60 protein-coding genes, 2 tRNA genes and 2 pseudogenes are annotated in these 57,028 nt (G+C 42.9%); 6 read left to right on the top strand and 58 right to left on the bottom strand.

Annotated features, from left to right (window positions below; all coding sequences use genetic code 11):
• Nucleotides 1–218 precede the first annotated feature (218 nt).
• The 18 genes from AC4HAF_RS01125 to rsgA all read right to left on the bottom strand — a co-directional run bounded on the left by AC4HAF_RS01125 (nt 219) and on the right by rsgA (nt 18,617).
• Entirely contained in the window at nt 219–875 is a 657-nt protein-coding gene (locus AC4HAF_RS01125; protein WP_491096327.1) for a COG3942 and LysM peptidoglycan-binding domain-containing protein, read from the bottom strand.
• 165 nt (nt 876–1,040) lie between these two features.
• A complete protein-coding gene (gene glnA / locus AC4HAF_RS01120) occupies nt 1,041–2,384 on the bottom strand; it encodes a type I glutamate--ammonia ligase (RefSeq protein ID WP_491091767.1) in 1,344 nt (447 codons plus the stop codon).
• Nucleotides 2,385–2,431: 47 nt separating this feature from the next.
• The gene (locus AC4HAF_RS01115) at nt 2,432–2,803 is read right to left on the bottom strand and encodes a MerR family transcriptional regulator (RefSeq protein ID WP_491091766.1); all 372 of its coding nucleotides are present in this window, start codon (nt 2,801–2,803) and stop codon (nt 2,432–2,434) included.
• A gap of 87 nt (nt 2,804–2,890) precedes the next feature.
• Entirely contained in the window at nt 2,891–3,430 is a 540-nt protein-coding gene (locus AC4HAF_RS01110; RefSeq protein WP_491096326.1) for an FUSC family protein, read from the bottom strand.
• Nucleotides 3,431–4,042: 612 nt separating this feature from the next.
• Entirely contained in the window at nt 4,043–5,239 is a 1,197-nt protein-coding gene (locus AC4HAF_RS01105) for a phosphoglycerate kinase (RefSeq protein ID WP_491096325.1), read from the bottom strand.
• A gap of 218 nt (nt 5,240–5,457) precedes the next feature.
• Complete coding sequence (locus AC4HAF_RS01100; protein ID WP_491096324.1) at nt 5,458–6,300, bottom strand: aldo/keto reductase; 843 nt, start codon at nt 6,298–6,300, stop codon at nt 5,458–5,460.
• Between the two features lie 14 nt (nt 6,301–6,314).
• Nucleotides 6,315–7,511, bottom strand: coding sequence for an iron-containing alcohol dehydrogenase (locus tag AC4HAF_RS01095; protein WP_491096323.1), 1,197 nt, complete (start codon nt 7,509–7,511; stop codon nt 6,315–6,317).
• 13 nt (nt 7,512–7,524) lie between these two features.
• Nucleotides 7,525–8,184, bottom strand: coding sequence for a GntR family transcriptional regulator (locus AC4HAF_RS01090; RefSeq protein ID WP_491091815.1), 660 nt, complete (start codon nt 8,182–8,184; stop codon nt 7,525–7,527).
• 207 nt (nt 8,185–8,391) lie between these two features.
• The gene (gene gap, locus AC4HAF_RS01085; RefSeq protein ID WP_491091762.1) at nt 8,392–9,405 is read right to left on the bottom strand and encodes a type I glyceraldehyde-3-phosphate dehydrogenase; all 1,014 of its coding nucleotides are present in this window, start codon (nt 9,403–9,405) and stop codon (nt 8,392–8,394) included.
• Nucleotides 9,406–9,646: 241 nt separating this feature from the next.
• Complete coding sequence (gene fusA / locus AC4HAF_RS01080; protein WP_491096322.1) at nt 9,647–11,728, bottom strand: elongation factor G; 2,082 nt, start codon at nt 11,726–11,728, stop codon at nt 9,647–9,649.
• 311 nt (nt 11,729–12,039) lie between these two features.
• Nucleotides 12,040–12,510 (bottom strand): 30S ribosomal protein S7, encoded by a 471-nt coding sequence (gene rpsG, locus AC4HAF_RS01075; protein ID WP_491096321.1) that lies wholly within the window; start codon nt 12,508–12,510, stop codon nt 12,040–12,042.
• Between the two features lie 17 nt (nt 12,511–12,527).
• A complete protein-coding gene (rpsL, locus tag AC4HAF_RS01070) occupies nt 12,528–12,941 on the bottom strand; it encodes a 30S ribosomal protein S12 (RefSeq protein WP_057489967.1) in 414 nt (137 codons plus the stop codon).
• 387 nt (nt 12,942–13,328) lie between these two features.
• Nucleotides 13,329–14,144, bottom strand: a complete 816-nt coding sequence (purR, locus tag AC4HAF_RS01065; protein ID WP_491091760.1) for a pur operon repressor — start codon at nt 14,142–14,144, stop codon at nt 13,329–13,331.
• Nucleotides 14,145–14,236: 92 nt separating this feature from the next.
• Nucleotides 14,237–15,181: a 3'-5' exoribonuclease YhaM family protein gene (locus AC4HAF_RS01060; protein WP_491096320.1), complete on the bottom strand. Its 945-nt coding sequence runs from the start codon at nt 15,179–15,181 to the stop codon at nt 14,237–14,239.
• A complete protein-coding gene (locus tag AC4HAF_RS01055) occupies nt 15,171–16,445 on the bottom strand; it encodes a DNA recombination protein RmuC (RefSeq protein ID WP_491096319.1) in 1,275 nt (424 codons plus the stop codon). Before AC4HAF_RS01055 ends, AC4HAF_RS01060 begins: the two co-directional genes overlap by 11 nt.
• Before the next feature lie 6 nt (nt 16,446–16,451).
• On the bottom strand, nt 16,452–17,084 hold the full coding sequence (locus tag AC4HAF_RS01050) for a thiamine diphosphokinase (protein WP_491096318.1): 633 nt from the start codon (nt 17,082–17,084) through the stop codon (nt 16,452–16,454).
• Nucleotides 17,077–17,736 (bottom strand): ribulose-phosphate 3-epimerase, encoded by a 660-nt coding sequence (gene rpe / locus AC4HAF_RS01045; protein ID WP_491096317.1) that lies wholly within the window; start codon nt 17,734–17,736, stop codon nt 17,077–17,079. The genes AC4HAF_RS01050 and rpe overlap by 8 nt, the downstream gene beginning before the upstream one ends.
• Before the next feature lie 8 nt (nt 17,737–17,744).
• A complete protein-coding gene (gene rsgA / locus AC4HAF_RS01040; RefSeq protein WP_491096316.1) occupies nt 17,745–18,617 on the bottom strand; it encodes a ribosome small subunit-dependent GTPase A in 873 nt (290 codons plus the stop codon).
• 117 nt (nt 18,618–18,734) lie between these two features.
• Between rsgA and AC4HAF_RS01035 the strand changes: the two genes are divergently transcribed.
• Both AC4HAF_RS01035 and AC4HAF_RS01030 read left to right on the top strand, forming a co-directional pair.
• Nucleotides 18,735–18,818 (top strand) — tRNA-Leu (locus tag AC4HAF_RS01035).
• A 91-nt stretch (nt 18,819–18,909) separates the two neighbouring features.
• Nucleotides 18,910–18,998: transfer RNA gene (locus AC4HAF_RS01030), tRNA-Ser, on the top strand.
• Between the two features lie 517 nt (nt 18,999–19,515).
• Here AC4HAF_RS01030 and AC4HAF_RS01025 read toward each other — a convergent pair.
• Together AC4HAF_RS01025 and AC4HAF_RS01020 are read right to left on the bottom strand one after the other, a co-directional pair.
• Nucleotides 19,516–19,803 carry a hypothetical protein gene (locus tag AC4HAF_RS01025; RefSeq protein WP_491096315.1) on the bottom strand — a complete coding sequence of 96 codons (288 nt, stop codon included), beginning with the start codon at nt 19,801–19,803 and terminating at the stop codon, nt 19,516–19,518.
• A 38-nt stretch (nt 19,804–19,841) separates the two neighbouring features.
• Nucleotides 19,842–20,024, bottom strand: a complete 183-nt coding sequence (locus AC4HAF_RS01020) for a ComC/BlpC family peptide pheromone/bacteriocin (RefSeq protein WP_491091753.1) — start codon at nt 20,022–20,024, stop codon at nt 19,842–19,844.
• Nucleotides 20,025–20,288: 264 nt separating this feature from the next.
• Here AC4HAF_RS01020 and AC4HAF_RS01015 point away from each other — a divergent pair, with 264 nt between their 5' ends.
• Nucleotides 20,289–20,483, top strand: a complete 195-nt coding sequence (locus tag AC4HAF_RS01015) for a hypothetical protein (protein ID WP_491091752.1) — start codon at nt 20,289–20,291, stop codon at nt 20,481–20,483.
• A gap of 56 nt (nt 20,484–20,539) precedes the next feature.
• Here the strand turns inward: AC4HAF_RS01015 and rsmA are convergent, their stop codons facing one another.
• The 33 genes and pseudogenes from rsmA to AC4HAF_RS00850 form a co-directional block, all read right to left on the bottom strand.
• The gene (gene rsmA / locus AC4HAF_RS01010; protein ID WP_491096314.1) at nt 20,540–21,412 is read right to left on the bottom strand and encodes a 16S rRNA (adenine(1518)-N(6)/adenine(1519)-N(6))-dimethyltransferase RsmA; all 873 of its coding nucleotides are present in this window, start codon (nt 21,410–21,412) and stop codon (nt 20,540–20,542) included.
• Nucleotides 21,413–21,652: 240 nt separating this feature from the next.
• Nucleotides 21,653–21,853 carry a CsbD family protein gene (locus AC4HAF_RS01005; RefSeq protein ID WP_491096313.1) on the bottom strand — a complete coding sequence of 67 codons (201 nt, stop codon included), beginning with the start codon at nt 21,851–21,853 and terminating at the stop codon, nt 21,653–21,655.
• A gap of 76 nt (nt 21,854–21,929) precedes the next feature.
• Nucleotides 21,930–22,169, bottom strand: coding sequence for a GlsB/YeaQ/YmgE family stress response membrane protein (locus tag AC4HAF_RS01000; RefSeq protein ID WP_491091749.1), 240 nt, complete (start codon nt 22,167–22,169; stop codon nt 21,930–21,932).
• Nucleotides 22,170–22,411: 242 nt separating this feature from the next.
• Nucleotides 22,412–22,928: pseudogene (locus AC4HAF_RS00995) on the bottom strand (DUF1697 domain-containing protein).
• Nucleotides 22,929–23,202: 274 nt separating this feature from the next.
• Nucleotides 23,203–23,577, bottom strand: coding sequence for a hypothetical protein (locus AC4HAF_RS00990; RefSeq protein ID WP_491096312.1), 375 nt, complete (start codon nt 23,575–23,577; stop codon nt 23,203–23,205).
• An 11-nt stretch (nt 23,578–23,588) separates the two neighbouring features.
• Complete coding sequence (locus AC4HAF_RS00985; protein WP_491096401.1) at nt 23,589–23,936, bottom strand: hypothetical protein; 348 nt, start codon at nt 23,934–23,936, stop codon at nt 23,589–23,591.
• Nucleotides 23,937–23,952: 16 nt separating this feature from the next.
• A complete protein-coding gene (rnmV, locus tag AC4HAF_RS00980; RefSeq protein ID WP_491096311.1) occupies nt 23,953–24,525 on the bottom strand; it encodes a ribonuclease M5 in 573 nt (190 codons plus the stop codon).
• 187 nt (nt 24,526–24,712) lie between these two features.
• Nucleotides 24,713–25,486, bottom strand: a complete 774-nt coding sequence (locus AC4HAF_RS00975; RefSeq protein WP_491091745.1) for a TatD family hydrolase — start codon at nt 25,484–25,486, stop codon at nt 24,713–24,715.
• Nucleotides 25,487–25,606: 120 nt separating this feature from the next.
• Nucleotides 25,607–27,001, bottom strand: coding sequence for an alpha/beta hydrolase-fold protein (locus tag AC4HAF_RS00970; RefSeq protein ID WP_491096310.1), 1,395 nt, complete (start codon nt 26,999–27,001; stop codon nt 25,607–25,609).
• 296 nt (nt 27,002–27,297) lie between these two features.
• Nucleotides 27,298–27,927 carry a V-type ATP synthase subunit D gene (locus AC4HAF_RS00965; protein WP_491091814.1) on the bottom strand — a complete coding sequence of 210 codons (630 nt, stop codon included), beginning with the start codon at nt 27,925–27,927 and terminating at the stop codon, nt 27,298–27,300.
• A gap of 46 nt (nt 27,928–27,973) precedes the next feature.
• Nucleotides 27,974–29,371 (bottom strand): V-type ATP synthase subunit B, encoded by a 1,398-nt coding sequence (locus tag AC4HAF_RS00960; protein WP_491096309.1) that lies wholly within the window; start codon nt 29,369–29,371, stop codon nt 27,974–27,976.
• Nucleotide 29,372: 1 nt separating this feature from the next.
• Nucleotides 29,373–31,148, bottom strand: coding sequence for a V-type ATP synthase subunit A (locus tag AC4HAF_RS00955; RefSeq protein ID WP_491096308.1), 1,776 nt, complete (start codon nt 31,146–31,148; stop codon nt 29,373–29,375).
• 163 nt (nt 31,149–31,311) lie between these two features.
• Nucleotides 31,312–31,632, bottom strand: coding sequence for a V-type ATP synthase subunit F (locus AC4HAF_RS00950; protein WP_491096307.1), 321 nt, complete (start codon nt 31,630–31,632; stop codon nt 31,312–31,314).
• A complete protein-coding gene (locus tag AC4HAF_RS00945; RefSeq protein WP_491096306.1) occupies nt 31,622–32,638 on the bottom strand; it encodes a V-type ATPase subunit in 1,017 nt (338 codons plus the stop codon). Before AC4HAF_RS00945 ends, AC4HAF_RS00950 begins: the two co-directional genes overlap by 11 nt.
• Nucleotides 32,639–32,649: 11 nt before the next feature.
• Nucleotides 32,650–33,234: a hypothetical protein gene (locus AC4HAF_RS00940; RefSeq protein ID WP_491091739.1), complete on the bottom strand. Its 585-nt coding sequence runs from the start codon at nt 33,232–33,234 to the stop codon at nt 32,650–32,652.
• A gap of 45 nt (nt 33,235–33,279) precedes the next feature.
• Nucleotides 33,280–33,756 (bottom strand): V-type ATP synthase subunit K, encoded by a 477-nt coding sequence (locus AC4HAF_RS00935; protein ID WP_491091738.1) that lies wholly within the window; start codon nt 33,754–33,756, stop codon nt 33,280–33,282.
• 1 nt (nt 33,757) lies between these two features.
• A complete protein-coding gene (locus AC4HAF_RS00930) occupies nt 33,758–35,755 on the bottom strand; it encodes a V-type ATP synthase subunit I (RefSeq protein ID WP_491096305.1) in 1,998 nt (665 codons plus the stop codon).
• Nucleotides 35,745–36,068, bottom strand: a complete 324-nt coding sequence (locus AC4HAF_RS00925; RefSeq protein WP_491091736.1) for an ATP synthase subunit B family protein — start codon at nt 36,066–36,068, stop codon at nt 35,745–35,747. The genes AC4HAF_RS00930 and AC4HAF_RS00925 overlap by 11 nt, the downstream gene beginning before the upstream one ends.
• A 73-nt stretch (nt 36,069–36,141) precedes the next feature.
• Complete coding sequence (locus AC4HAF_RS00920; protein ID WP_491096304.1) at nt 36,142–36,300, bottom strand: hypothetical protein; 159 nt, start codon at nt 36,298–36,300, stop codon at nt 36,142–36,144.
• 79 nt (nt 36,301–36,379) lie between these two features.
• Nucleotides 36,380–36,514, bottom strand: coding sequence for a 50S ribosomal protein L34 (gene rpmH / locus AC4HAF_RS00915; protein ID WP_002262507.1), 135 nt, complete (start codon nt 36,512–36,514; stop codon nt 36,380–36,382).
• Nucleotides 36,515–36,890: 376 nt separating this feature from the next.
• Nucleotides 36,891–37,886 carry an RNA-binding cell elongation regulator Jag/EloR gene (jag, locus tag AC4HAF_RS00910; protein WP_491096303.1) on the bottom strand — a complete coding sequence of 332 codons (996 nt, stop codon included), beginning with the start codon at nt 37,884–37,886 and terminating at the stop codon, nt 36,891–36,893.
• A gap of 12 nt (nt 37,887–37,898) precedes the next feature.
• Entirely contained in the window at nt 37,899–38,714 is an 816-nt protein-coding gene (locus AC4HAF_RS00905; protein ID WP_491096302.1) for a YidC/Oxa1 family membrane protein insertase, read from the bottom strand.
• Nucleotides 38,698–39,057 (bottom strand): ribonuclease P protein component, encoded by a 360-nt coding sequence (gene rnpA / locus AC4HAF_RS00900; protein ID WP_491096301.1) that lies wholly within the window; start codon nt 39,055–39,057, stop codon nt 38,698–38,700. Before rnpA ends, AC4HAF_RS00905 begins: the two co-directional genes overlap by 17 nt.
• Before the next feature lie 94 nt (nt 39,058–39,151).
• A complete protein-coding gene (argH, locus tag AC4HAF_RS00895; RefSeq protein ID WP_491096300.1) occupies nt 39,152–40,528 on the bottom strand; it encodes an argininosuccinate lyase in 1,377 nt (458 codons plus the stop codon).
• A 241-nt stretch (nt 40,529–40,769) separates the two neighbouring features.
• The gene (locus tag AC4HAF_RS00890; RefSeq protein ID WP_491096299.1) at nt 40,770–41,969 is read right to left on the bottom strand and encodes an argininosuccinate synthase; all 1,200 of its coding nucleotides are present in this window, start codon (nt 41,967–41,969) and stop codon (nt 40,770–40,772) included.
• 247 nt (nt 41,970–42,216) lie between these two features.
• Nucleotides 42,217–43,482, bottom strand: coding sequence for an MFS transporter (locus AC4HAF_RS00885; protein WP_491096298.1), 1,266 nt, complete (start codon nt 43,480–43,482; stop codon nt 42,217–42,219).
• A gap of 138 nt (nt 43,483–43,620) precedes the next feature.
• Complete coding sequence (locus AC4HAF_RS00880; RefSeq protein ID WP_491096297.1) at nt 43,621–44,163, bottom strand: hypothetical protein; 543 nt, start codon at nt 44,161–44,163, stop codon at nt 43,621–43,623.
• A gap of 68 nt (nt 44,164–44,231) precedes the next feature.
• Complete coding sequence (locus AC4HAF_RS00875; protein WP_491091726.1) at nt 44,232–44,756, bottom strand: transcription repressor NadR; 525 nt, start codon at nt 44,754–44,756, stop codon at nt 44,232–44,234.
• 234 nt (nt 44,757–44,990) lie between these two features.
• Nucleotides 44,991–46,448, bottom strand: coding sequence for a glutamate--tRNA ligase (gene gltX, locus AC4HAF_RS00870; RefSeq protein WP_491096296.1), 1,458 nt, complete (start codon nt 46,446–46,448; stop codon nt 44,991–44,993).
• A 281-nt stretch (nt 46,449–46,729) separates the two neighbouring features.
• The gene (locus AC4HAF_RS00865; RefSeq protein ID WP_491096295.1) at nt 46,730–47,224 is read right to left on the bottom strand and encodes a beta-class carbonic anhydrase; all 495 of its coding nucleotides are present in this window, start codon (nt 47,222–47,224) and stop codon (nt 46,730–46,732) included.
• 94 nt (nt 47,225–47,318) lie between these two features.
• Nucleotides 47,319–48,680: a DNA repair protein RadA gene (radA, locus tag AC4HAF_RS00860; protein WP_491096398.1), complete on the bottom strand. Its 1,362-nt coding sequence runs from the start codon at nt 48,678–48,680 to the stop codon at nt 47,319–47,321.
• On the bottom strand, nt 48,677–49,147 hold the full coding sequence (locus AC4HAF_RS00855) for a cysteine hydrolase family protein (protein ID WP_491096294.1): 471 nt from the start codon (nt 49,145–49,147) through the stop codon (nt 48,677–48,679). Before AC4HAF_RS00855 ends, radA begins: the two co-directional genes overlap by 4 nt.
• A 3-nt stretch (nt 49,148–49,150) precedes the next feature.
• Entirely contained in the window at nt 49,151–49,594 is a 444-nt protein-coding gene (locus AC4HAF_RS00850; RefSeq protein ID WP_491096293.1) for a dUTP diphosphatase, read from the bottom strand.
• Between the two features lie 254 nt (nt 49,595–49,848).
• Here AC4HAF_RS00850 and AC4HAF_RS00845 point away from each other — a divergent pair, with 254 nt between their 5' ends.
• Both AC4HAF_RS00845 and galU read left to right on the top strand, forming a co-directional pair.
• Nucleotides 49,849–50,865, top strand: coding sequence for an NAD(P)H-dependent glycerol-3-phosphate dehydrogenase (locus tag AC4HAF_RS00845; RefSeq protein ID WP_491096292.1), 1,017 nt, complete (start codon nt 49,849–49,851; stop codon nt 50,863–50,865).
• A 4-nt stretch (nt 50,866–50,869) separates the two neighbouring features.
• Nucleotides 50,870–51,781, top strand: coding sequence for a UTP--glucose-1-phosphate uridylyltransferase GalU (gene galU / locus AC4HAF_RS00840; protein WP_491096291.1), 912 nt, complete (start codon nt 50,870–50,872; stop codon nt 51,779–51,781).
• 544 nt (nt 51,782–52,325) lie between these two features.
• On the opposite strand, the gene AC4HAF_RS00835 is transcribed toward galU, so the two are convergent.
• The 3 genes from AC4HAF_RS00835 to AC4HAF_RS00825 form a co-directional block, all read right to left on the bottom strand.
• Nucleotides 52,326–53,399: a DUF6568 family protein gene (locus AC4HAF_RS00835; RefSeq protein ID WP_491096290.1), complete on the bottom strand. Its 1,074-nt coding sequence runs from the start codon at nt 53,397–53,399 to the stop codon at nt 52,326–52,328.
• 586 nt (nt 53,400–53,985) lie between these two features.
• A complete protein-coding gene (locus AC4HAF_RS00830; protein WP_491096289.1) occupies nt 53,986–54,204 on the bottom strand; it encodes a bacteriocin class II with double-glycine leader peptide in 219 nt (72 codons plus the stop codon).
• Nucleotides 54,205–54,234: 30 nt separating this feature from the next.
• The gene (locus AC4HAF_RS00825) at nt 54,235–54,447 is read right to left on the bottom strand and encodes a Blp family class II bacteriocin (protein WP_491096288.1); all 213 of its coding nucleotides are present in this window, start codon (nt 54,445–54,447) and stop codon (nt 54,235–54,237) included.
• Between the two features lie 417 nt (nt 54,448–54,864).
• Here AC4HAF_RS00825 and AC4HAF_RS00820 point away from each other — a divergent pair.
• Nucleotides 54,865–55,095 (top strand): annotated as a pseudogene (locus tag AC4HAF_RS00820) (ISL3 family transposase); the annotation flags it as partial.
• A 475-nt stretch (nt 55,096–55,570) separates the two neighbouring features.
• Here the strand turns inward: AC4HAF_RS00820 and AC4HAF_RS00815 are convergent.
• The gene (locus AC4HAF_RS00815; protein WP_491096287.1) at nt 55,571–56,242 is read right to left on the bottom strand and encodes a rhomboid family intramembrane serine protease; all 672 of its coding nucleotides are present in this window, start codon (nt 56,240–56,242) and stop codon (nt 55,571–55,573) included.
• Complete coding sequence (locus AC4HAF_RS00810; protein ID WP_491096286.1) at nt 56,229–56,765, bottom strand: 5-formyltetrahydrofolate cyclo-ligase; 537 nt, start codon at nt 56,763–56,765, stop codon at nt 56,229–56,231. The genes AC4HAF_RS00815 and AC4HAF_RS00810 overlap by 14 nt, the downstream gene beginning before the upstream one ends.
• Nucleotides 56,766–57,028 lie beyond the last annotated feature (263 nt).

The raw sequence follows: 57,028 nt of genomic DNA, 5'->3' as shown, positions 1-57,028 counted from the left end.
TTTTTTTGATAGTATTTGCAAAAAGAAAAGAGAGGTGGGACAAGGACTTCCAATTAGCAGTAGTTCATTGGTGCTAAAGCACCTAATGAACTGTGCAGGGGTAAGATTAAGTCGGCTAAGCTAACAAGCCTTACTCCCAACCACTGCGTTAAATATGTGATGCTTCATAAATTGAAAGAGTTTGAGACTTTTGTCCCAAACTCTTGAATGTTTGATTTTTAATTGGCATAAATATAGCTGACAGTTCCCGGTGTACCGCTGTTATTAGGGTCAAACCAGCCGCGGTAGTTATCAAGCCATTGTTGATCTTTATAATTGGATTCCAGAACTTGAATTTTGCCATCTTGACCAACAGCTGTTACATAGGCAACATGGCCATAACCGCCATCTGTCCAGCACATGATAGAACCTACTGCAGGAGTGCTGCCGACGCTGTAACCCTGTGCTGCTGCACTGGCAGCCCAGTCGCCGCCATTGCCCCACCAGTCACCGGCCCAAGTTGCTACTTCCTTAACTCCCCAAGTGCATTGACCAACAGGATAAGTATTGCCATCAGCTGCCGCTGCTGCTTCTGCAGGAGCTGCAGCCGGTGCTTGTGCCTGACTATTGTCTGCAGGCGTTGGAGCTGCAGGAGCGTTAACGGTTAAGGTTTGCCCTGGTAAAATGAGACTGGTAATGTCTTTCCCGTTAAGTGCCGCTAATTCATAGGCATCCATGTTATACTTTTGGGCGACACTAAAAAAGGAATCTCCTTCTTGAAGAACATACTCATCAGCTTTAGTTACTTGATCTCCTAAAAAGCCTACCGCTGCTGTCACAGCTACTGCCAAGGCAGCCTTTCCTAAAAATTTAGCTGTTGTACTCTCTTTTATCATGACAATATATAACCTCCGAAAAGTGATATAATCATGATAACCTACAAATATTTCAGCTGTTTTAAGCCTAAGTTAAGAAAACAACAATTCTTATCGTCGAAAAATGACATTTCCCGCAAAAAAAGCCAGAAATACTCATTCTGGCTTTTAATATATGGTTTTTTCTTAATAAAGATCAAGGTAATTATCTACTTCCCACTGTGAAACAAAGGCCGCATAGCTTGACCATTCAATACGTTTTGCTTCTAAGAAGTTGACATAAATGTGCTCACCGAGAGCTGCTTTCACGACTTCATCTTCCTGCAGAGCCTTGAGGGCGTTGTGAAGAGTTGACGGAAGATCGAGTATCCCTGCTTCTTTACGCTCCTCAGCCGTCATGATATAAATATTAGATTCAACAGGTGCCGGTGCTTCAATTTTATTTTCAATACCATCAAGACCTGATTCCAAAAGCACAGCAAGCGCTAAGTATGGGTTGGCTGTCGGATCAACTGAACGCAGTTCCAAACGTGTGCTGACTCCGCGCGATGCGGGAACACGAATCAAAGGCGAGCGGTTGCGTCCGGCCCAAGCGATATAAACCGGTGCTTCATAACCGGGAACCAAACGCTTGTAGGAATTAACCGTCGGATTCATGATAGCCGTGTAGCTGTAAGCATGCCTCATCAAACCGCCCAAGAAATAATAAGCATCCTGTGACAGCTGCATGCCGCGCGGATCATTCGGATCAAAGAAAGCATTGCCGTCTTTACCAAACAAAGACATATTGCAATGCATACCGGATCCTGCGATACCGTATTTTGGCTTAGCCATAAAGGTAGCATAGAGTCCGTGTTTACGAGCAATCGTTTTAACAACTAATTTAAAGAGCTGAATTTTATCACAAGCAGTTAAGACATCGGCATACTTAAAGTCAATTTCATGCTGTCCGACAGCCACTTCGTGATGGCTGGCTTCGACTTCAAAGCCCATCTTGGTCAGAACATTTACAATTTCACGGCGTGTATTATCGGCAAGATCGGTCGGCGCCAAATCAAAATAGCCGCCCTTGTCATTGACCTCAGTTGTTGGATTGCCGAGATTGTCCATTTTGAAGAGGAAAAATTCCGGTTCCGGTCCCAGGTTAAATGATTTATAACCAATTTCTTCCATGTGGTGCAGCGCTTTTTTAAGATTGCCGCGCGGATCACCCGGGAAAGGTTCACCTTCTGATGTGTAAATATCACAAATAAGACCAGCAACAGCACCATTTTCATCTCCCCAAGGAAAGACGGTCCATGTATTCAGATCCGGATAAAGATACATATCAGATTCATTGATACGGACAAATCCCTCAATTGAAGAGCCATCAAACATTGCCTTATTTGAAAGTATTTTTTCTAGTTGTTCGTCAGTAGCTGGAATCTCCACATTCTTCATAGTTCCCAAAATGTCGGTAAACATTAAGCGAAGGAAGGTAACATTTTTCTCTTTAACTTCACGACGAATGTCAGCTGCTGTGATTGCCATAAAGGCCTCCTTTTAAATATGAAATAAAAATTATGCTACGCATGCCACTACATACGTAAACCGCCAAGGGGTTGCGTCGGGTTGGAAAAGCGACCCTGATTTCGGAGTTCATCATGCAAGATACGGCGAACGTCCGCATCCGTAAGAGTCTTCTTTTTCTTCAAAGCCCTGTCTTTACGATCAGCATATTCTTTCTTAATAGCTGCAATATTTAAGCCTTCATCTAAGAAATCCTTAATTTCAAGCAAAGTATCCATATCATTTAAAGAATAAAGCCGACGATTGCCCGAACTACGATCTGGTGTCAGCAGCCCTTGATCTTCATAATATCGAATTTGACGAGCCGTCAAATCTGTTAATTTCATAACGGTACCAATAGGAAACACTGCCATTGACCGTCTCAGTTCTTTTTCTTTCACGATTTCCCTCCTTTCATTGTCTATTATATTCTGAAAATAAAAGAGTGTCAACCCTTATGTCATATTTTCTGACACAAAAAACTGAAATTAGCTTTTCTCTTTGAAAAATATCTCCCGCAGCTTGTCAATATCTGTGTTTACCGCGGTAGCAATGAAAACCCCGACGAAAGTTTCAAATATTCTGGCACAAACATACAAAATCGTTTCATCTTTGGGAATAGAAAGGGTAATGATAAGCAAGGCTGCAACACCGCCGATAATCCCTGTTTTATTATTCATGGCAACATTGGTCATAATTGTTAACATGGTAAAAATCGGAACAAAAACAAGTGTCACCCAAAACTGATAATGCAGCATACCGTTCAGCAAGAAAAAAATCATTGAATAAAAACCGCCGATACTGTTCCCTACAATTCTGGATGTTCCAAAGTGGACACTTTTATCAAAATCCTCACGCAGGCTGAAAACAGCCGTTAAAGTCCCGATTTGGAGTCCTTCCCAGCCAAAAAAATGAAATAAAAGAAGAACTAAAAAGACTGCAGCTCCAGTCTTTATAGTGCGCATGCCCAGTTTAAAGTTATTCGTTTCAAATTTATAAGACCTCAAAAGGTGCTTAAGCTTATTCATAGGTCCATTCACCATCATTTTATGATTTGAAAGATTAACGGGAGTTTACCAGTCAGCTTGCATGAGATGCAAATAGCTTCCCAGAGCTTTCTCCAGATTAATTTTCTCTTTCATTTTACCATATTATAAGGTCTTCAGCCATCTGCTTCCGATTTGATTTCAATACGGCAGAAAAATGCCTAACTCCACCTGAAACAAGCTTAAAATCACAAGCGGCTGTTAGAGGTCAGACTGAGTCAGCTTATCTGTCAGTGCTGCCAAGCCTAATAGTACTTTATACTTTGCTATCGTTTTTAGTTTGCTCCATTTCACAGAAACTCTGGCAATGCATAGAAAAAGCACCTTTCAGTGCTTTTTCGAGTTCTCAAATTTCGCAGTAGCTGAATGGCAGTTCACCTCATTACATCTGTGACCAGCCTATTCAGCCTTGCGGGGGTGCGTCTACGAAATCAAAGATTTCTGACTTACCGCCTATTTTTCAGTAAGTGCTGCTAAACCTGGCAACACTTTACCTTTACCTCCGCTGATTTTCTATGCTCACTTTGTTTCGCGGAAAATCTAGCGTATGTACTAGAAAAGAGTTGTATTCACAACTCTTTTCGTCGCAAGATTTTATTTCTCAGTAAGAGCCGCAAGTCCTGGAAGTACTTTACCTTCTAACAATTCCATACTTGCGCCTCCGCCCGTACTAATCCATGAGAATTTGTCTGCACGGCCGAGGTTGATAGCTGCAGCAGCTGAGTCACCGCCGCCGATGATTGATTTAACACCTGGCTGTTTCACGATAGCATCCATGACACCAATTGTACCAGCTTGGAAGTCAGGATTTTCAAAGACACCCATAGGACCGTTCCAAACAACTGTTTTGGCACCAGTCAATTCTTCATCGAACTTAGCAATAGATTTAGGGCCGATATCAAGACCGAGGAATCCCGGATCAATAGCTTCACCTTCAGTATCACGCACTTCAGTGTAGTCAGCAAATGCGTTTGCTTCTTTTGAGTCAACCGGCAGGATCAATTTGCCATTTGATTTTTCAAGAAGAGCTTTAGCGATATCCAGCTTGTCTTCTTCGACAAGTGAATCACCGATTTCAATTCCTTGAGCCTTAAGGAATGTATAAGTCATACCGCCGCCGATAAGAACCTTATCAGCTTTTTCAAGAAGATTTTCAATAACACCGATCTTATCTGAAACTTTTGAACCACCGAGAATAGCGATGAATGGACGAACTGGGTTGTCAACAGCTTCTTGGATGTAAGCAATTTCGTTTTCAAGAAGGAAACCGGCAACTGCTTTTTCAACGTTTGCTGAGATACCGACGTTTGATGCGTGAGCACGGTGAGCTGTACCAAAGGCATCATTTACGAAGATACCGTCGCCAAGGCTGGCCCAGTATTTACCAAGTTCCGGATCATTTTTTGATTCTTTCTTGCCGTCAACATCTTCAAAACGAGTGTTTTCAACCAAGAGAACCTGTCCGTCTTCCAAAGCATTGATAGCAGCTTCCAATTCAGCACCGCGTGTGCTGCCTGGGAAAACAACATCCTGACCTAATTTAGCAGCCAAATCCTTAGCTACAGGAGCAAGTGATTTACCTTCCTTGTCAGCTTCTTCTTTCACACGTCCAAGGTGAGAAAACAGCACTGCACGGCCGCCGTGCTCAATGATATACTTAATAGTAGGGAGAGCCGCAGTAATACGGTTATCGTTAGTGATAACGCCATCTTTCAAAGGTACATTAAAGTCAACGCGAACGAGAACTTTTTTACCTTTTAAATCAACGTCTTTAACAGTCAATTTAGCCATGAATGTAGACTCCTTAAAAAATTTTTATACATGCTAATTATATCACAAAATTTTCCAAAGTGGAATCCGTAAAGCCGTTTCATTTCCTAATTTGCAAAATAAAATGTCATTCTCACAGCGCAAATCTGCAGGCATGAAAAAAGAGTAAGACCATAAACATTGAAAAGATACGCCTTACTCTTTGATCCGGCAAACAGCAAACTTGCAGACTGCCCTAACTAAAAATTAACCTGATCTGGATTTTGCTGGGTTTTAACGCCTTCAAGCTTGTCTAACTTGCTGATATCCTCTTCGTTCAAATCAAAGTCAAAGATATGCAGATTAGCCTCAATATTCCTAGGAGTCACTGACTTGGGCAAAGGCAGGAAGCCTTTTTGCAGTGACCAGCGCAGGGCAACTTGGGCGGCTGATTTATTATATTTATCAGCAATTTCTTCCACCACCGGATTGCCAAAGATTGTTCCGGTTCCTAACGGACTGTAGGCTTCCAAGAGAATATCATTGTCTCTGCAAAAAGCAACTAATTCTTCCTGAACACAGCCCGGTGCTAAAAGAATCTGATTGACATGCGGCTTAACCTCAGCTGTTTCAAACAGTGCTTCCAAGTGATGAATCATAAAGTTCGAGACACCAATCGCACGGACTTTGCCTGCCTTGTAAGCTTCTTCCATGGCCTTCCAAGCACCGGCATTGCCTTCTTTCCAAGCGTCATTTTCCCGCAAGGCTTTAGGATTGGGCCAATGAATCAAGAGAAGATCCACATAGTCAACACCAAGTTTTTCAAGCGATTCGTCAATAGAAGCTTTAGCCAGTTCATAATCATGTTTGTCATTCCAAACCTTTGTTGTTAAAAAGATATCTGAACGCGCTATACCGCTGTCTGCAATTGCTTTTCCGACACTGACCTCATTGCCGTATGCCTGTGCAGTGTCTACATGACGGTAGCCTACTTTAAGAGCATGACGAACACTGTTATAAGCCTCGTCGCCATCAGGAATCTGCCAAGTTCCAAAACCAATCTTTGGGATTTCAACACCATTATTTAAAGTATAAACTTCCATATTTCTCCTCCATTTTAAAATGTTTCCATTGGATCGTAAGATGCTTTGATAATTTCTTTCACATCATCCACTGTTAAATTAACGAAGCGATTGCTGGACAGACCGCCGTGCAAAACGGCCTGTTCGCTCATTTCCGAGAGTAAATCTTGATTTTCAATTCCTACTTCTGGCAAGGTCATTGGTATTTCAAGCTGTTCCTTGAAGAACTCATACGTTTTTTGAACCACCCGTCGGGCTAATTCTTCATCAGTTCCCTTGGTTAATCCCCAGACATTACGGGCATAGTCTGCAAATTTTGCATGCGTCGTGCTGTCTTTATCAAGGCAAAATCTCATCCAGCGCGGAGTCAAAATGGCAAGTCCGATACCATGCGTAATATCATAGTAGGCCGACAATTCATGCTCTATCGGGTGGCAGCTCCAGCCGCCCGTGCGGCCTTGTCCGACTAAACCATTCAGCGCAAGCGTTGAACTCCAAAATAGATTTGCCCGTGCGTCATAATTTTCCGGCTCTTGAATAGCAACCGGTGCATGCTTGATAATCGTTTTCAGCAGTCCTTCTGCAATGCTGTCTTGAACATCAACAGCTTCAGTACGGTTAAAATATTGTTCAAACAGATGGCTCATCATGTCTGCTGCACCGGCAGCTGTCTGCCATTTTGATACAGTATAGGTTAATGTCGGGTCTAAAAATGATGCCTGCGGAATTAAATTCCAGCCGCTCGTTCCTAATTTTTCATTTGTCTCAGGATTAGAAATAACAGCATTGCGGTTCATCTCTGTACCAGTTGCGGCCAAAGTTAAAATATCAACAATAGGTACGGCTTTGTCAACCTTGCTTCTGTCTATCACCAAATCCCAAGCATCACCGTCATAGTAAACACCGGCGGCAATTACTTTACTGGCATCAACAACAGAACCGCCCCCAACAGCTAAGATAACATCCAGTTGATTTTCCTGAATTAAGCGCACGCCTTGACGGACGGAATCAATTTTAGGATTGGGTTCAATTCCTGGTAATTCTACAAAACTAAAACCGGCATCCTTTAGAAGTGTCACAACTTTATCATAGAGACCCGATTTCTTTATAGATCCTCCCCCATAAGCCAGCAAAACACGTTTACCATAAGGAGAAAGTACCTCAGGCAGCTCCTCTAGCCGATCTTTCCCAAAACGAATGTCAGTCGGAATGTGTAAGCGAAAATTTTCCATTGTTCACTCCTTTCTACTGGTTAAACATAACTGTTTCAAAATCAAAAACATCAGGAAGATGATGAGAGATGGAATATTCGAACACACGGCAATTATCCAGACTGCCAACTTGTTCGATTTCCATTAAAAAGTCAGTTTCTGCAAGATTCATCTCTGTTTGCTCCAGTTTGGTGGGACGCACACCAGAAACCTTGACGAAGGCACTGTGTACCTTACGCTTTAGTTCCTTAGTAATATATTCGTAAATGGAGCGTTCAAGATGCTGCCGTTTTAATCCCGGAATAACTGCAATCGGCATAAAGGTATACTCAATGATAATCGGCCGTCCTTCCAAAATACGTAAGCGGATAATCTCATAGACAAAATCATCTGCTGTTAAAGACAGCTTTTCAGCCACAGTCGAAGAAGGATGAGTCACTTCAAACTTCAAAATCCGAGACGTTAATTTATCCTGATAATCATGATAGGTCCCCTTCAAGGAATAGAGATGCGCAAGCTCCTCCACCTTCCAGTCTCTGACAAACGTACCGTCTCCCCTGCGCCGAATAATATAGCCTTCAGCTACAAGCAAATCCAAAGCCCTTTTTAAAGTCATTAAACTGACCCCGTAAGCCTTAGCCAAACTAATGCCGTCAGGCAAATACTCATGAACAGGATAGGTACCATCTTGAATTTTTGAACGAATGTCATGGCAGATACTGAGATATTTAGGTGTTACTTTACCTATAAAATCACCTCCCTTTTATCTATGAAACAGCTTTCTTTTATTATAGCACCAGCTTTTTTAAAAGTCTATAATTTTAAAATAACAGATATAGCTTTTTAATTTTTTTAAACAAAATAAAAAGAAGGCCGGAGCCTTCTTCTTTTACAATCACTATTATTTAGCGATTTTTGCAAAGTACTCAAGCGTACGAACAAGTTGTGAAGTGTATGACATTTCATTATCATACCAAGAAACAACTTTAACCAATTGTTTGCCGTCAACAGTTTGTACTTTAGTTTGAGTAGCATCGAACAATGAACCAAATGACATACCTACGATATCTGAAGAAACGATTGGATCTTCAGTATAACCGTATGATTCATTTGAAGCTGCTTTCATAGCTGCGTTAACTTCATCAACAGAAACTTCTTTATCAAGAACTGCTACCAATTCAGTAACTGATCCAGTTGGAACAGGAACACGCTGAGCAGCACCGTCAAGTTTTCCGTTCAATTCAGGAATAACAAGACCGATAGCTTTTGCAGCACCTGTTGAGTTAGGAACGATGTTAGCTGCAGCAGCACGAGCACGGCGAAGGTCACCTTTACGGTGTGGTCCGTCAAGAACCATTTGGTCACCAGTGTAAGCGTGGATAGTAGTCATCAAACCTTGTTTTACACCAAAGCTGTCATGCAAAGCTTTTGCCATTGGTGCAAGACAGTTTGTAGTACATGAAGCACCTGAGATAACTGTTTCAGTACCATCAAGCGTATCGTGATTTGTGTTGAAAACAATTGTTTTTACATCGCTTCCGCCAGGAGCTGTGATAACAACTTTTTTAGCACCGCCGTTAGCATGCAAATGTTTTTCAGCAGCTTCTTTAGTTGCAAAGAAGCCAGTTGCTTCAAGAACGATTTCTACACCGTCAGCAGCCCAGTCAATTTTTGTAGGATCAGCTTCAGCAGAAACTTTAACGAATTTGCCGTTAACTTCAAATCCGCCTTCTTTAACTTCAACGTTACCATCGAAGCGGCCTTGAGTTGAATCATATTTCAACAAGTGTGCAAGCATATTTGGATCTGTAAGGTCATTGATGCGTGTAACTTCAACACCTTCTACGTTTTGGATACGACGGAAAGCAAGACGTCCGATACGACCGAAACCGTTAATACCAACTTTAACTACCATTAGTGATTTCCTCCTTATGAAAATCAAAAAAATTTATTTTAAAAGGCAGAGCCTTTTAGACAATTGTGAAAAGATTAACTTACACAAGTATAAACCAACCTTTTAACACCCTTATTATATAATTATTTTAAGAAAATTGCAAACGATTTTCCCTAATGAAAAGAAAAAAGGAGAACGAAAAACCAGCCTTTGTCAAGCGGAATTTCGCGTTCTCCTTTTTGAATCAAGACTATGAAGCAGCTTAGGCTTGTCCTGCGTTTTTCTTGATGATTTCTTCTTGGACAGATTTTGGAACATCTTCATAGTGGTCAAATACCATCATGAAGGTACCGCGTCCTTGGGATGCTGAACGAAGAACAGTTGCATAACCGAACATTTCAGCAAGCGGAACATAGGCACGCACAATTTGGCTGTTACCATGTGCTTCCATACCGTCAACACGGCCGCGGCGGGCAGTTACGTGTCCCATAACATCACCGAGGTTTTCTTCAGGAACTGTGATAGTTACCAGCATCATTGGTTCAAGAATAACCGGCTGTGCTGTTTTAGCTGCTTCCTTAAGTGCAAGTGATGCAGCAATCTTGAAGGCTGTTTCAGATGAGTCGACATCATGGTATGAACCATCATAAAGTTTTGCTTTAATGTCAACCATTGGATAGCCGGCAAGAACACCGTTAGCCATAGACTCTTGAAGACCTTTTTCAACAGCTGGGATGAATTCACGCGGAACGACACCGCCGACGATAGCGTTCTCGAATTCAAATCCTTTACCTTCTTCATTTGGTGTAAATTCAATCCAAACATCACCGAATTGACCTTTACCACCGGATTGACGTTTGAAGAATCCGCGTGCCTGTGTCGGAGCACGGAAAGTTTCGCGGTAAGATACCTGAGGGGCACCAACATTGGCTTCAACCTTGAATTCACGTTTCATACGGTCAACAAGGACATCCAAGTGAAGCTCACCCATACCGGAGATAACTGTTTCACCGGTTTCTGCATTTGTTTCAACACGGAAAGTCGGATCTTCTTCAGCTAATTTTTGCAGAGCGATAGCCATTTTATCTTGGTCAGCCTTAGATTTAGGTTCAACCATCAATTGGATAACCGGTTCCGGGACTTCGATAGATTCTAAGATGACCTTAGCTTTTTCATCTGTCAGTGAATCACCGGTCGTTGTTTCTTTCAAACCAACAGCTGCCGCAATATCACCTGAGTAAACCGTTTCGATTTCGTTACGGCTGTTAGCGTGCATTTGCAGAATACGTCCAATACGTTCACGTTTGCCTTTAGTTGTGTTTAAGACATAAGAACCGCTGTTCAAAACACCTGAATAAACACGGAAGAAAGTCAGACGTCCCACAAATGGGTCAGTCATAATCTTAAAGGCAAGTGCTGCAAATGGTTCATCATCTGAAGCAGGACGTTCTTCTTCTTCATCTGTATCTGGGTTTACACCTTTGATTGCAGGAATATCAAGCGGGCTTGGGAGATAATCAATAACAGCATCCAGCATCATTTGAACACCCTTGTTTTTGAAGGCAGAACCAGCAAGAACAGGGAAGAATTCAACATTGATAGTGGCCTTACGGATAGCAGCTTTTAATTCTGCTTCTGTAATTTCTTCACCTTCAAGATATTTCATCATGAGGTCTTCATCCGTTTCAGCAACTGCTTCAATCAATTTTTCACGGTATTCGTTTGCTTGGTCAACATATTCAGCCGGAATATCTTCAATCAGGATGTCTGTACCAAGGTCATTGGTATAGATTTCCGCTTTCATTGTTACCAAATCGATAATTCCTTGGAAATCATCTTCAGCACCGATAGGCAATTGAATTGGGTGAGCATTTGCTTGGAGGCGGTCATGAAGAGTGCTTACTGAGTACAGGAAGTCTGCACCGATTTTGTCCATTTTATTGGCAAAAACGATACGCGGAACACCGTATTCAGTTGCTTGGCGCCAAACAGTTTCTGTCTGAGGTTCTACACCTGACTGAGCATCAAGAACTGTAACGGCACCGTCAAGAACACGCAGTGAACGCTGAACTTCGATAGTGAAGTCCACGTGCCCCGGGGTGTCGATAATATTAACACGGTGGTCTTTCCACTGTGCAGTTGTCGCAGCTGAAGTGATGGTAATACCGCGTTCTTGCTCTTGTTCCATCCAGTCCATTTGTGAAGCACCTTCATGGGTTTCACCGATCTTATGGATTTTACCAGTATAGTAAAGAATACGCTCTGTTGTAGTTGTTTTACCGGCATCGACGTGAGCCATGATACCGATATTACGAGTTTTTTCTAGTGAAAATTCGCGAGCCATTATGGTTTTCTCCTATAGTCTATAATTTTTGGAAAAAACGGATAGGCAGGGACCTACCCGTTCTCAAGTTTATTATCTTAAATGGGTTAGGACTAAGCATTCGAAAAAAAAGATAAATCTTCCTAGAGCTTGAAGGCTCGGCGTCACATTTCCTATTTTTTCCAGAATTTTCTTAACGTCCTTACATCCTGTTCTTAGTTGAATTTTAGCTACAAATGTCTGCCAAAAAGATAAAATTTCCTAGAAACTGAAGTTTCTGCGTCAATTTTCCTATTTTGGCTAGCATTTGTTTAACGCTAAAATATCCTGTCTTACCAGCGGAAGTGTGCGAAGGCACGGTTAGCTTCTGCCATACGGTGTGTGTCTTCACGTCTCTTAACAGATGCACCAGTGTTGTTTGAAGCATCTAAGATTTCTTTGGCAAGACGGTCTTTCATTGTATGCTCACCACGGGCACGTGATGCTGTTACCAGCCAACGAAGACCAAGTGTCGTACGGCGTTCCGGACGCACTTCAACGGGAACTTGGTAGTTAGAACCACCAACACGGCGGGCACGAACTTCAAGGACAGGCATGATATTTTCCATAGCTGTCTCAAAAACTTCGAGGGCATCATTTCCTGTTGCTTCTTTAATTTGTTCAAAAGCTCCATAGACGATACTTGTAGCTGTACCGCGCTTACCATCAAGCATAACGCGATTGATAAGACGTGTTACAAGTTTTGAATTGTACAATGGATCTGGCAATACTTCGCGCTTAGGCGCACGATTTTTACGACTCATTTCTTAATCTCCCTTCCTTATGCTTTAGGCTTTTTAGCACCGTATTTAGAACGGCCTTGTTTACGGTCAGCTACACCTGCAGTATCAAGTGCTCCGCGGACAATATGATAACGCACACCCGGAAGGTCTTTAACACGTCCGCCGCGAATAAGAACAACACTGTGTTCTTGCAGGTTGTGGCCGATACCCGGAATGTAAGCAGTTACTTCAATAAGGTTGCTCAAACGCACACGGGCAAATTTACGAAGGGCTGAGTTAGGTTTTTTAGGTGTCATTGTTCCGACACGGGTAGCAACGCCGCGTTTTTGCGGTGAAGATACATTTGTTTGAACTTTTTTATGGCTGTTATAGCCGATATTCAAAGCCGGTGACTTAGATTTTTCTACTTTAGACTTACGTGGTTTACGTACCAACTGGTTAATTGTAGGCATCTACATTCTCCTGTAAAATTTTTATTTTGGTTGGCATAGCACTTGGTGACAGCCTATGCCTGTGTGTACTTTGCAACATTTGTCAGCACGTCTCTGTACACTTTTGAGAGACCAAAAGTAAAAAGTACCGCTTATCATAATAGCACAGCGGCACTGTTTTGTCAATAGTTTTTTACGGTTCTTAATCCTTTAAATTAAATAATCCAAACAGGATCAGCAAAGCAAAAATTAAGATTTTTTCAAAATCGATTCCAATCCCAATACACTGGTGCAGCAGTGAAACAAAAACAGACAGACAAAAGGCCCTGCTCTCAAAGAGCCGGCCTTTTTTACCGCTGCTGGTAAAAAATCAGCAAGTCCTAAACTTATTAACGTCAGCAGCCTGGCCTACTCATCAAAAATATTCCCCAGCTGAACATCAACCCGGTTTTCTTTAACATCAATATCGGTCACTGTCAAAAGAGATTTATAGTTCAAGCGGTCATGCTTTCTTTGGGCATTGTCAGCAAAAACGGCTACACCGACCAGCTCGCAGTCAAATTCACTCAGGAGACTAACCATGCCGCTGACTGTGCCGCCTCCTTTAAGGAAATCATCCACAATCAAAACCCGGCTGTTAGGTTTAAGGCTTCGTTTTGACAGGAACATCTTTTCAATGCGATCGCTGGAACCGGAAGCGTAGTTGACCGATACCGTTGATCCTTCTGTAATTTTTAAATCCCGCCGAACAATGACAAAAGGGACATTGAGAATATTGGCAACAGCATTAGCCAAGGGCACTCCTTTAGTCGCAACCGTCATGACGGTATCAATTTTTTCACCCTTAAAAGCATTGGCAATAATTCGGCCGACATTCTTTAAGATACTGGGGGTACTCAGTAAGTCAGACAGGTAAATATAACCTCCGGGCAAAATCCGATCGCTCTCTGAAAGGCGCTGGCAAAGTTCTTTGGCAATTGCTTTGCCTTCTGCGCCAGAAATGCTCGGCGTAAAAATAACACCGCCATTAGCACCGGTTACCGTCTCAATATGGCCAATACCGCTTTCTGAAAAAGCCTTTTTGATGATGGCAATATCTTCCGAAATAGATGATTTTGCCGCTCCGTATTTTTCTGCAAAGGTGTTAAGACTGGTTAATTGATAAGGATTGTTGACCAGATAATTGGAAATAACAACCATCCGTTCGCTGCGTCGTAATTTCATAAACTCACCATTCATTAGTTTACTTTTATTATACCATATAAAAAAGCAAAAAGACGAACATTACCGACCTAATATTCATCTTTTTTCGTCTTTTAGTGGTTTGTTTTTGGTTTATAGAAGGAACGATTGTCCATGGCAAAAATGCGGCCCGTCATCTCGCCTTCGGATACCCGCGACAGCGCTGAGGTCATCATCATCATTTCAGCATCAAGATTATCAATCATGTGGATGATCTCTGCTTCCATAATTCTCGGCCTGACCGGACTTCCGTATTCCAGGAGCCCGTGGTGGCTGAGGATAACATGGCGCAAAACGATAACATCTTCTTTGGTATCATCGATGTTTAGTTCAGCTAAGGTCTTGGTAATTTCTTCATCGATCAAGGCAATATGGCCAATCAGATTGCCGCGAACCGTGTATTCCGTGTTTTCAGGACCGGACAGCTCAAGAACCTTGGCTAAATCATGGAGCATAATCCCCGCAAACAGCAAACTCTTATTAAGTTCCTGGTAAATATCTCCGATACTGTCTGCCAAGCGAACCATGGTGGCTGTATGATACGCCAGACCGACTTCAAAGGCATGGTGGTTGGTCTTTGCAGCAGGAAAACTGAAAAATTCATGGCTGTACTTACGGTAAAGCGCCCTGACGATACGCTGCCAAGTGGCATTTTCAATTTTAAAAAGCATCTGCTCCAAATAGTCTCTGATTTCTTGGACATCAACCGGCGGCTTTTCCTTAAAATCCTTAGGATTATCAGGTTCCCCGTCTTTAGGATGGCGCAGACTGATTTGATTCACCTGCGGCATGCCGTTGTATACCTCGCGGCGGCCTTTCATAAAGACAACTTTGCCAGCCGTGAATTCTTCAACATTATAGGGCTGAGCGTCCCAAAGATTACCGGAAATTTCCCCAGTATCATCCTGAAAAGTAAAGGCAAGATAATCCTTACCGGCTCTTGTTTTTCGAAGTTCTGCTGACTTAATGAGGTAAAATCCTTCAAAAAGTTCATCTTTTTTCATTTGACTAATTTTCATTTGCTTCCTCATCTTCTAGCGGTGCTATATTTAAGAGCAATCGAGTATTGTCATCTTCATAGAGTTCAATATTTCTAAGCACCCGGTCAATGGCGTTGGTCCGCGTTGTCAAAAGCTTATCAATATTGTTGCTGGCTCGGTGCAGCTGTTTCTGAGTTGTTTGCAGAAGGCCGCCGAATTTATTAAACTCTGACTTAACATTGCCTAAAATTTTACTGATATCATCCGCATTCTTTTGAATATTCAGAGTCTTAAAGCCGACAGACAGCGAATTGAGAAGTGCTGAGAGAGTCGATGGACCTGCAACCACAATATTCTCGTCGCGGCGCAGGCTGTCAAAGAAGCCGGCATTCCTGACAACTTCTGAATAAAGACCTTCGGTCGGCAGGAACATAATCCCAAAATTAGTCGTTTCCGGCGGGTTAAGATATTTCTTTTGAATATCTTTAGCAAACCGCTTAATACCAGCTAACAAAGCCTTGCGATGGAGCTCAATCTGCTCTTTGTCTCCCGTGTCGTAAGCATCTTCCAAACGGTAGTAATCTTCCAGCGGAAACTTGGAATCAATAGGCAGGTAAACATACTCGTCCTGATGACTCCCCGGCAGTTTGATGGCATATTCCACACGCTCTGCCGATCCCTTAACCGTCGCAAATTCCCGTTCATACTGACTTTCAGTCATAATGTCTTCAATGATTTGCCCCAGCTGCAGCTCACCTAAGATTCCCCGTGTCTTGGTATTGGAGAGAACTTTGTTTAGCGTGCCGACATCACGCGCTACTGTCTTCATCTCACCTAAGCCTTGGTTGACACTTTCCAGCTGTTTGGACACTGTCTCAAAGGATGTGCGAAGACGGTTGTGCAGAGTTTGATCCAGTTTTTCTTCAACGGTCTGCCGCATTTCCTCCAGACGTTTTTCATTTGAAGCCTGCATTTCTTTAACAGACTGCGTTAATTGAAGATTAATCTGTTCTAAACGCTTATCGGAACGGTCTCGGCTGTCAGTGAGATTTTGATACAAGACCTCCCTTAGATCTGTGAGCTGCTGTGACAGGTCGGTTTGCAGGCGCGTCAGCTGCGTATTTATTTCGAGCAGCTGGTTTTTATCCGCCATTTCTAACTGATAGGACACCTGATCTGACAAATTATCAGCATTGTCATCCAGCTTTTTTTCTAAGTCTGACTGATTTTTATCAAGTTTCAAAAAAACCGCAGCGCTGACAAGGCAAGCGCTCAGAGCCAGCAATAAAATGAGAATATCCATTATTCATTAAATCCTATCTTTGGTTTGAATCACAACGACATAGCCTGATGAAACAGAAAAACAGATGGGTTGGCCGACAAACTCGTTGCTGCCGTAAATTTTTTTCTGGAAAAAATTGTTTGCCGACAGTTCGTATTTGGCACCCTGAATCGTCAGCGGAGCATCATTGTCAGCCATAAAAGAAACATAGGCCATTCCGGTTTCCTGCTCAATCCGGTGCTTACCCGGCGGAAAAAACTGCACCAGATTTTGCCTGTCGCGCAGATGAAAATGCTGCATAAAAGGGGCTAAATCCGGATTGCTCGGCAGAAAAATGTTTGCCAGAGTATGGTCAAGACGTCCGCCAAAAGCTCCAAAAACGGTTACTTCAGCTTTTTCAAACTGCTGAAAAATCACTTTGAGAGCCAGTTCAGTATCCGTGTCCTCTTTTTCTGCCGGAGCTGTGAGCAAGTGTTTCGCTGAAGTCTTGATTTTTTGCAATTCTTGATGAGACACCGAGTCGAAATCGCCGACAGCCAAATCCAGAGGCAGGTGATTTTGGAGGAGGACAAAACAGCCTCTGTCAATTCCTACAAAATAATCAAAATCCGTCGTGAAATACTCCAAATCACCTCCGGTAAAGAGAGCTACTCTAGTCATTTAAGGCCGCTTTCAAGGTTTCAACTCGGGCTGACAGATTTTCCTTGAAAAGATAAGAACCTGCCACAAAGACGTTAGCTCCCGCTTGGGCACAGGCACTAATCGTTTGGTTATCTACGCCGCCGTCAACTTCGATGTCATATTCAAGACCGCGCTGTTTGCGCAGCTGAGCTGCTAATTTCACTTTTTCCAAGCATTCAGGAATAAAGGCTTGTCCGCCAAAGCCCGGATTGACAGTCATGATTAAAACCTGATCAACCAAACTCAGTACCGGCTCAATCGCTGCCAAAGGAGTTCCGGGATTAATGACAACGCCTGCTTTCATCCCTGCAGCTTTGATTTTTTGCAGAGCACCGTGAATGTGGGTTGTCGCCTCAGCGTGAATCGTCATAATATCAGCTCCTGCCTGGGCAAAATCATCAACATAGCGTTCCGGATTAACAACCATAAGGTGGCAGTCAAAGACTAACTTACTGTGCTTACGCATACTGGCAACCACACCTGCACCAAAGCTGATATTAGGGACAAACTGGCCGTCCATAATATCAATATGAACGTATTTAACGCCTGTTTCTTCAATACGTTTTAATTCTTTTTCAAAATTAGCGTAATCTGCAGCCAAAATAGAAGGAGCAATTTTGTAAGTTGACATAAAAAGACCTACTTTCTCTTAATTGTTTTTTTATAAATCTCCCGGCGATTCTCAATCTCGCTGAGGAATTGCAGATAATGCTGGTAGCGTTCCTGCCAGACATTGCCATGCTTCAAAGCTTCTTTTACCGCACAGTCCGGTTCATGCGTATGGGTGCAGGAACGAAACTTGCAGGCAGAGCTCAGCTGCAAAAATTCGGGAAAGGCAGCGTTTAAGGACTCACTATCTGTTATTTCGTAATCCAGCGAACTGAATCCAGGGGTATCGGCAATTTTGCCGCCGTGTACGTTGTAAAGTGTTACGGCACGCGTCGTATGCCGCCCGCGGCCTAAACTGTCTGAAATCTCAGCCGTTTCAAGCTCTAAATCCGGCGCAATCTTATTGAGCAGGGTTGATTTACCGACTCCTGTCTGCCCCATAAATACAGTGATATTGTCCTTTAAAAGCGGCAGCAGATCCTCTAAACGGCAGATAACCTGATAGCCGATTTTTTGGTACTGCTCCTTGACGACAGTCAAACAGCTTAAATCTTCCAGCAAATCAAGTTTCGAAATATAGATCAAAGGCTTGATCTTTTTATGCTCCAAAAGAATTAAAAAACGGTCCAGCAGATTGGTGTTCAAATCAGGCTCTTTGGCTGACATAATGACCACAGCCTGATCTATATTAACTATCGGCGGCCTCACTAAACTGTTTTTCCGTTCATGAATAGCTAAAATATAGCCTTCGGAATGTTCTGCTGCCGAAAAATCAACCTCATCGCCGACATAGGGACGATGTCCCTTTTTTCTAAAATTCCCACGTGCCCGTGTCTGATAAACCTGTCCTTTTGACTCTACATAATAAAATCCGGCCAAAGACTTGATAATTTTTCCTTGCAAACGCTCTCCTCGCTAAACTTATTAATCTCATTATATCAAAAAAATAATCTTTTTTCTTTTTAGGTATTGGCAAATGACAAAAAAAGCGTATAATAGTATAATGTATTATAAAGTTATGCGGAGATGGTGGAACGGCAGACACGCATGCTTCAGGCGCATGTGCCCGTAACGGGCGTGAGGGTTCAAATCCCTTTCTCCGCATTTTTTGAGCTTTCCAGCTCAGTCAGCTCTTGGGCTGACTCTTTTTAATATCGTTTACAGTCTTTTAAAATCAGATTTAAAAGCTGCACTTGGAAAGGTGGCCCAGCTTGGTACGGCACCGGACTCGAAATCCGGCAAGTGGACTTTGTTCACGCGCGGGTTCAAATCCCGTCCTTTCCTTTAACCAAGATACCAAGGAACGATTCGCTTCAGCGAAAATTCCTGACAGAGAAATAGGGACTTGACGTTGAGTGCTTGCACGCAAGGAAAGTCATCTTTTCTCCAAAGGAATTAGTTCCGTGTTCAATTAAACAAGATACAAAGGACCGATTCGCTTTAGCGAAAATTCCTGACAGAGAAATAGGGACTTGACGCAGAGTGACGACGCTCAAAGAATTTAATCTGCGCTCAGTCGCAGCACAAAAATCTCTCATCTTTTTAATCAGGTGAGAGATTTTTGTGTCTATAAAGCAAGAGTAGGCTGAGCAAAAAAGCTAACAGTCTGATTAGGCCTGTCACATACTTTTCAAAAACACTCCTACTGATAAAGAGATCAAAGAAAACAGCCAAGCCTAGAAAAATGGAATAAATTTCTCTGATAAAAGCCACCTAAAAGAAAACCCGGTAAACCCAAGAAATGCAGGTCAGCTTATAAGATAAAAGCTGGCACTCAAGCCAGCTAATGTTTTTCTGCCATTTAAAATTTTTCTATGCGATAGTCTCTTTCAAATGTGGATTGGCTAACAAGCTTACCATTGGTTAAATCAATAACATCTCCAATATTCCCAATAGCATACATTCCATAGCCATAATTGCGATCATCCTTCGCCCACTTTGGATACAAGGCCGGCATCAAAATGCGCAGCCTGTCATCTAGCCAGACAAGTTCATTTTTGTCAAAGGCATCGGAGACCCACTGCGGCCGACTGCCTTCTTTGGTAATTCTCCAAACTTCTACTTCTTGATTTTTGTAAAAAGCTTTCAAAATAGTTCCTCCTTTATTTTGTAAGCTGGAGTAATTTATTAAAAATTACAAGAATTAGGTGTTCCTCCTATTCCATAAGGTGAACATGATTTTGGAGCTGGACGATCAATGTCGTTCAACTGTTCTAGAGTAACGCCTCCTCCATCAAAAGCACTAATAGCTCCTCCTAGAAAGAGGCCTAAATAACCACCTTCAACTGTAGAAAGCTGTTCCTTTGTCATTGTTTAAAATTGTTCAAATACTTGTGTATTCATAACAAAACTCTTTTTCATTTTTTAATCTTATCCCTTGGCCAAAAAACACCTATAGTATAACTTATTTTGATCCCTTTGTGTGACGATTGTCGTAAATGGTATCAAATAAGTCGTGAATGGGAAAAATGGCTCTTGAATTCTCAATAAAATATCCATTCACGACATATTTTGGGCCGTTCATGACATTCACTCTAATTCTTTTAAATTTTTAGGCATAATGAAGGCAAAATTATGAAAGAAAAAGTAAAAAGAATCGGTCAAACGCTCCCGACAAACAAAAAGACGCCAGACTTGAAGCAGCTAATAAACTTATCATCAAGCATCAAGGCTTCAGCTATTGCAATTTCCCTAGCCTTCAAGAAACGGATTTATCTTATCTTGAACAGCAAAAAGAAGAGAACCAGCTGGGTTCTCTTTAGAGTATAGCTTTTCGGCACCCACTACAGTTGACAAGGAAGCAGTTTGAGCTGGTTTTGTTTATTTTATAATCCTGCTTCTTTTAAGGCATCAGCTAGTTTGGCAAAGTCTGCTATGGAGAGCGCTTCTCCACGAACAGACGGTTTGATTGCTGCCGCTTCTAGGGCTTTTTCGAGTTTAGCTTTGGTTTCATCCGTTTTTCCAAAACGGTTGGTCAGGTTATTCCAAAGGGTCTTGCGGCGGTGCACGAAACTGGCTTTGGCAATATCAAAAAAGAAATCTTCATCCTGAACCGCAACTAACGGCTGATCTCTGCGCACCATTTTTAAAATTGCACTGTCAACATTGGGTGCCGGCACAAAGACCGTGCGGGGCACAATAAAGGCGACCTTAGCGTCCATGTAATACTGCACCGCGATAGACAGAGAGCCGTAAGCCTTGGTATTAGGTTCAGCCGAAATGCGATCCGCCACCTCTTTTTGTATCATGACCACAAACTCAGCAAAAGGAATCCTGCTCTCAATCAAATGCATAAGAATCGGTGTCGTAATATAGTAAGGCAGATTTGCAACCACCTTAATCGGCAGGTCAGGATTTTTAAACGCTTGAATCTGCGTCTGCAAGTCTGCTTTCAAAATATCCTCATTGACCACCTGCACATTGTCAAAATCACGCAGCGTATCTGCCAAAATCGGAATGAGACGGTCATCAATCTCAAAAGCCATGACCTCAGCCGCAGTCTCTGCCAAAAACTCGGTCAATGCTCCAATACCCGGCCCAATCTCAATCACATTGACATTTTCGTCAATCTCAGCAGTGTCCACAATTTTCTGTAAAATATTAGTATCAGTCAGGAAATTCTGACCGAAAGACTTCTTAAAGGTAAACCCGTGACGCTCCAAAACAGCGCGGGTAACGGAGTAGTCTGCAATTCTCATTTTTGTTCCAATCTTGTTTTTTACTATTTTACCACAAAAAGGAGATGAATAGACTCATCTCTTAGCAGTTGTTTTATGATTAACTGCAAAAAAGAGTGATCTAACAAAGTTAGCTTCAAATATCTGCTATCACTTGCGTAATTGAACACGAGCTGCGAATTGTGTCAAAAAGATGATGCTTCATCAATTGAAAGAGTTTGAGACTTTTGTCCCAAACTCTTTTTCTTTTTATGAGTACGATTAGTTATCGTCCTTTTTTAAGCTTTTCACTGCACCTTCGACAGTGTCTTTAGCATCCTCAAATGCTTCTTTAGCTTTGCCGGTTATTTTATCAACTTTACCTTCGGTTTCAGTTTCTTTATCACCTGATACTTTACCAAAACCTTCTTTGATTGAGCCTTTGGCTTGTTCTAACTTTGCATCAAATTTTTCTTCTGACATATCTATGACCTACTTTCTTTACTTAGATGATTATCATTCATCAGTTATCATTAAACGAGCAGTATGCTTTACTGTCTTATTTGCTGCGGCCTAAGAAAAATGAAACAACAGCAATAACAATAACTGCACCAACAATAGATGGAATCAGCGCCATTCCTGCCAGACTTGGTCCCCAGGTTCCCAAAAGCGCCTGACCGACAGCTGATCCGACTAAACCCGCAAGAATATTGGCAATCCAGCCCATTGAGCCGCCTTGCTTAGTAATCGCACCTGCAATTACCCCAATTAATGCACCGATAATAATTGACCATAACATAATTTTATCCTCCAACGATTCTAAAAAACGTGCAATCAGATATCTTAAAGTGTCAATTATAAAGCGAAGACATCTAATATAGGTTACATCTCTTATTATACTCAAAATAATGCATTAAGCCAAATATTATATTTTGATAATGTAAATCTTAAAGTGAAGGAATTACTGGGTGCAATAACTATCAGGACTCTCATATTTTAGCAGGTAGAAATCAGTCAGGCGGGGCAGCCACATTATCCCTACTAATAGGAACTGAGTTTTTTAACCACACTAACCTTACGCATCGTGGCTCTAATCCCCAGCTGGTTTTCCAAAAAGTTGGTGTTGAGACGTTTCTTCCGTGCATCACGCGGCAAGTAAAGGTAGAGACACTCATTGCCAATGTAAAATTCTTCATCTCCAAAGTCGGTTTGAGACAAGCTTTTCAGAGTTTCAGTGTCTAAGCCATCATTCGTAAATACCAAGTGAATGCGAGACAAATCATAAGTCTCATCAAAAGGATTTTCCTGAGCAGCCTTTGCTAGTTGTTCAGAGCTTTTGATAATGACGGACACCGATTTTCTCCAAAATCGTATCATGGACGAGATTTTTGACGTCTTTATCGGCTAAATCCGTCTTGCAGACAATATTGCCACTCTGGATGTAGGTCCGCACATTTTCAAACCCAGCTTCTGTCCAAATTTCCGCCAGATAAGCCATCTTGGAAATGCGATTTGGCCCTGTCGGTGTGACACCGCGCAATAGAATAATTTTCTTCATGTATTTTACCTAATGTAACTTTTTTTATTTTGGAAAAATTCCTGGCATTTGAGCAACTGTTAATCCTACTGCTCCTGCATTAAGTTTTAAGTATCGACTCGGACAATATCCGTCAGTGCTTGGTCACGATAGATTAGATCATCTCTTGCTGTGAAGCCGCACTTTTCCCAGAAGGCATTATCAACCTGTCAAAACAACGATAGCTGAGAGACCGCGTCCTAGTCATCTATCCGCATTGTTCTAATTCGCTTGGCTGTCTCCTATGCCTTAGGCTTCATTCAATCATCAACTTTACAAAACCGTCTTCTTCAATATTGTAAACATGTTTTCCAATAATAGAACGAAGATTTTGGATATCTGCTAAGTCAGGACTGGCAAATTCCAGATAGTTTTTTTCAGAATCCGCTGCATTCATATCCCTATAAAAATCGCTAATATGACAGTAAAATTCCTCTAAAATATCCTCCAGAGGATACTGCGAAATCGCCTCACCAGCTCCCTCACCCAAGTCAGGTTCCTGTACAAAAGACAATGAAGTCACATACTGAAGTTCTCCACTCTCATCTTTGGTCTGATAAATGCCTGATTCAACTTTTTCATAATTAGTTTGTTGATATTTTTCTGCCTGATAATCTTCAATAGCTTTCATATCGCACTCCTTTATACCTGGTTCTCTATAATTAGTGAACTGCTATCAGGCTCTCTGAGTAAGGATAAGGTAAGGTATTTATCTCCGCCATCGTCAGGATCGAGACTTCTTTCCGCAGACTCTCTCAATCCTTTGGAATTAACAAGCAAATCAACACCTGCAGCCGGAACTTCTACTGCGATTTTATTGCTTTGTTCCCAGTCAATCTGGCAATAAACTTCATGCATACCTTCTGCTACTTGAAATTCTAATTTCTCTCCGCGCTTGATCTTTCCGACACATTCATCATCAATGAAAACTTTGAATTTCCGAAACCTGTTGGCACCTTTTGTGCCTCTTTCCAATCTGATTGCAGCCATTGGCTTTCCTCCAAAATTAATTTTCCTGATAATCCGTTATCGCTCTTTCAACCTCGTTCAAGGTCACACCAAATAGTTCCAAGCGTTTGAGGAGCTGCTTGCCGTTAGTGTAGCCGATGCGCAGTTTCTCTCCCAAATATTCCCGGCGCTTGCGGCTGTCTGCTCCCATCAGCAACCCTAGGCGCATAAGGTCTGATTTGGTAATGTCAAAATGGTTAGTATCATCGTAGTGCCCCAGCACGCCAGACAGAGCCTTTTGTAAGTCCTCAAAGCTGGCGTGCTCGACACCGAGCGAGCGCCCTTTTGTTTTTGATTTGGGAACGGCTTCTCCGCGATTGAGGAAGGCATGCTTGGCTGTGGGCACGGCTTCCATGATAATCTTGCGGATACGCTCTCCGTTGTAATCAGGATCTGTAAAGACAATTACCCCGCGCAAGTTATTGAGTTTTTCAATGCGCTCCAGATCTTCATCCGTGATGGCAGAGCCGCGGGTTTCGTAAGTATCTACATCATAAAAGCGGCGGAGATTAGCGGTATCGTCTTTACCTTCGACGATGAGGACTTCTTGTATTTTGATTTTATTTCCCATAATTTTGTTTTTTGATAGTTTTCTTAAGTGATGGGGACGTCAGCGACCGCCTTCGGCGTTCCATGACTTATTTTTGAACCTAAAGTTTCAAAAATCCCTCGTCACAGCATGTTATGCTGTGACTTTCATCACGGCGAAAACTATCGGATTGGGCGACCTTTGGTCGCCATTCTCTATACCATTAGTTTTAATCTTCCAAGCCAAATAGTTTCATGGCATTTGCGGTCGTTGCTTTTGCCACTTCTTCGCTCGTTAAACCGCGCAGCTCTGCGATTTTATCAACGACGTAGCGGGTGTAGGCTGTCTTGTTTTCCCGGCCGCGTTTAGGCACTGGAGCTAAGTAGGGCGCATCAGTCTCAACCAGAATTTTATCCAACGGCAAAGCTGCAGCTGCTTCCTGCACATCCAGAGCCTTTTTAAAGGTCACCACACCTGAGAAAGAAATCATCATTCCCAAATCAACAAAACGCTGAGCCATTTCCAAAGACCCCGAATAAGAATGCATAATGCCGCCGCGTGGGCCGACACCGGCATCCTTGATGACCTCATAAGTATCGTCAAGTGCGTCACGAGTGTGGACAACAAAAGGCAGGTCATGCTCCTTAGAAAGCTGAATCTGACGTTTAAAAACCTCTATCTGAACTTCCTTTGGATCTTCCATCCAGTGATAGTCAAGGCCAATCTCACCCAGAGCGATAACCTTGGGATCGTGCAGGTGTGAGACAATCAGGTCCTCCACCTCTTGAGTGTAAGAACCAGCCTCAGTCGGATGCCAGCCGATGGTTGAGTAGATTTCAGGATACTGCTCAGCCAGCTCAAGAGTGCGCTTAATGGTCGGTCGGTCAAAACCGACAACGTTGTGACGCGTCACACCAAGTTCCTTGGCAAGAGCTAACTCCTCGTCTTCACGCCCGGCGAAGTTCTCAATGTTTAAATGCGTATGTGTATCAAAGATATTCATGCCTTCATTATATCAAAAAAGCCCAAGGAAAACACCTTGGGTTTTGAAAAGTTTCTTGGGAAATAAATCATTGGAAAAAGCTTGCGGTGTGTGCGAAAGACTGCACAAAATTAAGATTATTTAGCGATTTGCCTTGCTCTGGCCGTTCAGCCAGTCGAAAATATTGCTGTACTCTTTGCCGTTAACAATGGCCTTACTTGCACCGCCCTGAGTCGGATTGGTTGCCACCAGACCATTTAGTCCTTCCATTGAACCGACATTAGCTGTGCTTTGAACGCCATTTACCTGATCATTGAAAAAGTAGACCCAAGACCAGTGTCCGTTGTAGTTCATGTTTGGCATCTCAGTGCCGGCAACACTCTCATAATAAGAAATCCATTTATTGTCAGCCTTAGCATCTATCATGGCTTTGTAGAAAGGCAGAACGCTTTCTGACGGTGCCAGAGTTGTATCTGTTGCTGAGTGAATCAGCCACATGGGCTGGTCCTTAAGAGCCTTGAGCGTCCGATCGTCTAAGCTGTAGCTGGTCTTACCGTCTTTATTGTCGGTTTGGTAAGAATAGGGAGCGGCAATCGGCACAAGAGCTGCAAAATAATCCGGATATTTAATTCCCATATCCAAGGTCATGCCGCCGCCGTTAGAAGCTCCGGCAAGGTAGATACGATCTGCATCAACATCGGGATGGTTGGCAACATAGGATTTTATGGTTTCCATCAAAGCATCGGAATATTGATCCACCGACCAAGGAGTCGGCGCCTGAACGGCTAAAACATAGGCTCCGGTCTGAGCTCCTCCTCCCGTTGAGGTGAAATGATTTTGAATGCTGTCTTTTGTCAAATTGACCACTTCACTTGATAAAAGCGGAAAATTGATGTCTGTGCCGGCTTCGCCGACACCATGCAGCCAAACAATCAAAGGATTTTTTTCACCGCCCGCTGCCGACTGAGGCGCATAAGCTGCATACTGCATGCTGTTTGTTCCGCGTTCTGAAAATCGCTCTGCTGACGGGGTGATTCGGTTATTAATCGCTTCTTGTTCAGAATCAATAGTCTGCAGACGGCGGCTTCCCGAGGCAATCGCCTTAAGCCCCGATACTTTCACCATATAGCTGTCAACCCAGGCATTTCTGTAGGTATCCAGATTGAAAGTAAAAGGTGAAGCACTTTGAGAAGGATCATCTGCATTGTAGGTCACTTCTAATTCCAGTGTTACATACTTACTTCTGGCACCTCTTCGCAAAGCATTTCCGCGTTCATCAGAAAGATAGCTTGCTTTGACCTGCCTGCTGATGCCGGCCGTCGTGACTGATGTCTGAGAATCAGCAGCAACTCCTCTTAACGTTTGGTTAGTTTCAAGGACAACTTTTGAAACCCCCGGGCCAAATTCATAGCTGTCAATAACAAGATTAGTCTTTGAGACCGCAAGGGTATTGCTAAACGCTTTAACCCTAAAACTTCCTGCAAACACAAGCACTCCCAAAGCTAAAACCAGCAGTCCCTTTATCCATTTGTGCATAATGACAACTCCTTTTCTTTTTCTTAAAATCTCCCATAGCAGCACTGATTCAGCACCTTAGCATGAGTTGTGTTCCACTTTATAGCTTTCTTAAAAAACTGTCAATAGCCTTAACAAAATCTTAACTTGGTTTTACACAATGTAACTCTTTTCATACATAAATACAATAAAAAAGCGGTCTTTGCCGCATTTTTGTCTGGAAAACAGCTTGACATTTCAGCCTGATTTACCATCAATTTTCAAAAAAATTCTGTTCTTTTTAGAAAGAATAGCTTCTTCTAAAAAGAACAGGATTTTTAATAATCTTTGACTTTCATGATGCGAACAAGGTTGGCCCGTTCGGCTTCTTCAAGCTTGAGTTCGATATAATGGATGGTTTCTTCCAGCTGCGGAATCGTTGAGTGTTCTAAGCCGTTAACACGGCGTCTGGTTTTCTCAATTTCATCCGCCATCAGCTGACAGGATTTTTCAACTTCTGCCAAACGCAGGAGCTTTTCCACCAAACCGTCCATTTTCTGAATAGTCGCGTCCATTTCACTGTTGGAAGCCAGATAACTGTAGACGACATCTCCTTCATCATTGCCGTAAGGACTGTCTATCTGGCTGTGCATCTTGGGAACCGTCACACTCATGATATTTTCTTTTTCGATAAACAGCTCAACCTGCTTTGTCGGAACCGCAAAAATTTCCTCCACCATCAGGTCATTTTCAAGCGATTTAGCCACGACGAAGTCTTGCATATTGCTGACCAGGGCAGTTTCCACTTCCTGCCGAAGCTTATTATTCTCACGAATCAAATCAACAAACCGACGCATGAGCTCATCACGCTTATCTTTAAGCAGCTTGTGACCGCGGGTTGCGGTTTTCAAACGTTCCTTAAGATTGCTTAATTCCATTCGTGTCGGTTTGACATTTAAGCGTGCCATCACTTATCACCTCCCTTGAACCTCTAAGGATAGGAACTCCTTTAATCTAATCGGCTGCGCTTGCTTGCGTTTTAGGCAGATACTGATCCAGCATGTCATCCTTAATCCGTTTGAGTTCAGTCCGCGGCAGAATGGATAGAAGCTCCCAGCCCAGATTAAGACTTTCCTCAATACCGCGGTTGGTATAAAAGCCTTGATTGATATATTCTTCTTCAAAACGATTGGTGAATTTCACATACAGTTTATCGGTTTCAGACAGAGCAGACTCTCCCAGCACGACAGCCAGTTCCTTGGCTTGCTTGCCTTGGGCATAGGCTGCAAAGAGCTGGTTCATGGTTGCTGCATGGTCACCGCGGGTCTTCCCTTCACCGGCGCCCTTGTCTTTTAACCGAGACAGAGACGGCAAAACATTGATTGGCGGGCGGTAGCCGCTGTTATAAAGCTCGTGTGACAGGATAATCTGTCCTTCTGTAATGTAGCCGGTCAAGTCAGGAATCGGATGGGTAATGTCATCCTCAGGCATGGTCAGAATCGGAATCTGGGTAACAGAACCTTTTTTACCGATTAAACGGCCCGCACGTTCATAAAGCGTTGAAAGGTTGGTATAGAGATAGCCCGGATAACCGCGGCGGCCCGGAACTTCACGGCGAGCTGCAGAAACTTCACGCAGAGCCTCACAGTAATTGGTCATGTCTGTCATGATAACAAGAACGTGCATATCTTTTTCGTAGGCCAGATATTCTGCTGTTGTCAGGGCAATACGCGGTGTCGCAATACGCTCGATAGCAGGGTCGTTAGCCAAATTGACAAAGAGCACCGAACGGTCAATCGCTCCCGTCTGACGCAGGTCATTCATGAAGAATTCAGCTTCTTCAAAGGTAATTCCCATAGCTGCAAAAACCACGGCGAAATTTTCATCAGAATTCAAAACCGTTGCCTGGCGGGCGATCTGTGCTGCCAATTCATTGTGGGGCAGACCGGAACCCGAAAATACAGGCAGCTTTTGTCCGCGGACAAGAGTATTGAGGTGATCGATAGCTGAAATTCCTGTCTGAATAAATTCATCAGGATAGTCACGCGCTACCGGATTGATGGCCTGTCCGTCAATATCCAGATATTTTTCAGGAATCAGTTCCGGTCCGCCATCGATTGGTTTTCCCATACCGTTAAAGATACGGCCGACCATGTCTTCCGACACTGCCAATTCAAGCGGGTGCCCTGTGAAGCGCACCTTAGCTTTTTCAAGGTTGATCCCGGATGAACCTTCAAAGAGCTGCACCATAGCCTTATCTTCCTGAACTTCCAGAACCTGTCCCTGACGGACTTGACCGTCGTGGAGCTTGATTTCAACCAACTCATTGTACTGGACACCTTCAACTTGGTCCACAATCATCAAAGGGCCGACAACTTCGCTGACTGTACGATATTCTTTAAGAACACTCATGCTAGATACCTCCCTTTGCCAGCACTTGATGAATGCTGTCGCGAACATCTTCAGCAAGCACCTGAATCTTTTCTATTTGATCTTCTGAAATATATTTGCTGCGGGCAATGCGGTTGCGAACATCAGCTGTTCCGTCCATAATTTCAGTGTAATAAGCCCCTAATTCCAAAGCTTTGCCGGCTTCGTCTGCAAAGGTCAAAATATTGGTCAGCATAGCTTCCTGCTTAGGAAACGATGTAAAGGTATCCACTGTATCAAATGCATTTTGCTGCAGATAGTCCTCACGAATCTGCCGAGCAACAGCCATGGTTAAACGGTCTTGATCCGACAGTGAATCAATGCCGACCAAACGGACGATTTCTTCAAGACTTGACTCTCTTTGCAGAACATTCATGGCACGTGTGACCTTAGCTGCCCAGTGTGTATTTTGCACTTTATCAATATACTTGCCGACGTCATCCTTATACAGCGAGTAGGAACTCAGCCAGTTGATAGCCGGAAAGTGACGGCGCTGAGCAAGCGGTGCATCAAGTCCCCAGAAGACCTTGACAATACGAAGGGTATTTTGGGTGACCGGCTCTGAAATATCTCCTCCCGGAGGTGATACGGCACCGATAGCCGTAATCGTTCCCTCGCGCCCCTCACTTCCGAGCACACGCGCACGGCCGGCACGTTCATAATATTCAGCGATACGGCTGCCAAGGTAGGCCGGATACCCTTCATCACCCGGCATTTCTTCCAAGCGGCCGGACATTTCCCGCAGCGCTTCTGCCCAGCGAGACGTCGAGTCAGCCATGATAGCGACAGAATAGCCCATGTCACGGAAATACTCAGCAATGGTAATACCGGTATAAATAGAAGCTTCACGCGCAGCCACAGGCATGTTGGAGGTGTTGGCAATCAAAACCGTCCGCTCCATAATGGACTGACCGGTATTAGGATCAATCAGCTCCGGAAATTCATTGAGGACATCGGTCATTTCGTTTCCGCGTTCACCGCAGCCGACATAAATAACAATATCAACATTGGCAAATTTGGCAATCTGATGCTGAACAACCGTTTTACCGGCTCCAAACGGCCCCGGAACAGCAGCAGCTCCGCCTTTTGTAACAGGAAAGAAGGTATCAATGACACGCTGTCCTGTCACAAGAGGTTCAACAGGAATCAATTTCTGAGCGACCGGACGGCTCTTTCGAACCGGCCATTTTTGCATGAGCGTTCCCTTGAAAACAGAACCGTCAGCCTGCTCAATTTCATAGACAACATCATCAACAGTAAAATCACCTGCTGAGATCGCGATGAGTTTACCGGATACCTTGTCGGGCACCAGAATACGGTGCTCAACAACTAAGGTTTCTTGGACAGTTCCTAAAATGTCTCCAGAGACAACTTGGCTGCCGACTTCAAGACTTGGTTTAAAGGTCCATTTCACCTCACGGTCAAGACTTGGAATCGTGACACCGCGAATCAGAAAATCACTGTCTGTAGCTGTTTTAAAACGATCCAGCGGCCGCTGAATACCATCAAACATTTGTGAAATCAAACCGGGTCCTAATTCTACTGACAAAGGACTTCCCGTTGTAACAACAGGTTCCCCCCGTCCAATACCGGATGTTTCTTCATAAACTTGAATAGAAGCCTGATCGTGGCGCATTTCAATGATTTCACCGATCAAGCCTAAGTGGCCAACCCGGCAGATATCCTGAATGTTGGCCTCCTGCATGCCAGAAGCCACAACTAAGGGACCTGACACTTTTATAATTTTTCCTTGGCTCAAGATGTTTCCTCCATTAAGATACAGCTCTCAACACACAGCAGTAAAATAAGCAGCACCGATACAGCGTGTTTGAGCTGTGTTTATTTAGAAAGTCTTTCTTTTTGCTGACTTCGATTTTTCAAATAATCTATTTTTACTATTGCAGCATTTGCTCAGCGAAGCATTAGAGAATGTTTTGGCCGACGGCCTTTTCCACATTGTCCTGTACTCGCTGCAAACCAAGCCCTGTCGTTCCCTTATGTGTGGGGATGAGGATAAGGGCCGGTGTGACCTGACTGTCATAGTAGGCAATTGTTTCAGGAATTTCAGCAGCAATGTCTTCTGTCAAATAAACGATACCATAGTTATTTTTGGCCAGCTTTCGCAGTTGATTAATGGCCTCCTGTGCCTGATTAACAGGAAAGGTCTGAAAACCTATCATACGAAAAGGCAGGATGGCATCACGATTTCCAATCACGCCAATTTTGTATTTCTTACTGTCCATAAATCGGTCTCACCCTTTCTTTAACCAGCTCGAGCGGCAGCTGATTGCTGATTGCCGATAAAAGCAGTCGCAAATTTTTAACCTCAAATTCCCGGCAGAGCAAATAACGCGCTAAAACCAGCGGCCCTTCTGCAGTATATTTAGCCGGATCCAGCAGCTGAAACTGCATGAGGTCATAAAGATACTCTAAGTCAACTGCTGATATGTTCCCTTGGCGCATTTTATCTTCAAATTCCGCCCAATCTGTATTGAAATGATTGGGGTTTACTTGAGTAAACCAAGAGATAAGCTCCTGCTTTTCACCCAGCTCAATAAACTCTCTGGCTGAGAGACTCCCCTCATCAGAAAGCAGCTGCATCATAAAACTCTGCGGTTTTTCCTGAGAGAGGGCACGCTGAACGGTGATTACATTGTAAAAATCAATCATCAATCCGATTGCCTGGCTAAAGACTTCTGACTCCAGCTCTACCTGATTGGCCAGACGTTTTAAATGCTTGAAATAGGCTAAATCGGTTCCGATTTCCAAAACCCGAATATCCTTATAATCCTCATATTCTGCCCAGATCATAGCCAGTTCATCCGCCATAAATGCCGGAAAATTTTCCGAACTGAAAGTTGAAATCAGATGCTCCAAAGCTTCCAAGGATTCAGAACCGATGGGGATTAAAAGGTGCGTCAGCTCCTGTTTAGTGGCTCTGGCCTTAAAGAAGACCTTAATGTTGTGATAAACATAACGCAGAGCGAACATATTCACGATATCCTGATCCGGCGATTCAGCAAAGGCCCAGGCATACTCCTTGGCCAGTCCCGATGTTAATTGCTGATCAATTCGATTGAGGTCTTCCAAATCAGCTGCCGACAGGTGATAAGAGCTTGTCTGCAGCAAAAGCACCAAACTTTCTGTATCCGGAGCCTGCAGGAGTTTTTCAAATTGATCCAGAGTAATAAGCTCTCGTTCTTTAACACTGATAGTCGTGTTAATTTGTGAGAATTGACTTGCATCCATCTCAAATCCTCCTAATCCTCTTTGAAAATGTCAGCAGCAATACGGGAGCTCTCCTCTTTGTAGATCGAATCAATCAAGTTAGCATACAGGTAATTATCATCAATTTTTCCAAGCGATATAACCAAACCGGCTTCATCGGAAATAGCCTGATCTAAAAAGGTTGCATGAGGAAAATCTGCCTGCAGCTGCTGCAAAATACCTGAGTCCCATTTATCAGCTGTTAATTGGCCGAATTGAACAGTAATTGTTTCTTGCCCATATTTGCTGAGAATTTTTCTGACAAAAGAGAGCTCCTCTTTCTGACTCCAGTTTTTCATCTGTTCAAGCGCTGAAGCAAAGAGTTCTTTTAGAACCCTTTGCTTTGATACCAAGGTCGATTGGCGCTCTTTATTTTTGATTTGCTGAGCTTCTATTTGAAAGGCTTGATTGATGTCTTTCAGCTGACTTTGGCGCTCATTTGCTTTTTCTGTCTGAAGCTGCGCCTTGCGGTCTTCAAAATCGTTTTGAATTTGTTTTTTAGCAGCATCTAATTTCAGCTGCCCTTCTTGATGCGCCTGCTCAATAATTGATGTCTTTAATGGATTTGCTTCACTCACAAGACGTCCTCCTTCTTATCATTTTGCTGCAGTAAGAAGAATACGCTACACACGAAGCGTCAATAGGAAGGATACAACGAAAGCTAAGATAGCATAAGTTTCTACCATGGCAGACAAGATGACACCCTTCATTGTTTCTTCCGGACGTTTAGCCAAGATCTGCATCCCTGCAACAGCTACATTTCCTTGATGCTTAGCTGAAAAATAACCAACCAAAGCAATAGGAAGCGCAACAAAGAAATACGCAACGCCCTTTTCAACCGGCAGATCCGGTGTAATTTGTAACCAAATCAGCATACCGATAACAAAGCCATAGAGACCTTGTGTTCCTGGCAAAAGCTGCAAAATCAACGCCTGAGCAAATTTTTGCGGCTGCTCTTTCAGCAGGGCTGCTGCTGCCTGACCGGTCTTGCCGACACCGTAAGCAGAGCCCATGCCGCTGAAACCGACAGCCAAAACAACGCCCAGAGCTGCAAAGAAGGCACCGCCGTGTGAAGAGAAGTAACTTGCTAAATGTTCCATTTTATTTGTCCTCCAAATGAGTTTTTGTTATTTTGATATATTTTTCAGCAGGTTTCAGGGGCTTGAAGGCTTCGCCTCCGCCGTCATAGAATTTACCGAAAAATTCAACGAAGATTAGACGTGCACCATGCACATAACCTGACAGAAGCGACAGGAAAATATTAATGGCATGTAAAAGCACAAAGATGAGCACACCGACTGTAAAACGTCCCAGCGGCGGGAAAAGACCGACAATCAAATTGAAAGCTGAGCCGATACTTGCTCCCGACAGTCCCAGAGCCATTAAGCGGGTAAAGCTGACTAAATCACCGACATAAGATGAAATATTATAGAGATTAAAGAGTCCCGAGCCGATACCGGCCAGACTTTTTGCCTCAATAACAGAAGCAATCACAACCCCTACAGCATTAACAACAGCCAGCACTGCACCAACAGTGACCAAGGCAGACAGGTGAGGCAGCATCATTCCCAGGGCCAGCAGCAAAATACCTATCAGAATGAAGCACCAGGCAAAACCGGAGTGATAAGCTTCTGCATATTTCTTCATTCTGACTTTCTGGAAACCGCCCAAAAGCAGCCCGACGACTACTGCTATAAAGCCAAAGGCTACCGACAGTGCCAAAATCGTCATAACATCTGTAGTTGTCGATATCAGCACCACAGGCAGCGTATAACCGAAGAACGATCCGTAAATCAATCCCCAAAGGGAAACCGAAACACCTAAAATATTGAGAAATTTGGCAAAGCGGGCAGTTCCTTTGGGAAGATGAAAATATCTTAAAACGAGGAAAGTCGCTGCAAACAACAGCAGTCCGTAACCTAAATCAGCTACCATCATACCGAAAAAGGTAAAGTAAAAGGGAGCTAAAATCGGTGTTGGATCCTTTTCATAATATTTAGGCAGCGAATACATCTCTGTAACCAGCTCGAAAGGCTCAACCAAGGGATGGTTGCGCAGTTTAATCGGAACCTTTTCCCAGTCTGATTCTTCCACATCTACTTCTTGCAGATAAATACTGTCCCCAAACTCCTGTGTCAGCTCGGCTTGCAGAAGTGCTACCTGATCCTTTTCCACCCAGCCTTCCAAAGCAACCAAATGCTCTGTACTGGCTAATTTTTTCTTAGCCGCTTGGCGGGAATAGAGATTCAAAAGATAGTCCGTTTCAGCTTCTAAGCCTTCCAAATCTTTTTGCGAATGCTGCAGTTCCTCTAAAAGCCGCTGCCTTTCTTTGGACCATTCATCAACATCGTTTTGCATCTGCTCAATCGCCTGTGCCGGAAGTACGGCTCTGTCATACTCAAAAGGTTTAAAATGATAATCTTCTAAATGAAGGTCAGCTTTTTTATCAAAGAAAATGAGAAGACCGTATTCAGCTTCTGAAGTAAAAATTTCCTGACACTGGACATCGGGATTCTCCCGCAGCTCACGATAAGGATTGTCATCCAGTGTTTTCGGAAGAGTTCCGACAGCAGCCCTTACAAAATCAAATTTTTTTAATTCTTTGGGAGTAATTTCCAAGTCTTTCCACTTGCTTAAGCCGGCAATGTCAGTTTCATTTTCAGAAATCTGCCCTTCCAGCACCTGAAGGCGGCTGATTTTTTGGTTGACCTGAGCAATCACCTGCTCAGCCTGATTGTCTTTGCCGTAATTCTCCAATTCCTCAAAAGAAAGTGAGGAAGCTTCCTTACGCAGAGCCATCAGAAAGCTTTCTTTTGGTATGAAGGTGCGCAGCTTATCGATGGTTGTCTCCAGATGCTGCTGGCGCTGAGAAAGATAATGGAGGGCTTCTTCGCCTTCAAGTTTCTTTCCCTTCTCCTGATCGGCCTGATAAATGGCTGGCAGGCGGACTTCTGAGCGTTCAAAAACGTCCTGCCAATTTTCCATCTGTGCAATTTCTCGCACCTGCAGGTTTTCTAAGCGCTGCAAGGTCAATAAAACAGCATCCAGCTTATCCTTGGCAAAAACGATGGAAATTTTTTTCATTTGACTAATTGCCATACTTTTCTACCACCCTGTCCACAATTTGCTGAACGAGACCTGCCTTTTTATCCGACAGAACGGAGCGAACATGCTGATCATTTTTAGCAATCGTCTCTGCCAAATTCGCCTGCAGATCTGTTTTTTGCTGGGTTAATACAGCTTCTAGTTTTGATACCTGAAGTTTTGTTTCTTGGTCACAATCCAATTTTACTTTATCCAAATCCTCTGCAGACTGATCACGGAGCGCCTGAATCCGGTCATCATAATCTGCCAGAACTGCCTTGGCTTCTGCTTCAATGGTCTGCATCGTTTCTAAAATGGAGTTTGCCACCTTGCCACCCCCTTTCAATGTTATGTCTATTTTACCAAAATTCCGACAGCTTGAACCGCTAAAATTGAAGTTTTTAAGATTTTTTGACTGAAAACCGCCTTGAAAGCTGATTTAACTGCCCATCAGACCAACGTTTCATTTTGATGACAGCTACAAACAGCCCACTTGGGCTGACGGTAAAAAACAAAAATCCAGCAGTCTCGAGCACTGCTGGATTTATTTTATAAGTCATTATCATTTTAGTCAGATAAAAATGCTGTTAAAGCGGTCGGCAAAACTGCTGACAGCTGAAACATTTTTACCAGCTGAAATTAAGCAGACAAGACTTTGCGTCCCTTGCGGCGGCGTGCTGCTAAAACACGGCGGCCATTTTTAGTTGACATGCGGTGACGGAATCCGTGCTTGCGCTGACGACGGATCTTACTTGGTTGAAAAGTACGTTTCACGCTGAATACCTCCTCATAGATTTTCGTATTCGTTTAGCCGGCTATAATGTGATCAGTTACTAAACATACTAGACTATTTTATAACAAAGCACGCACAGTGTCAAGGTTTATTTTTCTTTGAGACTGTGTTCCTCTGCTTTTGTGTCCACATCTCTGGACAATTCATTTCACACGGATTGGTAAACACTTTCTTAATCAGGCTGACGGTAAATTTCTGACACTTTTGCTGTACACCAGTCTAAGCTCTGGCAGTGCAAAACGGCAAATCTGTTATCAGCAAAAAAGCAGCTTCACGGCATTAAAAAAGGACTGGAGATATTGTATCCAGTCCCGCTGTTTATTATTTAACTGATAACCATCACCAAATGCCTTGAAATCAGTCTTTCAAAGCTACCACTACATAGCGATTTGGGTCATTGCCCTCGGAATAGCTTTCGACGCCATCAATTCCTGTAATGGTCTTGTGGACAACCTTGCGCTCGCTGTTGCTCATAGGATCCATTTGATAGGCTTTGCCTGAATCTAAAACCCGGTTGGCAATTTTATGAGCAAAATCAATCAAGGTTTCTGTCCGATGTTCCATGTAATCATGAACATTCAAAGACACCGCAAAATGTTTGGAGTAGTGGTCATGAAGAAAATTCTGAGCCAGTAATTGCAGAGATTTTAAGACTTTGCCGTGATAGCCAATCACGCGCCCTGCTTCTGGTGTTTCAATCTGAAGGTTAATCTGACGGCGGTTATTGGTCATCTCAATACTTGCTTCCAGATCCATCTCGTAGATAATATTCTGAACATACTGCAGAACAGCTTCTCCGGCCAAAGCAATGTCAGCACCGCCTTCAACCTCATCGAATTCATTAGCAACAAATTCTTCAAAGCTTTGTTCTTCTTCAACCTCAGGTGCATGGGCCTTCTCAGCAGATACTGCAGCCTTTGTTTCAGCATTTTTTAAATTGTCCTGCTTCTCAGCCAACTGGCTTTGTGCCAAAGCTTCCTGCGGCGAAATTTCACCTTCTAAAATTTGTTTTTTGACTGTTTCATCTAAAGGCTGACCGTTTTCTTTTTCAATCTCTTTGATGGCCTTAGAGAGTTTATTTAAAGCGACTGTGTCTTCGACGCTGCTGGAAACAGGGGCATTTTGCTTATTGACTTCCTCAGGCACTCCACGGACCGCTTTTTGGTCTGCTTTATGAGCCGTCTTTTCATTGATGCCTTCAATTTCAACACGGGCCAATTTTCTGCCGAAGCCAAGAAAACCCTTTTTTTCGCGTGAAATGACTCTAATATGAGCCTTCATTCGGGAAATCCCCATTTGTTTCAAACCATTTTCAATAGCTTCTTCAACAGTTTTTCCTGTGAACAATACCATGATTTGTTCTCCTTATCTTCTCTTCTTCTGTGCTTTTTTCTTAGCACGTCTTTTCCTTGCTTCCAGCTCACGCGCCTCTCTTTCAATGCGCTCGCGCTCCGCCACAATCTTAAACGGATTATTTAAGAGGAGAATCTGGAAGACTTGGTAGGCATTGGAAACTACCCAGTAAAGGGCAACCCCGCTTGCCAGATTAAAACCGACCAGCAGAATGAAAATTGGCAAAATGATATTCATTGCTATCATCATGCCATTTCGCTCCTTGGCTGCCTTATTGGTCAGCCAAGATGACAAGAAGGTAAACACTGCCGCCAGAACCGGCAGGATAAAGTAAGGATCCTTATCGCCAATATCCATCCAGAGAAAAGATCCCGTCTTTAAAAATTCAACACGGGTCAAAGCCTGATAGAGAGCCCAGAGCACCGGCATTTGGATAAGCAGAGGAAAAAGACTGGCATAAGGATTAACACCGTATTTTTTATAGAGATTCTGACTCTCCTCAGCTAGGAGCATCCGGCTTTCTCTGTCTTTTCCGGAATATTTGGCTTGCAGGGCCTTCAGCTCAGGCTGAATCTCCTGCATTTTCTGTCCGGATTTCAGCTGCATATTGAATAAGGGCAAGAGAACTGTCCTAATCAGAATCGTAAAGATAATGATACCGATACCGATACGGCCATTGACAGAGAAAAAGCGAATAATTTCCGCAAAGAAATAAACAAACTTCTCCCATGCCCCTTCTGACTGATGACTTACCTGGCTGCGGCCGCAGGCTGACAAAAATAAAAGCGCAACAGACGCCAAGCCCATTAATTTATATTTCCTTTTCACTCGTCGTTCCTTCCTGATACAATTTAGCCAGTTTCAAAACATGGATGAGATTTTTTTTCAGTGCCTGATAATCAAGCTCTTCAGTCCCTTTTCTGGCAATGATGACAAAATCCTGCGACTGCAAATGGGGACCTAATTCCATAAGAATATGGCGTAATTTTCGTTTGATAGCATTTCTAGTGACAGCATTTCCTAACTTTTTCCCAACCGAAAGCCCAACACGATAGTGACTTTGATCTTTTTTTAAACTGTAGACAACAAACTTGCGATTGGCAATGCTGCATCCTTCAGTAAAAATAGCCTGAAAATCTTTATCACTCTTAACGCGATAGCTTTTTTTCAAAACATGACTCCAATTAATTTAAAGTATTCTTATTATATCATAAAATGAAAAAAAGCCAAAAATCTCATTAATTTTTGGTTTCTTTCCTATACTCCTAAAAGACTTTCTTAGCCTCTTCAATTTGCTTTTTGACCTGTTCAAAACCGGTTCCGCCCAGTGAATTTCTGCGTTCTACAGCTGTCTTAGACTGAAGAGCCGTGTAGATATCTTCTTCAATAAGGTCTGAGATTTCTTGATAGCGCTCCAAGGGCACATCCTGTAAATAGTGACCGTTCTTAGTACATTCCAGAACCAGCTTACCGACGATTTCGTGGGCCTGTCTAAATGGCAGTCCCTTAACAGCTAAATAATCAGCCAATTCAGTCGCATTTGAAAAGTCTTTTTCGGTAGACTCAGCCATATGGGCACCATTAACAGTCATTGACTCAAGCATTCCGGTCAGAATATCAATGGCTACAGTAATGGTTTCAGCCGTATCAAACATACCTTCCTTATCTTCTTGAAGATCCTTATTGTAGGCCAGAGGAAGAGACTTCATAACCGTTAACAGCCCAAAAAGATTGCCAAAGACACGGCCGGATTTGCCGCGGATCAGCTCAGCCATATCAGGATTTTTCTTTTGCGGCATAATTGAAGAGCCGGTAGAAAACGTATCAGACAAGGTAACAAACTGATACTCATTGCTGCACCAATTAATGATTTCTTCACAGATACGGCTCATGTGCATCATTAAAATACTGGCATTGGAGAGAAATTCCAAAATGAAGTCACGGTCAGATACTGCGTCTAACGAATTGCTGTAAGGCTTAGCAAAGCCCATCTGCTCAGCTGTCATCTGCCGGTCAATCGGAAAAGTCGTTCCTGCCAGAGCAGCTGCGCCGAGCGGCGACAGGTCTGTATGCTGCTGGTTAAAAGCAAAGCGCTCGCTGTCGCGCGTAAACATATTGTAATAAGCCATCAGGTGGTGTCCAAAGGAAATCGGTTGGGCATGCTGAAGGTGCGTGTAACCCGGCATAATCGTATGGACATGCTTTTCTGCCAGGCTGAGCAAGATTTGTCTCAAATGGTTCAGTTTTTCCAGCACTTCTGCCAGTTTGGTCTTGAGATAAAGGTGCATGTCCGTTGCCACTTGGTCATTTCGTGAACGTGCTGTGTGAAGCTTTCCGGCCACCGAACCGATTTTTTCAGTCAAAAGGGTCTCAATATTCATGTGAATGTCTTCGCTTGAGACATCAAAAACCAGCTGACCTGCTTTGTATTCCTGCAGCAGCTCTTCTAAGCCTGCTTGGATTTGCGCAGCATCATTTTGCGGGATAATGCCTGTTTGACCCAGCATGCTGACATGGGCTAAAGAACCCTTAATATCAAACTCGGCCATCTTTTGGTCAAAGCCGATACTGGCACCGAATTCCTCAACCCACTTCTCCAGCCCTGCTTCAAAGCGTCCGCCCCAAAGTTTTTTTTCTGTCATTTTATATCCCCTTCTTTTATTGCTATTATAGAAAAAGGCTAGAAAAACTAGCCCCCATTAGTGTCACTGCACTTGTCTTTCTTAAATCCTGCCTCTCTGCGGACAGGTTTATTTAAGCTCGGTGTAACTCTCTGTTTACACTTACGAGTAGTTAGAAAAGAGTTTCAGATGGATATCACTGTGTCCTTTTATCTGATAATAATTTCTAAACAGCTGCTTTATGGTTGGTCACTCAAAATCTTTATTGCTTGTTTTGATTGGCCACCTCAGCATTTACTTTCGTTGGCAGGCCCCAAAGTTTAATGAAACCAACTGCTGCATCCTGATCGAAAGTATCAGCAGATGTGTAGGTTGCCAGATTTTCATCATAAAGTGAATTTGGTGATTTCCTAGCAACAACCTTGGCAGATCCCTTGTAAAGTTTCACCTTGGCTATTCCATTAACAGCCTTTTGTGTTTCATTGATGTAAGCGATAATAGCTTGTGTTGCCGGATTGAACCACAAAGCATTGTAGATGAGATTGGACAGTTCGTTTTCAAGGATCGGTTTAAAATGCGACACTTCACGTACCAAAGTCAAATCTTCAATTTCCTTATGAGCTGTCAAGAGGGTAATAGCTCCGGGACACTCATAAATTTCACGCGATTTAATGCCGACCAGACGGTTTTCCACATGATCAATCCGTCCGATGCCGTGTTTACCGGCCAGATTGTTGAGTTTTTGAATCAAATCAGCCAGCTTCATTTCAGTGCCGTCCAGTGCAACTGGTTTGCCGGCTTTAAATTCGATTTCCACATAATCTGGTGTGTCAGGCGCTTCCTCAACAGAACTTGTAATCCCGAAAGCATCCTCAGGCGCTTCGTTCCACGGATTTTCAAGGACACCGCACTCATTGGCACGGCCCCAAAGATTTTGGTCAACTGAATAAGGATTATCAAGGTCTGCCGGAACAGGAACGCCGTTTTCTTTGGCATAGTTAATTTCCTCTTCCCGCGACCATTTCCACTCACGAACCGGAGCTATCACGTTTAATTTAGGATCAAGAGCTGCGATAGCTACTTCAAAACGAACCTGGTCATTTCCCTTGCCCGTACAGCCGTGAGCAATTGTTGTCGCGCCGGTCTTGTGGGCAATTTCAACTAACTTTTTAGAAATAACAGGGCGGCTGAGTGCTGAAACCAACGGATATTTTTGTTCGTAATAAGCATGTGCCTGCAAAGCCGGCAGCACATATTCTTCAGCGAATTCATCCTTGACATCAAGAACATAAGACTCGACAGCACCGACTTTAAGAGCCTTGTCATGAATAAAGGCCAAATCCTTACCTTCACCGACATCCATGCAAACAGCAACAACATCATAATCTTTTTTCAGCCAGGTAATGGCAACTGACGTATCAAGACCGCCCGAATAGGCTAAAATAACTTTTTCTTTTGACATAAAACAAACTCTTTTCTATTTTGAATTTTGATTAATTATTCAAAGAATGACTTTATTATATTGCATATTTATTCAAAAGTCAAGTATATTTTCAAAAAATATTTATTTTTATGTATTTTTTTCTTTTTCCCTTCTAAAATAATAGTTAAAGCAAAACATTGCTTACCTGCCATGGCTGGTCTGACGGTACAAAGAAAAGGCCGGAACCCTTGGTTCCAACCTTTTTTCACAGTTATAATCAATCACTCTATTCCTTCGGATATTTATAAGTTAATAAATAATCACCGTTGGATTGCTTTGTAAATTCCAGAGATACATAAGTCAATTTAGACTTATCAGAGCTGGAATAATCGCTGTAAGTGAGCTTCAAATACCTTTTAATGCCTTGGCCGTAGCTTTCCACAATTTCTCTTGCTTCGACAGGATCGCCGTGCTTTTTGATGATATCATCCAATTTCGCACCGCCCTTACCATTTTCTCTGTCACCGACAGTTAAGGCATTAACATCAGCTTGTGTCCAATTAGACTTGTATGATCCTCTTGCAACGGTTTTTACTTTTGACGAATCGGAATACATTGTTCCGCTTGAAAGAATAAATTTACCATTATATTGCTTTTCAAAAGAAAGTCTTACTCTTTCACTGTCATTAGTATCGCTTGCATATCTCAAAGACAGGTTATTGCCATTGATAGTAGCTTCTGAAGCCTTACCGAATTTCTTAAGAACCGACTTGACCGTAGAACCTTCTTTATTTGAGTAGCTGGCAAATTCTAACTCTTCAAACTTAGACTCGGTCCATTTGTATTCATACTCAGAACTGTCTGCAATATAGTCCTGAACATCAGTACTGTCTTCGTCGCCCTCATCTTCATCTTCTTCATCATCAATGTCTTCGTCGTCAATGTCCTCGTCATCTGTATCTTCTTTTTTCTCACGCTTTTCTGTTTTTGGCTGATCATCCTTAGGCTGACGGACAAAGACAGCAGCTCCGCTGGCCAAAAAGACTATTGATGCCAGCACAACAGCAATAATGGATAAAACTTTTTTGCGCTTAAGATTGACAATTAAACTGACAACAGCATAGATAAGTGCTAAGAAAGCAATAATGACATAAATAATCGGAATCGGCGCCAGCCAAGCCAGAATCAGGGTAATCACCGAAACAACAAATGAAATGATCGGAAGAACAATAAGCTCCTTACGAGCCGGAGCACTTTGAAAGACCGGATTGACAGTCGGAGGAACAACCGGCTGTTCAAAGTTTGCCTGCCCTTGCTGCATATTATTTTGCTGAGGTGCTGCAGGTTCGGCTGCCCCTGCAGGATTTTGCGGCTGACTTTGAGCTTCCTGATAAGCTGCAGGCTCTCCTGCAGTTTGCTCTGGTACAGATTGTTCCGCTGGTTTTGAATCCTGCGGCTGAGCCGTTTGATTTTCTGGCATAGGAGTTTCTCCAGCTGCATTTTCAGGCGTGTTTTGTTCCGGAGTATTTCCATTGTTAAATTCTTCTGCCATGATATCTCCTTCGCTTTTTTCCTTTATTGTACTATAATCAAAGGCTTTTTTCAATGCTTCCCTGAACTTTAAGATCACAAAAAAAGCAGTTCTGCAATCAGAAGATGATCCAATCACAGAAACTTACCCAGCAAGTTTTTAAATACTTTTTGCTGCCTTGAGAAATTTCCAGCAGTAATAGGCCAAATAAAAATCAACCATCCCATGAATGACAGAGCCCATTCCGATTAAAACAATTAAAGTCAGCCAATAAGACGCAGACACAGAACCAGAGACTGTCAGCATTAAAACGACCAGAAACTCAGCTAAGCCATGAATTATATTGAGCCCCAGAGCCAAAAACAGCGTTTTTTGCCAGCTTAGCAGAAAATCAGGATGTTTTTGAATCAGATAGGCACCAATAACAGCAAAAAGCAGATGAGAGAAGGCGCGCAGGACAATCACAAAAGGAAAACCAGCCATAAAAAAGCCAAGCCCTGCTCCCAGAGCAACAGCGATAGCTACTCCCGGTGATATAAAGACAGCAAGAAAAACAGGAACATGGCTGGCTAAGGTAAACGAGGCAGGTCCAATAACCACTTTGACAGGCACAATCAGCGGAATCAAGATGGCAAAGGCAATCAGTATCGCAGACAAGGTCAGCTTTTGAAGACGTTTTTTAGGGACAGGGGAAGCAGACATGATAACTCCTCAGTGTTTTGTACTGATTCAAGTTTACAGCATATCTTTACATATGTCAAGACACATATCTAATTTTCAAATAGCAGCCCCTTGTTTCTGAGATGCCGGACAATGTTTTCAAATGTTTCTTTATCTCGGCAGGATATCCTGTGAAGATGAATCCCTCCTGTCAGGCTGCTCAGTAAGCTCCCGTGATAGCAGGACAGTTTATCCATAAAATAATCTATTTCGTCCTGACTTTCAATATTCAAAGGGGCAGTAATCATGCCGTAAATCGGATGTTCTACTTCAACATCCAGTACTTTCCCGCCATTTTGAACGATTGTCTCTAATTCCAGACGAACTTCCTTAGCACTGTGCTTACAGGCCAATTTCCCATGATAATAAGAACTCGGAACCTGCAGGCGGTCTGCTAAAAGATAACCCCGATGGGTTGCCATAATATCATAGTTTTCAGCCCTTAAAAGAGCCACATCGCCTACAATAATCTGCCGGCTGACTCCCAGCTGCTCTGCCAAACGGCCGGCCGAAAGCGGCTGCTCTGCTTTTTCTAATTTTTCTAAAATAGCCTGACGGCGTTCCTTAGCTTTCATTCGTCACCTCTGGTTTTAGCAATAAGTTTTCTGATGTCTACTTACTTTCATTATATCAAATCCTGTTAATTGTTGTTAGCGGCAGCCCTTTAAACAGGGGACTTGTTCTGTTTTTTCAAGAAAACAGGGGCTGAGCAAAAGCAGCTCAGCCCCATTCTTATTATATTTTGTGCAATAATTACCGGCTTTTCGTTTGCCGCAAGGCAAAAGCAAGTCAGCCTGTCAGCAAAAATTTTATTTAATCTTTTCCAGCATAGAAGTCAGATGTTCAATTGATTTTTCTTTGCCGAGCAGATAAATAGTGTCCGGCAGTTCCGGACCGTGCATTTCACCTGAAACAGCGATGCGGATTGGCATGAAAAGATTCTTACCCTTGATGCCCGTCTCCTTTTGCACAGCTTTAATCTGCGGGAAGATATTTTCAGACTGAAAGTCTTCGTCTGGCATGGCTTCTAATTTAGCCTTGAACGCTTCAAGCACTGTCGGTACCGTATCACCTGTCATGAATTCTTTGGCTTGATCTGTCAACTCCGGAAAATCTTCAAAGAAAAGATCTGTCAGCGGTACAATTTCATCAATAGACTTCATTTGCGGCTGGTAAAGTTCCACCATTTTCTCAGCCTTGTCCGTTAAGCGGCCTGCTGCCTGCAAATAAGGTTTCGCCAGCGCAAAAACAGTGTCAAAATCAGCATGCTTGATGTATTCATTGCTCATCCAGTCAAGTTTTTTCTGGTCAAAGGCTGCCGGAGATTTACTGAGACGTTTCTCATCGAAAAGCTCAATCAATTTGTCATGAGAAAAGATTTCGTTTTCTCCGCCCGGATTCCAGCCCAGCAAAGCAATAAAGTTGAAAACCGCATCCGGCAGGTAGCCCTTTTGACGGTAGTCTTCAATAAACTGCAGCGTATCGGTGTCTCGTTTTGACAGTTTCTTGCCGGTTTCAGAATTGATAATCAGTGTCATGTGCCCAAATTCCGGCGGCTGCCAGCCGAGCGCTTCGTAGATCATAAGCTGCTTAGGTGTGTTGGCAATATGATCATCGCCGCGGATAACATGAGAAATCTCCATCAGATGATCATCTACTACGACTGCAAAATTATAGGTAGGGTAACCGTCTTTCTTTTGAATGACCCAATCGCCGCCAATGTTACTGCCTTCAAATTCGATATCGCCTTTGACCATGTCGTGCCATTTATAAATACCGGATTCATTAACTGCCAGACGAACGGTCGGAACAATCCCTGCAGCTTCGCGTTCTGCAATGTAGGCAGCCTTTTCTTCTTCTGACATGCCAAGAAATTCATTGATGTAGCGAGGTGTTTCTCCGGCAGCTTCCTGGCGTTCACGTTCGGCCGCCAGTTCATCTTCTGTTACGTAGGACTTATAAGCCTTGCCTTCTGCCAGAAGCTGATCAATATAGTTTTGATAGAGAGCCAGACGTTCTGACTGGCGGTAATTTTCATGGGTTTCCGGACTCTCATCCCAATCAATTCCCAGCCAGCGTAAGTTTTCCAGCTGTGAGCGCTCGCCGTCTTCGACATGGCGCTTGCGGTCTGTATCCTCAATACGAATAATAAAATCGCCGCCGTAATGACGGGCATAAAGGTAGTTAAAGAGCGCTGTCCGCGCATTTCCGATGTGTAATAATCCTGTAGGACTGGGTGCATAGCGCACACGAATCTTGTTTGCCATTTCTCTCTCCTGTTAGTTAATTGGCACAGACTGTATGCCAGATGGAAAAGTCAATAAGAGCTCCCTAAAAATTTTCATGGAAAGCTCCGCTTTTTTCTGCTGTTTAGCTGTGCCTATAAAAATCAATCGTTTCTATTATAGCATATCCTTAGCATTTGAGCGAAAAAAACGGCAGTAAAAAATAGCCATGCCTTATCACCGTCCGTCCTTATTTAATCAGTTCCGCTGAAAATGATAGTAACCAAAATAATTTCAAAAAAATGAGGCTTGGCCTCATTTGATCATTTGACTTCGGTAATTCTGCCGGTATCGACATCATAAACAGCACCTGAAATGGTAATATTTTCAGGAATTAAAGGCGAATTTTTCAGCAGAACCATGTCTTTTCGGACACTGTCCTCAACATTGGTAAAAGGTAAAAAGTCGTAATCTGAAACATCAGCTTTCAAATCCTCTTGCAGCTGCTGCGCAAACTCTTCGTTTGTAAAGGTCTGTGCTCCGCAGTCAGTATGGTGCAAAACGACAATCTCACTTGTCCCCAGCTGCTGTTCGGAAATCACTAAGGACCGGATAACATCATCCGTCACCCGGCCGCCGGCATTGCGCAGAATATGAGCATCGCCAAGAGCCAAGCCCAAAGCCGGAGCCACATGCAGTCTGGCATCCATACAAGTGATGATAGCTACATGCGTTTTAGGCTTCATTGGCAAATGGTCTGTGCCATGCAAGTCAACATAAGCTTGGTTAGCTTTTAAAAAATTATTAAAATAAGACATTGTTACTCCTTTGCTTCAAGCTAGTCAAATAAGTCTTTAAGGTAACTAGCTTAGGCCGTATCATACCACTTTTCGGGTATTTTTCACTGCTGGATCAGCCAAATACTTTTTTCAGCACCTGACTGACAGTACTGACACCAATGACCTCAATGCCTTGGGGAGTGCTCAACCCTGCTAAAGCATTTTGAGGAACATAGATTTTGGTAAAACCGAGTTTTGCAGCTTCATTGATGCGCTGTTCAATACGATTGACGCGGCGAATTTCACCGGTCAATCCAATTTCACCAATATAGCATTCCTGAGGGTTGGTCGGTTTTTCCTTATAGCTCGAGGCAATAGCTACCGCAACTGCCAAGTCAATAGCCGGCTCATCTAAGCGGACACCGCCGGCAGATTTGAGATAAGCATCCTGATTTTGCAAGAGAAGCCCGCAGCGCTTTTCCAAGACAGCCATAATCAGACTGACACGGTTAAAATCAAGGCCGGTTGTTGTGCGCTTGGCATTGCCAAATACAGTCGGTGTTACCAAGGCCTGGACCTCCGCCAGAATCGGTCTTGTTCCTTCCATAGTGACAACAATAGCTGAGCCTGTTGCCCCATCTAGACGTTCTTCCAAAAAGACCTGACTGGGGTTAAGAACTTCGACAAGGCCATTTGTTCTCATCTCGAAAATACCGATTTCATTGGTGGAGCCAAAACGGTTTTTAACCGCCCGCAGAATGCGAAAGGTATGCTGCCGCTCCCCTTCAAAATAAAGAACCGTATCTACCATGTGCTCCAGCATTCTGGGGCCGGCCAGAGTGCCTTCCTTGGTCACATGACCGACGATAAAGGTAGCGATATTATTGGTCTTAGCCAGCTGCATCAGCTCTGCAGTTACCTCACGAACCTGACTGACAGACCCTTGAACACTGGAAATTTCCGGACTCATAATGGTCTGAATAGAATCAATAATCAGGAAATCCGGTTTAATCTGCTCAATCTGAGCGCGAATAGCCTGCATATTGGTCTCAGCATAGAGGTAAAATTCATTGTCAATATCTCCCAGACGCTCACTGCGCAGCTTGATTTGCTCAGCCGACTCCTCTCCTGAAACATAAAGAACGCATCCCTTATTGGCCAGCTGGACAGAGACTTGCAAAAGCAGAGTTGATTTGCCGATTCCGGGATCTCCTCCAATCAGCACAAGACTTCCCGGTACCACACCGCCGCCTAAGACACGGTTGAATTCACTCATTTCTGTCTTTATTCTTGTAACTTGATTAGACCTTACTTGATTGAGTTTAACGGGTTTTGTTTTTTCCCCTGTCAGAGATACACGCGCATTTTTTACCTCAGCGACTTCCACTTCTTCAACAAAGGAAGACCAGCTGCTGCAGTTGGGACAGCGTCCCAGATACTTGGGCGAATTGTAGCCGCACTCCTGACAGACAAAGGTTGTTTTTTTCTTAGCTATGATAATTCTCCTTTAATGATTATTCCCTGTTTTTGGCATTTCTCTTGCGTTCTTTGAAAGACTGTTTTATTAGCAGCTCCGATGCAGGATAAATCCAAGCTTACTTGAAAACCAGCCTTAACAGCTGCCAGAGCCGTTGCCTTGATACAGCCGTTGCCATCAACGCCAATAAGCTCCAAAGTTTGAGATTTGCTATTTTTCAAAAAATTCAACAAGGCCGGGTTAGTCAAGCCAGACGCACGCCGCTTTTCAAAAATAGAATCAGACACAACAGACAAACCTTGAGTAAAATCCTTAGGTTTCTTTGTTAAATCCCAGAAAAAACGATTGACAATATAAATCACACGATCCGCTGGATAAGCGGCAATTTTTTGGTTAACTGCTGTAACCAGTTGAGGATTAGCGTGAAGCTTGTTTTTTCCGACATAATCAGCCTGCATATCAATAACCAGTAAATAGTCCGCCATCTTTTATTTTCCTGTAGAGCCAAAACCGCCGGTCCGCACGCCATCAGCTTCATCGCCGTCAGCGATCAAAAACGGTGCAAAAACAGCTTGGACAATACGCTCACCAGCTTCAAGGATGACCGTCTGATCTGTAATATTTTTCATTTGTGCAAAAATGTGCCCTTCATTGGCCGGATTGTTATAGTAGTCTCCGTCAATCACACCGACCGAATTGATCAGTACCAAACCTTTTTTGCGCGGGTTGGATGAACGGTCATACAAATAAAGCACCTCACCGGGCTGCATGTAAGCTTTAACACCTGTCGGTACTAAAACGATTGCCTCAGCCGCAATCTCGGTCCTCTCTGCCACCTTTAAATCATAACCGGCTGCATGGGCTGTTTCTCGTTTGGGCAGCAGTTCTTTATCCTTATAGTCAGAAATTAATTCAAATCCACGAACTTTCATTGGTCACTCCTTAGGCCTTTTTAAGAATGAACACCAGACATTAAAACAATGCCAATGCTCCTCAATTTCTTCTATTATAAATGATTTATTCGCAAAACAAAAGTAAAATTCCTGCCCTCTCAGAGAGCCGTATTTTCTGGCAGCATTTCAGCAGGAGTGCAAAGAATAACGATTTCCTTTCGACTAATTAAAGACAAATGAATTAGCTTTATGATATAATGAGGTTAACTTTTCATGAACTAAACAGGAGAAAAATGATGAGACAAAAAATTGCCGTATTGGGCCCCGGGTCATGGGGAACTGCCTTATCTCAAGTCCTTAATGACAACGGTCATGAGGTTCGTATCTGGGGTAATATCCCTGAGCAGATTGATGAAATTAACGAACATCATACCAACAAACGGTATTTCAAAGATGTGGTTTTAGACGACAAGATCAAAGCCTACAAAGAATTAAAAGAAGCCCTAAAGGATGTTGATGCTATCCTTTTTGTCGTACCCACAAAGGTCACTCGTCTAGTTGCCAAACAAGTGGCAGAGCTGCTTGACCACAAGGTCATTATCATGCATGCTTCCAAAGGATTGGAGCCGGGAACGCATGAGCGTTTATCTGTCATTCTTGAAGAAGAAATTCCAGCTGAGCTTCGCAGCGATATCGTCGTTGTCTCTGGTCCCAGCCATGCTGAGGAAACCATTGTCCGCGATATTACTTTGATTACGGCAGCCTCAAAAGACTTAGAAGCTGCTAAATATGTGCAAAAGCTTTTCAGCAACAACTACTTCCGTCTCTATACCAATCCGGATGTCATCGGTGTTGAAACCGCCGGCGCCCTCAAAAACATTATTGCAGTCGGAGCCGGGGCACTGCACGGCATGGGATATGGCGACAATGCCAAGGCAGCCGTCATCACGCGCGGCTTAGCTGAAATTACCCGTCTGGGAGTAAAGTTAGGCGCTGATCCGCTGACCTACAGCGGTCTTTCGGGTGTCGGTGACTTAATTGTTACCGGAACATCAGTCCATTCGCGTAACTGGCGTGCAGGAGATGCTTTGGGCCGCGGTGAAAAATTAGAAGACATTGAAAAAAATATGGGTATGGTCATCGAAGGTATTTCAACCACCAAAGTTGCCTATGAACTGTCTAAGGAACTTGATGTCTATATGCCTATTACCAGTGCCATTTATCAATCCATCTATGAAGGTAAAAATATCAAGGAAGCCATCAGGTCAATGATGTCCAACGAATTCAGAGCAGAAAATGAATGGAGTTAGTCATATGCCAAACAAAAAAGTGAGAAAAGCAGTTATCCCCGCAGCAGGTCTGGGAACACGTTTCCTGCCGGCCACTAAAGCACTCGCCAAAGAAATGCTGCCCATTGTCGATAAACCAACTATTCAATTTATCGTGGAAGAAGCCTTAAAATCAGGTATTGAGGATATTTTGGTTGTTACCGGTAAATCAAAACGTTCCATTGAAGACCACTTTGATTCCAACTTTGAACTGGAATACAACCTTGAACAAAAGGGAAAAACGGACCTTCTGAAGCTCGTTAATGATACTACTGCCATTAACCTGCACTTTATTCGTCAGAGCCATCCGCGCGGACTGGGCGATGCTGTTTTGCAGGCTAAGGCCTTTGTTGGAAACGAACCCTTTGTTGTGATGCTGGGTGATGATCTCATGGATATTACAGATGAGCAGGCCGTCCCGTTGACACGCCAGCTCATCAATGACTACGACCAAACACATGCTTCGACCATTGCTGTCATGCCGGTTCCGCACGATGAAGTTTCTGCCTACGGCGTCATCGCTCCCCACGGTGAAGGAGTGAACGGTCTTTACAGTGTTGATACTTTCGTTGAAAAACCGGCCCCTGAAGAAGCGCCAAGCGATTTGGCTATTATCGGCCGCTATCTGCTGACCCCTGAAATCTTTACCATTCTGGAAACACAAAAACCCGGTGCCGGCAATGAAGTTCAGCTGACAGATGCTATTGATACCCTGAACAAAACGCAGCGCGTTTTCGCTCGTGAATTCACCGGTAAACGCTATGATGTCGGCGATAAATTTGGCTTCATGAAAACCTCAATTGACTACGCCTTGAAGCACCCTCAAGTAAAAGATGAACTGAAGTCTTATATTATTAACCTTGGTAAAGAATTAGATAAGAAGAAAAAAGCGGATTAACATTTAATCCGCTTTAAGCTTTTACCATTAGAACAGCCAGGAGCTGGGGCACAATGATATACTCCTCTTATAGTGGACAGTGAAAAAATAAAAAATTCACTAGAGACTATGAGGGGAGTTTTCATATGTCAAAACCTAGAAAAGTATCTGTAGAAGATAAATTAGACATTGTTCAGCTATATCTCAATCAGAGAATTTCTATTAGCCAACTAGCAGCTAAATAATACACTAGCAGTCAAACGACTATCAAGAGGTGGCTACGACCAGAAAAAGATGCCCATGCTGGACATCTTTTGTCATCGTATCCTAATCGAACACGAGCTTACGGACTGGGAAAAAGTACCAATTAATGACTTTAATTTGTCATACATCCTTTGACGCAGTGGTGTGCTGGCTTTACTTTTACCAAAAGCAAGGAGTAAAACATAACCAACTGTGCGAAGGTGCTATAACGAAATCAATTCTACGGAATATGGATTTCTGTAACTCTCCTCCTATTTTGACTTTGTTCGTTTAACATCCTTTGTATCTTAGCTTAATCCTATTAAGCAGTAAATTTGCTAAGTAGGTCATCAAGTACAGATAGGGCCTTATTGAAAATACGGACGAGCTTAGAGGTATCTAGAGTGATTTTCCCATCTTGTGCGTGTTTGGTCTTTTGCTCGAAAGTAACTTCATCATCTTTTTGAGTAGTAGGCGATTGGAATGATTTAGTCGTTTCAGACTGAGGTTGTTCAGTTGGCTGTGCCTGTTCTGGATTAGTTTCAGTGGGAGTTTGCGGTTCTTGTACTGCTGACGCTGTCCCTTCTTGGTCATCCGAACTGTTACCTCTGTTTTCAGCTGTAAAGACCTTATCGTACAGCTCTTGGGCTGTACCGCCACTGCCTAGCTGACCAGAAACGATCTGTCCTTTTCCCAGATGGAAAACTGTCGGAGTAGCAAAAACGCCGATTTTATTGCGTAAGAATGCCTTGGCAACGGGGCTAAAGTCATGGCTGTCTGTATTGTAGTAGAAGACTTGTCCGCCAGAAAGCTTGTTGAATTCCTTGATGACTGGGGAAAATTTTCGGCAATAAATACAGGTAGGACGCCCCAGATAGAGGGTATAGCTGCCTTCTCGGTCATCAAACATGTGGTAAACATCTGCCATGGTTACCTGCTTGAGATCGGCAATGTTTGCCTCATATTCCTCAGTTGACATATCGGGAGTGTCTTGACCCTCACCCTCTGCGATTACAGGCTCAGACGTGCTAGCCCTAGGTTCTTCAGGCTGAGCAGCAGGTTGTTTAGGTTCTTGTTCAGCTGGAGACTGCTGAACAGTCTGATCTCCACTAGAAGCATCTACTTTTGTTGGAGCAGATGCTGGGCCGCTTTCCTGCTGGGAAGCAGGTACCTCAGACGACTGCTGAGCAGAGGGCTCGTCTGAAGCAACAACTACTTTTGCTTGCTTATCTTTTTGCACTTCCCCAGCTGATGGGGTTCGATCATCCGCTGAAGCGCTCACTGCTGTCGGCTCTGGAGTCACAGGTTGACTGACCTCGTCAGAAGATGCAATTCCCCCACCTGCCAGAAGCAAGGCTGTTGCAGAAAACAGTAAGAATAACTTGTAACGTTTCATCAATAAATAGTTCCTTTCTTTTATTTCTTTTATAAATGATAGTTGAATACTTATAGATCCTCTAGGCTTTTTGAGTAACACTATAGCTATCAAAAAGGCACACGCAATCCTTACTGCTTGGTTTTTCACCAAAAACAGGATTGAGTATACCTTATATTATTGAGTATTGTAATTAGATAGCTTCAAAATTAAATGCTAGTAAACTTTTTCGATAGTGTTCCGTCATAAGTTTACTTTTTAAATTTTTCCAGATCCCAGCCCCTAGAACACATCCCAATAATGCTTGATTGCCTTCAACAGTAGCAAGAACTTCAGCGTTTATTAATCAAATTCTTCGATTGCCTGGCTAGTCATAATAGTTCTTCCTTACATCTAAGTTTTAAACTTCTTGAAATTTATAAGCTATTTGTCTAGAAAGTAGGACAAAATACTAGCACCTACAAATAGTATAAGCAGAATGATTGCTAACGTTTTTGAAGTAGCCCACAGCCACCAAGAAATCGCAATACCAACAACTATGAGTGCTAATAGTTGTACTTCCTTATTTCTTTTTTTCATGTTTAAATTATGACCCAAATATTATTTATCATTTAAAGCAATTATAAACCGTCAAACCCGTTGTTATAGCTTGTGCTCCCAGATACATTGAGACTGCGGGTACCGCAGAAGATGCAAGGGCTCCAGCACCAGCTGCAAGTGAGCTTGCTCCAGCCATTAGGCAATCACCACCCATTTTCCCACCATTAATAATGGAAAGGTTTACATCATCCATTGTTTCAAATTTATCAAATGCTTGTGTATCCATACTTGTACCTCTTTTCTTTATAATGAATTATTACTTCAAACAATAATAAGCATTCGCACCAGTTGCCAGAGCTTGTTCTCCCAAATAAAGTCCAGCAACAGGCACAGTAGATGCGCCAATTGCTGCCGCTCCAAGAGATAACGAAGCTGCAGCAGAGGTTAAGCAAGAACTGCTACCACCTTCAACAGTCGAAAGAGTTTCCTTATCCATAACATCAAATTGTTCAAACACTTGTGCATTCATATGATAAATACTCCTTTTAATTTTAGTTTTACATAGGATTGCGTAATCACTATTCTAGTAAAATATTTTACAATATTAGTTTATCAGTTTAACTTACGATTTTTGAAAATTCGCATATATGAAATTTCATTTTCTATTAATTGCATATTTGCAAATAAGTTCTTTATCTCAATATAGCGAGGGACGTCAACTTGATATGGAATTTTTTTGAATACTTGCAGAGACTTCCTTTTTCAGCTGATTTTGAACATAAAAAAATCCCTTTACAACCATCAGTAAACAGTTCTATTTTTTTTGACTCTATAATATCTGTAGTAGGTAAATCCACTTTGGATAGTGTGGGGCTTTTTTGAGTGTACCAAAAAAGTCCCATATGACTTATAATGACAAGCGACCAAACCGACATTAGAACATCATATGGAACCCCTTAAGAATACCACAGATTTAATCGGATTAAAAGATAAAAATATCAAAATTTTGTTTGTCTTATACCATCAAGTCCATATCGAAATACAAGCTAAGCTGGATTATCAAGCGCCTGCCTGCCCGCACTATCAGGGAAACATGATCAACTATGATTTCCAGAAAGCCTCAACCATTCCCATCCTTGATCTCCAAGGCATGCCTACTGTACTTAAACTCAAGAAACTTGAAGATGTGATAGAATACTTGTGGTTTAATCTGGTAGTGGCTTTGCACAAAAGCTGAAGGAGACACACAGAGGGATTAAACTTCAGTAACTCTATGCTATACTGGCAATAGGTGAAACCAGTATAGCATATAGCATGGTATCCAAGTTAAGAGGACTGGTATGACTAAAAGCTTTAGTGGGTTGAATAATAAAATCCTGAGAATCTGACACGATAGCAGCGATACAATCAAACATCTGATTTTTAACATGATAAACGCCTCTTTTTCTTTTAGTGTAACATAAAAAGAGAACCAACTACTCAAAATTAGAGTAATAGATTCTCTTAACTTAATGACATTGAATAATCCCTCAGCCCCTTTTTATATTGTCATAATCGCTTGACACAGCGGCTAGAAGTGAGCAAAACAAGTGTCAGGCTTATCCAATCTTGCAACTCTATAAAATCCTATTGATAAAGCAAGCCTTTTGGCATCAGCGATGGAAGACTAAAAACAGCAGGCCCAGAGCAAGGCCTAAATAAAGCAGAAGCGCCAGAAAACGCTGAGCAGGCCTAAAGATATTCTTTTCTCTTTGACTGGGCAGAATGACCGCTGAGACCACCCCGCCAACAATGCCGCCCAAATGCCCGGCAATGCTCACACTTGGCATAAAAAGATTAAAAATCAGATTGATGGCAATCAAGGCCTGGTAATTACGCCCCAGCTGTTTCAAGTAAGGATTGTGCCCGAAGTAGCCTAGAACTGCAATAGCTCCAAATAAGCCGAATAAAGACGTCGAAGCACCGGCTGCCACTACACTCGGCGTAAAGTAAAGCGTAAAAATATTTCCCATTATTCCGGATAAAAGATAAAGGAGCAAGAATTTTCCGGAACCCCAAATGCTTTCTGCCAGCTGGCCGACAAAGTACAGTGTCAGACTGTTAAATAAAAAATGTTCCCAGCCAATATGAACAAAAATCGGAGTTATTAACCGCCAGAGCTGGCTGGGCATCTGAACCACCACATCACCGTACATACCGCCAAAATTAAAGACTGCAAGAGTTTCCGTTGCCTGACCGAAATAAAAAACCTGCATGGCCAGAAAAACCAATATTGTCAACACTAATAAAAATGAGGTTGCAGGATATTTTTTAAAAGTCTCCATAACGTAATACCTCTTTCACTGGAATATCAAAATAATCGGGCTCAAAGTCAAGAGTCTGAAAAGGATAGATGGTGCTGACCGTACTGCCCGTAAAGTCAGCCAGATAGCGGTCATAATAACCGCCGCCGAAACCAAGACGATAACCGTCATGATTAAAAGCAAGTCCCGGAACATGGATAAGATCGATCAATGACTTATCAACAGCCTGATTGCTTCTTGGCTCTTTGAGGCCAAATGCGCTCATTGTTAAATCAGCAGCATCATAGGAAACAAAAATCATTTTCCCTTGTCCATAAACCTTTGGAATCACTACTTTTTTCCCATCTTTTTGCGCCTGCTCAATCAGCAAAGAGGTGTCAAATTCAAAAGGAAAAGCCAGATATGTTGCTAAAGTCTGAGCTTTTTGATAGGCCTCAAGTCCAATAAACCTATGGAACAGCTCCTTGTCCCTTTGGGCCTTAACAGCCTTGTCCTGCTTTTTTAGCTGCTCTATCATCTGAGCTCTTAGTTCTTTTTTTGTCATGCTAATATCATAACACGATTAGGCCGTTTTTCCCATTATTAACTCAGATGGATAACAAGCAATATAGATCAAAAAATGTTACAATTCCTGTTTTTTCAGCCTGTAAATCTGATAAAATAAGGCTTTTTGCTTTTAATAAAATAAAAATTCCAGTTTAAGATTTCTTTAAGGTTTCTCTTATATAATTTAATCATCCTAAAACAACCACTTCCCCAAGTGGTTGGGGAGATAAACTTTCCTAATTTATTTCCCCTTTTTCATAA

Source organism: Streptococcus sp. ELY_90, assembly GCF_058314475.1.
The sequence above is the reverse complement of the archived record's forward strand: the minus strand, read 5'-3'. Positions and strand labels throughout refer to the sequence as shown.

What these genes read in the sequence shown, in the direction of transcription:
- AC4HAF_RS01125 (WP_491096327.1), bottom strand. Translation starts at nt 875, where the DNA reads ATGATAAAAGAGAGTACAACAGCTAAATTTTTAGGAAAGGCTGCCTTG.
- glnA (WP_491091767.1), bottom strand. Translation starts at nt 2,384, where the DNA reads ATGGCAATCACAGCAGCTGACATTCGTCGTGAAGTTAAAGAGAAAAAT.
- AC4HAF_RS01110 (WP_491096326.1), bottom strand. Translation starts at nt 3,430, where the DNA reads ATGAATAAGCTTAAGCACCTTTTGAGGTCTTATAAATTTGAAACGAAT.
- AC4HAF_RS01105 (WP_491096325.1), bottom strand. Translation starts at nt 5,239, where the DNA reads ATGGCTAAATTGACTGTTAAAGACGTTGATTTAAAAGGTAAAAAAGTT.
- AC4HAF_RS01100 (WP_491096324.1), bottom strand. Translation starts at nt 6,300, where the DNA reads ATGGAAGTTTATACTTTAAATAATGGTGTTGAAATCCCAAAGATTGGT.
- AC4HAF_RS01095 (WP_491096323.1), bottom strand. Translation starts at nt 7,511, where the DNA reads ATGGAAAATTTTCGCTTACACATTCCGACTGACATTCGTTTTGGGAAA.
- gap (WP_491091762.1), bottom strand. Translation starts at nt 9,405, where the DNA reads ATGGTAGTTAAAGTTGGTATTAACGGTTTCGGTCGTATCGGACGTCTT.
- fusA (WP_491096322.1), bottom strand. Translation starts at nt 11,728, where the DNA reads ATGGCTCGCGAATTTTCACTAGAAAAAACTCGTAATATCGGTATCATG.
- rpsG (WP_491096321.1), bottom strand. Translation starts at nt 12,510, where the DNA reads ATGAGTCGTAAAAATCGTGCGCCTAAGCGCGAAGTATTGCCAGATCCA.
- rpsL (WP_057489967.1), bottom strand. Translation starts at nt 12,941, where the DNA reads ATGCCTACAATTAACCAGTTGGTACGTAAACCACGTAAGTCTAAAGTA.
- purR (WP_491091760.1), bottom strand. Translation starts at nt 14,144, where the DNA reads ATGAAATTACGACGCAGCGAACGGATGGTTGTTATTTCCAATTATCTG.
- AC4HAF_RS01060 (WP_491096320.1), bottom strand. Translation starts at nt 15,181, where the DNA reads ATGAAAATTAGTCAAATGAAAAAAGATGAACTTTTTGAAGGATTTTAC.
- AC4HAF_RS01055 (WP_491096319.1), bottom strand. Translation starts at nt 16,445, where the DNA reads ATGGATATTCTCATTTTATTGCTGGCTCTGAGCGCTTGCCTTGTCAGC.
- AC4HAF_RS01050 (WP_491096318.1), bottom strand. Translation starts at nt 17,084, where the DNA reads ATGACTAGAGTAGCTCTCTTTACCGGAGGTGATTTGGAGTATTTCACG.
- rpe (WP_491096317.1), bottom strand. Translation starts at nt 17,736, where the DNA reads ATGTCAACTTACAAAATTGCTCCTTCTATTTTGGCTGCAGATTACGCT.
- AC4HAF_RS01020 (WP_491091753.1), bottom strand. Translation starts at nt 20,024, where the DNA reads ATGACAAAGGAACAGCTTTCTACAGTTGAAGGTGGTTATTTAGGCCTC.
- AC4HAF_RS01015 (WP_491091752.1), top strand. Translation starts at nt 20,289, where the DNA reads ATGAAAGAAAAAGTAAAAAGAATCGGTCAAACGCTCCCGACAAACAAA.
- rsmA (WP_491096314.1), bottom strand. Translation starts at nt 21,412, where the DNA reads ATGAGAATTGCAGACTACTCCGTTACCCGCGCTGTTTTGGAGCGTCAC.
- AC4HAF_RS01005 (WP_491096313.1), bottom strand. Translation starts at nt 21,853, where the DNA reads ATGTCAGAAGAAAAATTTGATGCAAAGTTAGAACAAGCCAAAGGCTCA.
- AC4HAF_RS01000 (WP_491091749.1), bottom strand. Translation starts at nt 22,169, where the DNA reads ATGTTATGGTCAATTATTATCGGTGCATTAATTGGGGTAATTGCAGGT.
- AC4HAF_RS00990 (WP_491096312.1), bottom strand. Translation starts at nt 23,577, where the DNA reads ATGAAAGCTATTGAAGATTATCAGGCAGAAAAATATCAACAAACTAAT.
- AC4HAF_RS00985 (WP_491096401.1), bottom strand. Translation starts at nt 23,936, where the DNA reads ATGGCTGCAATCAGATTGGAAAGAGGCACAAAAGGTGCCAACAGGTTT.
- rnmV (WP_491096311.1), bottom strand. Translation starts at nt 24,525, where the DNA reads ATGGGAAATAAAATCAAAATACAAGAAGTCCTCATCGTCGAAGGTAAA.
- AC4HAF_RS00975 (WP_491091745.1), bottom strand. Translation starts at nt 25,486, where the DNA reads ATGAATATCTTTGATACACATACGCATTTAAACATTGAGAACTTCGCC.
- AC4HAF_RS00970 (WP_491096310.1), bottom strand. Translation starts at nt 27,001, where the DNA reads ATGCACAAATGGATAAAGGGACTGCTGGTTTTAGCTTTGGGAGTGCTT.
- AC4HAF_RS00965 (WP_491091814.1), bottom strand. Translation starts at nt 27,927, where the DNA reads ATGGCACGCTTAAATGTCAAACCGACACGAATGGAATTAAGCAATCTT.
- AC4HAF_RS00960 (WP_491096309.1), bottom strand. Translation starts at nt 29,371, where the DNA reads ATGAGTGTTCTTAAAGAATATCGTACAGTCAGCGAAGTTGTCGGCCCT.
- AC4HAF_RS00950 (WP_491096307.1), bottom strand. Translation starts at nt 31,632, where the DNA reads ATGGACAGTAAGAAATACAAAATTGGCGTGATTGGAAATCGTGATGCC.
- AC4HAF_RS00945 (WP_491096306.1), bottom strand. Translation starts at nt 32,638, where the DNA reads ATGGATGCAAGTCAATTCTCACAAATTAACACGACTATCAGTGTTAAA.
- AC4HAF_RS00935 (WP_491091738.1), bottom strand. Translation starts at nt 33,756, where the DNA reads ATGGAACATTTAGCAAGTTACTTCTCTTCACACGGCGGTGCCTTCTTT.
- AC4HAF_RS00930 (WP_491096305.1), bottom strand. Translation starts at nt 35,755, where the DNA reads ATGGCAATTAGTCAAATGAAAAAAATTTCCATCGTTTTTGCCAAGGAT.
- AC4HAF_RS00920 (WP_491096304.1), bottom strand. Translation starts at nt 36,300, where the DNA reads ATGACTTATAAAATAAATCCAGCAGTGCTCGAGACTGCTGGATTTTTG.
- jag (WP_491096303.1), bottom strand. Translation starts at nt 37,886, where the DNA reads ATGGTATTGTTCACAGGAAAAACTGTTGAAGAAGCTATTGAAAATGGT.
- argH (WP_491096300.1), bottom strand. Translation starts at nt 40,528, where the DNA reads ATGACAGAAAAAAAACTTTGGGGCGGACGCTTTGAAGCAGGGCTGGAG.
- AC4HAF_RS00890 (WP_491096299.1), bottom strand. Translation starts at nt 41,969, where the DNA reads ATGTCAAAAGAAAAAGTTATTTTAGCCTATTCGGGCGGTCTTGATACG.
- AC4HAF_RS00885 (WP_491096298.1), bottom strand. Translation starts at nt 43,482, where the DNA reads ATGGCAGAAGAATTTAACAATGGAAATACTCCGGAACAAAACACGCCT.
- AC4HAF_RS00880 (WP_491096297.1), bottom strand. Translation starts at nt 44,163, where the DNA reads ATGTCTGCTTCCCCTGTCCCTAAAAAACGTCTTCAAAAGCTGACCTTG.
- AC4HAF_RS00875 (WP_491091726.1), bottom strand. Translation starts at nt 44,756, where the DNA reads ATGAAAGCTAAGGAACGCCGTCAGGCTATTTTAGAAAAATTAGAAAAA.
- gltX (WP_491096296.1), bottom strand. Translation starts at nt 46,448, where the DNA reads ATGGCAAACAAGATTCGTGTGCGCTATGCACCCAGTCCTACAGGATTA.
- AC4HAF_RS00865 (WP_491096295.1), bottom strand. Translation starts at nt 47,224, where the DNA reads ATGTCTTATTTTAATAATTTTTTAAAAGCTAACCAAGCTTATGTTGAC.
- AC4HAF_RS00855 (WP_491096294.1), bottom strand. Translation starts at nt 49,147, where the DNA reads ATGGCGGACTATTTACTGGTTATTGATATGCAGGCTGATTATGTCGGA.
- AC4HAF_RS00850 (WP_491096293.1), bottom strand. Translation starts at nt 49,594, where the DNA reads ATGAAAGTTCGTGGATTTGAATTAATTTCTGACTATAAGGATAAAGAA.
- AC4HAF_RS00845 (WP_491096292.1), top strand. Translation starts at nt 49,849, where the DNA reads ATGATGAGACAAAAAATTGCCGTATTGGGCCCCGGGTCATGGGGAACT.
- galU (WP_491096291.1), top strand. Translation starts at nt 50,870, where the DNA reads ATGCCAAACAAAAAAGTGAGAAAAGCAGTTATCCCCGCAGCAGGTCTG.
- AC4HAF_RS00835 (WP_491096290.1), bottom strand. Translation starts at nt 53,399, where the DNA reads ATGAAACGTTACAAGTTATTCTTACTGTTTTCTGCAACAGCCTTGCTT.
- AC4HAF_RS00830 (WP_491096289.1), bottom strand. Translation starts at nt 54,204, where the DNA reads ATGGATACACAAGCATTTGATAAATTTGAAACAATGGATGATGTAAAC.
- AC4HAF_RS00825 (WP_491096288.1), bottom strand. Translation starts at nt 54,447, where the DNA reads ATGAATGCACAAGTGTTTGAACAATTTGATGTTATGGATAAGGAAACT.
- AC4HAF_RS00815 (WP_491096287.1), bottom strand. Translation starts at nt 56,242, where the DNA reads ATGGAGACTTTTAAAAAATATCCTGCAACCTCATTTTTATTAGTGTTG.
- AC4HAF_RS00810 (WP_491096286.1), bottom strand. Translation starts at nt 56,765, where the DNA reads ATGACAAAAAAAGAACTAAGAGCTCAGATGATAGAGCAGCTAAAAAAG.